A 57,671-nucleotide genomic window follows, 5' to 3' on the forward strand; every position below is an offset into this window, starting at 1 on the left:
TCTGTTGTTGGTCTTGTCTCATTTCCGGGAATTGTTTTTAAATTTAATCTACGTGCTTTTCCTGCTATTACTCTCATTTCAGATTTAATCTCCAATCCAGATCACCACGGGCCAGTCCGAGAATCAAAAGCTCCGCAGTGGCAATATTTGTAGCAACCGGAATATTATACTGGTCGCATCGTTTAACAATACTCATGATATCCGGTTCTGCCGGATCCATCATGACAGGATTATAAAACAGGATCACCATATCCAGATCCTGTCTTTCTACCATCTCCATAAACTGCTTGTCTCCGCCAATGCTTCCGGCAAGAAACTTATGGACATGAAGGCTGGTCGCTTCCTCAATTCTTCTTCCCGTTGTTCCGGTTGCATATACTTCGTGTTTGGCAAGGATATTCTTATATGCAATACAGAAGTCTTCAATCAGAACTTTCTTACTGTTATGTGCAATAATTCCTAAATTCATAATTCACCTCTCCATTCTGACCTCGGGTTACATCCCTTTTTCTCCACTGTATAGCGGTAAAACCATATAACTCTGTAATTGATTTTAGCATATCGCCCAAAAAAGTGCAATTTAATTCATACAAATTCATGAAAAATTAATATTTTCTCTTTCGGGATTCCTGTGAATTTATGGTTGCTGCCAGCTGTTTCCGGTTTGATAATCAATTTCTATTCCCGGCTGTACGTTATATACAAAAACGTGAAAGGCTACGTTCTGATCCTTTACAGATTCCGCTTCCATTTCCACACCGCGGGCCACAAGTTCTTTTCCTGCAAAAATCGGAGTAACGCGATACATACAGGGATTCCCGGTACTGTGTACATAATCTGCCACTTCATTCTCAAAAGGCAGCATTCCGGTTACATTAAGATACCGGGTTCCCGTGATCAGATTTTTTTCATTTGCATTCTCCCCGGTAAGCTGATAACCGATCAGATGACAGCGATTATAAAGATATCTGCCATCTACATTATCATATTTTACTGTATGCCAGCCCGTTGGTTTGATCATTCCGATAGCACCTCGTTCCTCTGTCGGCATCAGCTGGGGTGTGATCTTGGATTCCGCATATCCACATCGTCCAAGAGCATCCAGTTCGCTGTAAAATTCATATGCAGGGCCATTTTTCTTTTCTGCTGAAAATTCCGGAATATTTCCATCAAGCTCTACACAAGGACTTCCACTGTATTCCGGTATATTTTCCAGCGAAATATCTGCATTCTGTCCTCCGGCCTGATTTCCTGTCTGCTCCAGTATTTTATAAGCTGTGTGGGAAATCGCTTCGGATATATTTTCTGAAAAATTTTTTGTATTTTCTTCTATATATGTAAAAAATATATTACAAAAAATCTCGCTCTGTTCCCTGGCTTTATCCAGGCTGTCCGGCGGTTTCCAGCCATTACACAGTGCAATGGTAATACAAAGTATCAATCCTGTTATGATCTTTTTTGCTGGCTGTTTTTTTCTTTTTGATTTTCGTCTGTATGTGGGATAGCGCTTCTTTTTCACAAAATCCCCCTTTACTTATCTGCCAGATATTATATGCACCATAGAAAATATTATAACTTCTGTTTTTTATAAAAACAACCATACATTCGATTTTAATTTTTTATATTATTCTGTAAATTTCCTTTAACTGCCAGTGTATTATTTCCGCTATTTCATATACTAGCAATGTAACATCAAACCAAACAACAACCAAGGAGGAAATGAATTATGCCAAGTAACACTTCTTCTAACAAAGCAGTTGTACCAGAAGCAAAAGGCGCACTTGACCGTTTCAAATATGAGGTAGCAAACGAGCTGGGTGTTCCGCTTACAGATGGATACAATGGTAACCTTACTTCCAAACAGAACGGTTCTGTTGGTGGATATATGGTAAAAAAGATGATCGAAGCTCAGGAACGCCAGATGTCCAGCGGTTCTCAGGGCAGCCAGCAGTACTAATCCGATTTAAGTAAATCCATTGCCATGTAAAGCTGAAAAGTTTATGCAGTAAAAAATGCTGTCTGACAAAATCCGTGTTGTCAGACAGCATTTACTGTATTTGAAAATCCTATTCATTTCCTACAAAAACTTTCTGATCTTTTGATATACTACTTCCGCAAATTCTTTATGACCAGATGCATTGAGGTGTTCCTGATCAGCCTCACAGCAATGTACATAAGCCGCTGCCGGAAGAAATTCAATCTGACGTTCTTTTGCTATTTTTTCGTATACAGACTGGAGATTTCTGGATACGGCCACCGACTCTCTGGAAAACTCCTGATCGTAGCCTTCCTGCCATACTTTTTCCCCAAGATAAATCGGTGACATCAGAAGAACCTTCGCTTTTGGAGCATATTCCTGAATCTGATCCAGAAGTCGAAGAATCCCCTTTCCGATCACATCTGCAGATGCTCCGAAAACTGTTTTGCAGTCATTGGTTCCCAGCATAAGAGTGATCACATCTACCTGTGCATGTGTTTCCAGCAAAGTTGGCAGAAGTGCTGTCCCCTTCCGTCCATCACGAAGTGGATCTTCAAAAACAGTCGTCCGTCCACATAACCCTTCTTCAATCACTCTGTATTTTTCTTTGTTTAATTTTTCCTGAAGAAGACTTGTCCAGCGCACACCCCAGGGCAGCCGTTCTCTGCTTTCTCCGTCGTATCCCCAGGTATTGGAATCTCCAAAGCATAAAATCTGTTTCATATATATTTCCTCTTTTCATATCTGATTACTATGTTTATGTGTTGAAGATATCGTATCATACTCTTTTTTCTTCGTCAAATATGCAAAAGAAATAGCCTGCCATAGGCTAATCCTATAGCAGGCCAGAATATATAATCGTGATATTTATTTACTCGTCCAGATTACAGGCCGATAAATCCTGTAACATCTCCATTGATCACATAATGCGCACCATTATCTTCCGGTTTGATATAGATTTTCAGATCTTTCAGATCTGTTGCTTTTTTACCCATATCATCTGTCCAGATTTTTTTGATCCGGTCAGCAACTTCAGAAGTATGTATCTCTTTGCCCCAGTACTGGACATATACTTCTGTAACTGTCTCTGCCTTTTTGGCTGTTGCAGTTTTTCTTGTAGTCGTCTTTTTAGCTGTAGTTGTTTTTCTTGTGGTTGTTTTCTTTGCAGCAGGTTTCTTAACTGGTTCCTCAGTCTTTACAGCTGCTGTTTTTTCTTCAGCAGGTTTCGTGTCTGCTTTCTTCTCCGCCGGTGTTTCAGCTGCTTTTTTTGTCTCTACAGAAGCTTTTGCATCGTCTGTCTTCGGTGTCTCAGCCTGAACGGCTTTCTCTTCGGATGCGGTTACTACAGATTTTGCAGGAGTCTCGCTTACTGAAGCCGTTTTTGCAGTTGTCTTAGTTGCAGCTTTCTTTGTTCTAGCCATTTTATAGCCTCCTTACAAGAGATTTGTTAATCTTTTCTCGAACTTTAGGATATCACTTTTTGGGGAAGAGCGCAAGGTCAGATGCCCAGATTTTCCAGATCTTCACTCATATATCCCATCAGTCGTTCCTTCAAAGCCTTATGTTGCGGTAATCTGAGATCAAAATCCAGTGCAAGGATCTCTCCTGCCGCCTCACTGGCATTCTTCAAAATCCCGGCATCATTATAGATATCACCGATCTTAAATTCCATCAATCCACTCTGGCGGATACCAAAAAGATCTCCAGGGCCCCGGAGCTTCAGGTCTTCCCCTGCAATATAAAATCCATCATTAGATTCATTAAGGATCTTCAGGCGCTTGGAAGTATCTTCTTCATTATTTCCCTGAATAAAAATACAGTAAGACTGAAACTCTCCACGGCCTACACGTCCACGAAGCTGATGAAGCTGAGCAAGTCCGAAACGTTCTGCATTTTCCACCATCATTACTGTGGCATTCGGAACATTCACCCCTACTTCTACAACTGTTGTAGACACCAGTACCTGTATCTCCCCAGAAGCAAACGCTTCCATAATCCTGTTTTTTTCTTTTGGTTTCATCTTTCCATGAAGAATCTCGACACAGATATCATCAGGAAGAGCCTCCCGAAGTTTTACAGCATAATCCGTCACATTTTCAGCATCCAGACCTTCGCTTTCTTCCACCATAGGACAGATCACATAAGCCTGTCTTCCCATATGGATCTGTTTTTCAATAAAAGAATATGCTTTTGGGCGATAAGAAGTACCCACCACGCAGTTCTTAATAGGAAGTCTCTGTGCTGGAAGCTCGTCAATAATGGAGATATCCAGATCCCCGTACAAGATGATCGCCAGGGTCCTCGGGATAGGAGTAGCGCTCATAACAAGTACATGCGGTGGATTTCCTCTGGTAGTCAGTGCCTCTCTCTGACGTACGCCAAACCTGTGCTGCTCATCTGTGATAACCAGTCCAAGATTTTTATATTCTACCTTCTCCTGGATCAGCGCATGAGTCCCGATGATAACATTTGCCTCACCTTCTGCAATCTTCTGATAGATTTCCCGTTTCTGTTTTGCCGTACTGGACCCCGTCAGAAGTACCGGATGGCAGGAAGTAATATTCTGTTCTTCCATTAATCTCAGGAATCCCTCATAATGCTGATTGGCAAGTACCTCTGTTGGTACCATCAGTGCACTTTGAAATCCGTTTTCCGCAGAAAGCACCATGGACAGAAACGCAATTACTGTTTTACCACTTCCAACATCTCCCTGAACAAGACGGGACATTAATTTATGACCGCTTAAATCTCTCTCAATCTCATGCCATACATTTTTCTGGGCATTCGTCAGTTCGTAGGGAAGACCTTCGATGATTTCCTCTGTTGTCCACACTGGTTTCATGGAAAATGTATTCGGTGCTTCCTCTGTCTTTTCTTTGAGAAGCTGCACTGCCAGTACAAAAAGAAGAAACTCGTCAAACACGAGCCTTTTTCTGGCAGTAAGCAATTCCTGCATATTCCCCGGAAAATGTATGGTACGTATTGCAAAATTATCGTCCGCCAGCTGATAGCGCTCCCTGATCTCCTCTGGCAGATATTCTGTTTTTAAGGGTCTTGTATCCAGGACCTGCTGGACAAGTTTGGTAATTGCCTTATTGGTAAGGCCTTTGGTCAGGGCATATACTGGCTGCATACTGTGGACAACTTCCTCATAAGCTGCGGGAGTAAATATCTCCGGATGTTCCATCTGCAGTCGTCCTTTTTTACGGATGATCTTTCCTCGGAAAATAAATACACTGCCCTTCTTCAACGTTCCTTTTAAATAAGGCGCATTAAACCAAGCTACTGGAAGACGGCCGCTCTGGTCTGCCACTGTTGTAGTCAAAATCTGCAGATTCCGTACCTGGTTGCTATACAGGCTGCCTGTTATCGTTCCACGAATGGAAACTGTTTTTTCTTCTTCTGCCGATGCGATCTCAACTGGCTCTTCATATACATCATAAGTCCGTGGATAATAACGGAGAAGCTCCTCCGTAGTCGTAATTCCGATCTTCTGGAAAAGCTTCTCTGTTTTATCACCCACGCCTTTTAATTCACGTAAAGGTGTCTTATCATTCATTTTTAGTACTCTTTATTCTACGGAAATCAGGTAATAGTAAATTGGCTGTCCACCCTGGTTCAGCTCGACTTCACAATCTGGATATTTTTCGGAAAGTTTATTGGAAAGATCCTCTGCCTCTTCTTCAGATATATCTTCTCCATAATAAACACTGATGATCTCAGATTCCTCATCTATCATCTCTGCAACCATGTCTTCTGCAACCTGAAGCCGTTCCTTACCAACCGCAAGGATACCAGCATCACCGATTCCCATAATATCGCCCTCGTGGATTTCCTTGTCATCAATCCGTGTGTCGCGGACTGCATAAGTAACCTGTCCTGTCTTTACTCTGGAAATGGCATCTGTCATAGAAGCAAGGTTCTCTTCGCCGTCTTTTTCCGGAACAAAACTGATCATTGCGGAAATTCCCTGCGGGATCGTCTTAGTCGGAACTACGATGATCTCTTTATCTTCTGTCAGATCTCTTGCCTGATTAGCCGCAAGGATAATATTCTTATTATTCGGGAAAATATAAATTGTTTTTGCATTTACTTTATCGATAGCGTTGAGCATGTCCTCTGTGCTCGGATTCATGGTCTGACCGCCTTCGATCAGATAATCCACACCAAGCTCACGGAAAATCTGAGAAAGTCCTTCTCCCACAGATACAGAAATAAATCCATGGTCTTTTGGTGGTTCTTTCTCCTTCTCAGCCTGTTCTCTGGCAAGTTTCTCAGCATCTTTGATCAGCTTTTCCTGATGCTCCTCACGCATATTATCAATCTTCATGCGTGAAAGCTGGCCATATGTGAGTGCACGCTCGAAAGCCTGACCCGGATGATTGGTATGCACATGCACTTTAACGATCTCGTCGTCTGCTACCAGTACAATGGAGTCTCCGATAGAATCCAGAAATTCACGGAAACGGCTGACCTCTTCCTGTGGAAGCGGTTTCTCAAGAAGGATGATAAACTCTGTACAGTATCCGAATTTGATATCAGCCTCTGCCTGAGGAGAAATCTTTGTAATCTTTGGAGCCGCTGATGCCTCAAACTGGGAATAATCTACTTCTTTTCCGTGATATCCGTCAATGGCACCACGTAAAACTTCCAGAAGACCCTGTCCGCCAGAATCTACCACACCTGCTTCTTTCAAAACAGGAAGCATTTCCGGGGTTCTGGCAAGTGTCTCTTCCGCATGCTGGAATATCCCATCAAAAAATGTGTCCAGATCTGATGCGGAATCTGCAAGTTCAAGTGCTCTGTCTGCTGCTGCCCTGGCAACTGTAAGAATGGTTCCTTCCTTCGGCTTCATAACTGCTTTATATGCTGTTTCAACACCACGTTCCATAGCTGCGGCAATTGCAGGTGCATCCAGATCTGTCAGCTTGCGCACACCTCGGGTAAATCCACGCAGAAGCTGTGAAAGGATAACACCGGAGTTACCACGGGCGCCACGAAGAGAACCGGAAGAAATAGCCTTGGCCAGGGTTTCCATATCCGGATCTGCAAGAGCACCCACTTCGGAAGCAGCAGACATGATGGTAAGCGTCATGTTCGTTCCCGTATCCCCGTCAGGTACGGGAAACACATTCAGTTCATTGATCCATTCTTTCTTCGCTTCCAGGTTCTTGGCTCCGGCCAGAAACATTCTGGAAAGTATTTTAGCATCTATGGTTTTGTTATTCACCACAAGTTCCTCCTCTAAAACTAATCTATTGCACGTACGCCCTCAACCATGATATTGATCTTCTCGATCTCCATTCCTGTAAAGGCCTCGACTTTATATTTTACATTGTTGACAAGATTGTCCGCAATAGTACTGATATTCACGCCATATGCTACGATGACATGGAAATTCAGTCGGATCTTATTGTCATCAGTGATCTTAACACTGATACCATGTTTCAGACTGTCAATACGCAAAAGTTTAACCAGTCCATCCTTCATACTGATAGCTGCCATTCCAATGATACCAAAACACTCTACTGCCACACTGCCGGCATAAGTCGCAATGACATCCGTATCAATTACGATCTGACCCAATCCGGAATCTATACGTCCATTCATATGGTTACCTCCACTGTTTCATTTAAATTAAATTATATGTAAATCTATTATAACCTTTTTTTAACAAGAACACAACGCTTAATTTCGCCATGATTTTCAGCATTCCTTCCAATATAGAAGTTCCGTAAGAAAACTCTTTGCAGAATTTTTGATAAATTTCCTTTTTTTGCTTGCAAAAGAGCAATTCATCTGTTAAAATGGTGACTGTTGATAAAAGGAGGTGCTATTCATGGCTAAATGTGCAATCTGCGATAAAGGAGCTCATTTCGGAAACAATGTGAGTCATTCCCATAGAAGATCCAACAAAATGTGGAAATCTAACGTTAAATCCGTCAGAGTAAAAACAACTGCCGGCGGAGCAAAGAAAATGTATGTATGTACTTCTTGTTTAAGATCCGGAAAAGTTGAAAGAGCGTAAGTAATATCGTATGCCCCCGTAAAATGCGGGGGCTGTTTTTTATTTCTAAATATTATTATAAATAAACGGAAAGCCTGCTAACCGCACACTTTCCGTTTATCTGCAAAACATATGATATCCGCATAGCAGACATACCACTGCGATCGAGATCACAATAAAATTCTCAGTGATAAGAATTCCAAGAACCATTCCTACTCCGATAAAGAACAACATAAAACCTGTTAGCTTTCCCACTCCTGTCTGCTCATTTCTTTTTTGTTACAGTATATGCACAAAAGCAGGACAGAATACTTATCATCACAAAATCTTATACAGACTTCTTCACAGATAAGATATCCTTAATCTTCTTTCTCATCGGCGCTCTCATCTCCACCTGCACCTGGGACAAAACGATTCACAAAGTCGGGAACCATATCCAGAACTTTTGTCAATCCATCCTGATTCTTAACGTTTACAAGCTTGGTGGTTCCATTCTGGATCACAAGTACTGCACAAGGCGTCATCTTTCCGGCCAGACCGCCGCCACCGTTATTTTTTTTATCTCCTTCAAATGCTCCTGCACCTACACCAAAAGATACATCTACCAGGGGAAGAATGATCGTATCACCTACATGAATGGCATCCCCTACAACAGTTTTGGCCGATACAAAGCCATCCATTCCTTTAAATAATGAATTCACGGTATCCTTGAAATTATTCTCTTTCTCCATGATTGACCTCCTTATGTCTCCATCGGTGGATGACGTATTTGATATTTTTATTAAAATAAAGCTCTATTGCTATCTTTATAAGTACAACTCCATAAATCCGGCCTTTCAGAAAGATTTCGCCTTCCAGAATATTTTCACCATCAAAAAGCGGATTTACCATTATTTTATTTTTGTGGAAAGGAATTGTCATTCCCAGCAGCGCCAGTACCGTACCTGTGACAGCCGGATCCTCACTTCCAAAAGTAATCTTTCCGGTGATTCTGGTTGGCAACACATGATGTATCAGTTTTTTTCCATCTTCCCATAAGAAAGAAATCGCAGCTCTGGTCCGTGGATGGTCAATAAATTCCCTCCACCAGTTTATCTTATCACAGAATTTTCTGATTGTTAATGCGAATTTCTGGATTTTTTTAAGAATTCTGGATGGTACCCTCAGAGCATTTCGCACTACTGTCAAAAATTTTCCAAGTAGTGATTTTATTCTGCCCGCTATTTTAAGAATTAAATCTTTTATTCTTTTTTTGTTTTTATTCTCTGTTTCTTTGTGCTCCGAAACTGAAGTATCTATTTCTTTCGATATCCCATCTTCCCGCCTGTAATCTCTTTCATCACATGCATCCGTCTGTTCCGGCAAAATTTCTGAAATTTTATCCTCCGGTTCTTTTTCCAACAGATCCGGCGTATATCTGTGCCCTTCAATCTCCTCCACTTCAACAGGAGTTGTGTCTTCTTTTATAATAACGGAAGTTTCTTCTTTTTCTTCACTATTATATGATCTGGAATATTTTTCCTGTTCTGTCTGCTTCTTCTGAACAGAAGGATCTTTTTTGCTGGTATCAGTTTTTGTTTTTTTCTTCTTTCCGGAAAGTTTTTGTTTCAATCTGGATAGTGGAACTCCAAAAACACATATTTTTGTTTGAATTTTCCCTTCTTTCCAGAAAGCACGAGCCGAAATAATATGGAGCAGCCAGCTTACCTCGCCCGAGGCTCTTATTTCCCTGATTCCCTCCGTTCGCTTTTTTTCTGCACTTGCTCGGTATCTGACCGGGCAAAAAAGAATCAGGAGCAAAAGCAGAAGAACCAGTCCGATGAGTATCCCCAGAAGGATCAATATCCATTTTAGTATCAGCCATAATATATGCAGCATTCATTCACCTGTTTTTCAGATATTCTTTTATTTTAAAATCACCGGTTTCCGTATATACCTGTTCTATAATATCCTGTACCATCCGTATCGCTCCATCTTTACCTTTAGCCATTCCGATGATCAACGGACAGATTGCTCTGGCACCGCGCTGTACCAGCATACTGGAGGGAAGAATCTCCAGTATATTCCCTGGATTATCTGACAGCGTAACAACATAAATATCCGGTACAAATTTCCCGGCAGTGATCCGTGCTCTTGCTCTGGTAGGATTCTTTATATCATCTCCAATATAATAATCTTTCATCCATTTTAGCACTTTACGACCACCTCCGCTTCTTTAATGTCAAACAGGGCTGCGTAAACACACAGCCCTGTCTTTGTTTTTAGAAATACTTCTGCTGTTTCGCCCAGACGCCCTCACTACGCATCTCCAGATACTCCTGATAAGCCTGCTCCACAATATGCTTCTCATTGGAAAAACGAAGAAGATGATAAATCTCGTGAAACTTGTAATATCCGGAATCTACAAAATATTCCTCGCGCTGGGGTTTGCTATGATAATTATCAGCTATCATGAGATACCAGTGTACCTCTTTCATTACCACATCCTCCGGAACTGTGAAATTATACTGGCTCTTACCAATGTATTTCACAATAGAAGCTCTGACACCTGCTTCTTCTTTCACTTCACGTAAAGCAGTCTGTTCAAAGGTCTCGCCTTCTTCTACAGTTCCTTTGGGAAGCACCCATCCTTCATAACGGTTCCTGTAGGATTTATACAATGCCAGGATCTTACCCCGATGAATTACCACACCGCCACAGCTTGTTGCTTCTATCATATTGCAATCCTCCTGTAATGCGTGTGTCTTTTGCACTGATTACAGTATACCTCTTTTTCTTCATATAGGCAAGGGGCAAGAAGCAGATACTGTCTTAATTAACGAAATTTAATCAAAATAATATGCATCAAATACATCTCCTGCAATGGGAACTGCTGCTTCACTTCCGGTTCCTCCGTTTTCGACGATCACCGCAATAGCAATATCCGGGTTATCTACATTCGAATAACCGATAAACCACGAATGACTGGAACCATTTTCATCAAACTCCGCAGATCCGGTTTTTCCGGCTACCGTATATCCACGCCCGTTAAGCGCAGAAGCTGTACCGTTTTCAACTACATTTTTCATGAGTTTTCCAAGAATACCTGCTTCGTTACTGGTCATCAGGCGTTTATATTCCGTCTTTTCCGTTTCTTTTACAGTATCTCCGGAATTATTTACAATTTTGTCGATCATGGTCGGCTTCATCAGTACACCGTCATTGGCGATCGCACTTGTGATCAGCGCCATATGCATAGGAGACACCAGCGTATTTCCCTGTCCAATAGAGGTCTGCATTACCAGCGCGTTTGCTGAATTTTTTTCCAGGGTAAAACGACTTGTTTTATAGGAGTTCAGAGGAAGAGCTTTGTTAAAAAGAAGATCCTCCGCGGTACTGCGCAAAGAACCGGCCCCGAGATTCAGCCCCATATCCGCAAACGCACAGTTACAGGAATGTGCAAATGCAGAATAAAAATCTTCCTGTCCATGTACTTCACCGTTATAACACTGAATGGTATGGTCATCTACTGTAATACTTCCCTGGCACAGATAAGAATATCCTTCCAGAGAGCCCTTTTGTCTGAAATAATCCAGGGCCGTAACAACTTTAAAAGTAGATCCCGGCGGATATGCACCATTTGTAGCACGGTTAAGAAGACTGCTGTTATTCTCATCATTGACAAGCGTATCCCAGTCCTGTGCAATGGTATTCGGATTAAAATCCGGTTTGCTTACCATGGCAAGGATTCTTCCTGTAGAAGGCTCTATGACAACTACCGCTCCTCTGCGGTCACCCAAAGAATTATATGCTGTTGTCTGAAGATCAGCATTCAGACTTGATATCACGGTATCTCCCTGATTCTTTTTGCCCAGAAACTCATTTTTCATCTGCTCCAGGAAAAAAGAATGGGAAGTCAGAAGCTGAAAATTCGCCTCTGATTCCAGTCCGCTTTTGCCGTTGGTATCATATCCTACCGCATGTGCAAAAATATTTGCAAATGGATAAGTTCTCTCTTCTGTTCCATCTTCATACACATTGGTCTGTGCCAGGACTTCTCCATCAGAAGACTGGATGCTTCCACGCACTACCCTGTCTGAAAACGTATCCTGTCTGGTATTATACGGACTGTTGATAAAATCGTCACTTTTTATGGCATCAAAATAAATCAGATACCCGATCAGACTGACAAAAATCAATATAAAGAACACCGATACAAAAGTAAACGGCCGGTTCTTTTTTCTACGGAGCCTGGCGATATCCCGTTCTCTCAGGCGTTGCTCTCTTTCCTCTTCTTTCAAACGTTTCTTTTCGCTGCGATTCAATTTCTTCGTCCTCATCTTCCCTCAGAATATACAGTCCCTGAATGATTGCAAGCATCAGGATGGTACACATGACAGAACTTCCTCCATAACTTACCAGCGGAAGTGTAACACCTGTCATCGGAATAAATTTGGTCGCACCGCCAATAGTCAGAAATACCTGAAACGCATATTCTGTTCCAAGTCCCAGTGCGATCAGTTTATAAAACGGATTTCGTATCTTCAGTGCAATCGTAACGATCATGAGAAAGAAACTGGTACATACCAGGATCAGGCAGATGGCAAAAATGCCGCCCAGTTCTTCACAGATAGCGCTGAAGATAAAGTCATTTTTTACAACAGGAATTTTCTCCGGAGAGCCCTGGCAAAGCCCCATTCCAAACCAACCACCAGTTCCGATAGCAAACAATGACTGCACGATCTGATAGCCTTCATTCTGATAGACCGCCATCGGATCTCTCCAGGCGCTCACTCTCTGGCGTACATGTCCGAAAAGATGATAAGCTACCACTGCACCAACACATCCACCGCCAAGTCCCAGGAGCATATATCCAGGATTTCTGGTTGCCACATAGATCAGCACAAGATAGGTGACAAAAAAGATCACCGCACTTCCAAGATCTCTGGAAAGGACCAGAATTCCCACATGGATCACCGCTACGATCGTTGCCATCACTACTTTACGAAAATCTACCTTTGTGCAGAGCAGCGATGCCATAAAAAATACAAATGTGATCTTGATCACCTCTGAAGGCTGGATTCCCATCAGTGAAAGTTTTGCGCCATAACTTGTACTTGCCAGAACGAGAACCGCTGCCAGAAGAACAATACCGATCCCTGCATAAATCCATGTAAGATCCTTTAAAAATTTCATCTTACGGATCATTACAGGAATCACCAGTGATACCGCGCTTCCTGCCGCCACGATCAGAAGCTGTTTGGTTGCAGACGGAAGTGAAAGTCTACAGAGCATGATAAAACCAACGCTCAGGAGCATACACATATTATTCAGAAGAAGCAGTGATGCTTCTTTATAGATGATCCTGTACAAAATCTGGATCGCCGCAAAAAAGATCATCATCTCAATATAAAACAAGATAACCTTAAAATCCATGCTCTTTAAATAAATCACAAGAAACGCTGTGAAATCAATAAAAAAGATCATAGTCAGCTGCTGCTGGAGCAGCTCTTTTTTTTCTTCCTCATCCTGGCGCCACACCATATAAAAACAATGAAAGGTGTAGACGATCATCAGCGTGAGGATCACATACTTGGATAACTCTGTAATTACATTAATCATACACTTTTACTCGGCTCCTCTTTTAAAATGGCCTTTTGTATATCTGCGTCCGGAAGGTTTCCCGTTTTTCTGATAAACGGACTGGAATTCTTTAAAGATTTCCCTCGCTTCCTCCGGCTTCTCAACAGTAAATGCCAGTCTTAAAGACTGAAGATTTAATTTTTCCACCCGTTCTCTCTCTCCGGGAAGCCCGTAAGGGATACTGTTATATATGATATTATAGCAGTATTTTGCTTTTTCCAGGCTGCTGCATTCCCATGGAGTACAACAACATTTCACCGGAAATTCACTGTTATAGCGGTCTTTCAGATAGACAGTCTCGCATTTTCCGGTACATCCAAAAAGATTTTTTCTTACACACTGGGCCGACAGCATCAATGGGATATATCCATATAAAAGAAGTTCCGAAGAAGTATTATTCCTGTGCCGCAGCTCTCCTTCATTCAGTTCAAGCGGAACTGTGTTGCGAAGGACACCCTCTTTTTTCCAGAACTCTGTCGCCTCATCATTCCATGTATATAGAGAGGAATCCAGAACACATTTATCTCCGTATCCACACTTCTTCAATGCAGCATAAGATTCCAGATTTCTGACCAGGAATCCTTCCATTCCCTGTTCTATCCATTTTTTTGCTTCCTGCATCCATTTCTCCGGAATCTCTCCTCTCTGAATATGCGGGGTAGAAAGATAAAGTTCCCTTTCTGCTGCAAGTTTAGGTGAAAAATACTTCTTCATGGTATCAAACGGAAAATAAAAACCTGTAATTCCCTTTTCCTTTAAAAGTGCTTCTGCAACATCTTCCTGTTCGCATGAGACATAAAAAGGAAGTGATCCCCCAATCTGCCGCCGACAGATATCTGTTCGTTCCGCATGCTGTTTTTTTACCATTTCTCTACGATTCTGACTGAGTAATGTCTCCCGCAGCTGTTCAAGAGCCTCCCTGCGAACTTCATTAAGAACCTTTACAGGAACAAAAACTTTCCCATTAATCTCAATATTCAGACTTTCCCACTGAAATTCCGTATTTCCCAGTTTTTCCATTTGCTGGCGGATCCGCTGTTCTTCCATAGGCTGATTTTTCGCAAACTGAACTTCCCCGCCCATAGCTGTTACTGTTTTATCTTCACAGGCTACTTCCAGTATAACAGGACTTTCAGGAGAAAGTATTAAATTCCCATGAATTTTTTCTTTTATTTTTCTGATCTCCGGCTGGATGTTTCCGGATTTCTTCTCATTGGCAAAAGCCATCATTTCCGGACCGCGATACATATCATAATATCCAGTGCAGGAACCTCCTCTGCTGAAAAGATCCAGAAGATATTTCCGGTCTTCCTCCTGAACATGATATTCTTTTCCACTTAAATAGAGGTCCAGATATTTTCTGTATACAGAAGTCACTCCCGCTGTATACCCTGGCTGTTTCATGCGGCCCTCAATTTTCAGTGACATTACGCCTGCCTCCAGAATATCCGGAAGAATATCAAGAGTACAGATATCTTTCAGACTCAACGCACAGAACTCTTTATCCCCTTTATATTTTCTGTGATCAAGAGTACCTTTATACGGAAGTCTGCAAGGCTGGGCACATCGCCCACGATTTCCGCTCCTTCCACCGAAAATACTGCTCATCAGACATTGACCAGAATAGCTGTAACAAAGCGCTCCATGGATAAAAGTTTCAATTTCCAGCGGACTTGCTTTATGCATAGCGGAAAGCTCTTCCAGGGAAAGCTCTCTGGCCGGGACTACACGCGTTGCCCCTTTTTCTTCCAGAAATTTCATTCCTTCCGGTCCGGTTATTGTCATCTGGGTGCTTGCATGAATATCCAGGCCTGGGAAATTCCGACGGATAAACGAAAAAACACCAAGATCCTGTACAATTACCGCATCAAGTCCTGCCTCATAATAAGGTGCCAGATATTCAAAAAGCTGTCCTTCCAGCTCTCTGTTTTTCAACAGAGTATTCACTGTGAGATACAATTTCCGGTTATGGATATGTGCGGTTTCAATCGCCGCAATCAGTTCTTCCTGGGAAAAGTTCTGTGCATAAGCTCTCGCGCCAAAAGCCGGGCCCCCTACATATACCGCATCTGCTCCCGCTCCAATGGCGGCCTCAAAGCTCTCATAAGATCCTGCAGGTGAAAGCAGTTCTGTTATCATTTTTTTCAAAGTATTTTCTCATCTCCTGTCTGTTAATCTGATCAAGCGGTTATAAAACAAAAGAGGATTACCGAAGCAATCCCCCCATCCTTTATTTAAGCAGTTCATCAAGTTCCTTCTCCAGTTCCTTCACCTTACCATCAAGAAGATTCTTCTGATCCTGAGCTTCCTGCTCGGCTTTCTTTGCCTCTTCAATCTGCATTTTCAGAGAAATCAGCTCATGCTTCAGATCGTACATTTCCTGATCCTTCTGCTGCAGATCCTGTTCAAAGATCTCTGCCTGCTTTTTCGCCTTAAAATAGTCATCTGTAATATTCAGACTGAGCAGTGTATGCTTGGTCTCCATGGCCTGTCTGGAATATCCCGGCATCTGGCTCAGTTCACTGATCTTATTATTCATATAAGCTGCAACCTTCTGAAAGTACTCCTCAGATTCATATCCGCCCAGAGTAATGATCTTTCCATCGATAACAACCTGTGCTGTATTCTTTACCGCCATTCGTAAAGCCTCCTGAATTCATCTGTTACTGGTCATTTCCACAATAACATTCCTCTATATTGCCAGCCCTACAGCTCACAATTTCTTTCATTATAACTGATTCCTGCAAAAATGTATAGAAGTTTTTCTATTATTTTGTCGATAAATCGGGACGAGGATAGCCAAGATGTGTATATGCCAGCACGGAAGCCATTCTTCCACGCGGCGTCCTGTTCAGAAAACCAGTCTGCAAAAGATACGGTTCATATACATCTTCCAGGGTTCCGGAATCCTCTCCAATGGATGCCGCAAGCGTCTCCAGTCCAACCGGACCTCCCTGGAAATTCAGGATCAGTGTCTGTAAGATACGACGGTCTGTCTTATCAAGTCCGTACTGATCCACCTCCAGAAGATCCAGTGCAAAACAGGCAACATCGTAAGTGATCACACCATCATATTTCACCTGTGCAAAATCCCGCACCCGCTTCAGAAGACGGTTTGCCAGTCGTGGAGTGCCTCTGGAGCGTTTGGCGATCTCAGCTGCACCATTGGGTTCGATTTCCACGCCAAGAACCTGTGCTGAACGGAGAACAATGGTAGTCAGTTCTCTTTTATCATAAAACTCCAGTCTCTGCGTCACTCCGAAACGGTCACGCAGAGGTGCTGAAAGAAGCCCTGCCCTGGTAGTCGCACCTACCAGCGTAAATTTCGGAAGATCCAGACGAATAGAACGGGCAGATGCTCCCTTCCCAATCATAATATCTATGGCAAAATCCTCCATGGCCGGATAAAGAACTTCCTCTACCTGTCGGTTCAGCCTGTGGATCTCGTCCACAAACAGCACATCTCCCTCCTGAAGATTATTCAAAATTGCAGCCATTTCTCCAGGTTTCTCGATCGCTGGCCCGGAAGTAACTTTCATATGTGTTCCCATTTCGTTGGCAATGATCGCGGACAATGTTGTTTTTCCCAGGCCAGGAGGGCCGTAAAACAGTACATGGTCCAGTGCGTCATGTCTCTGTTTCGCCGCTTCAATATAGATCTTCAGAGTATCTTTGGTTTTCTGCTGACCAATATATTCATCCAGACTCTGAGGTCTTAAATTCCCTTCCAGAGAAAAATCCTCTTCTGTAACGTCCGTTGTAATGATCCTGTTTTCCATCTGTCATGCTCCGTTCTATTTCTTGTAAAGCGGATATTTATATTCCACTCTGCTACATGCTTATGAATACCATCACGTTGACTTGTACTCCTGATACAAGCAAGTCCCCACCCACTGCTTATTGCTTTTCGCAATTGAAGCAGGGGACTTACTTGATTCGGTTAGAAATTCTTCAATGCAGCCCGCAGGATTGCTTCCACATCGTCTGCCGGTACATCCTCCGGAACTTTCCGTACTGCCCGGAGCGCATCCGCAGAACTGTATCCCAGCGCAACCAGAGCCTCTACTGCTTCCTGACGACTGTCACGAAGATCCGCAGCATCTATGGCAGCCTCCTCCTGCTGATGAGCGAGTTTTATCTCAAAAGCATCCTCCAGCTTCAGTTTATCTTTCAGCTCCAAAATCATTTTCTGGGCGGTCTTCTTCCCAATTCCAGGAGCCTTGGAAATGGTCTTTACATCATCCGAAAGTACTGCAAAACGCAATTCATCCGCACTGATCCCGGAAAGGATACCAAGTGCACCCTTCGGGCCAACACCATTCACACCGATCAAAAGTTTAAACATACTGAGATCATCTTTTGAAAAAAAGCCGTACAGTTGCAGAATATCCTCTCTGACATAAAGAAACGTATGTATTTTTTTCTCTTCTCCTATGCGGACCTTCCCGAGATCCTGCCCTGTCATATAGATTTCATATCCAAGTCCGCCATTCTCCACGATCAGACAATTCTCCACGATATCTGCTACTGTACCTTTTACAAAAGAAATCAACTCCAACGGCTCCCTTCCCGGAAACAACTGAACATCTGTTTCCCATATGAACGCAATAGTAACATAATTTTCATAAAAAATCAACCCGGAATCCAAATCCCGGGTTGATGCTGTATACATAAATATTATTTACTGATTCAGAAAATCCTGATCTTCAAAATAATTGATACGCATGGAAGAACGTACATCATGAAGAGTTGCAGCTGCTTTTTCTCTTGCAACTTCTGTACCTGCTTTCAGGATATCAAATACATCTGCAGTACGCTGCTCCCACATTTTTCTTCTCTCACGGATTGGTCCAAGCTCCGCCTGCATTACATTATTCAGGAATTTCTTAACTTTTACATCGCCAAGACCACCTCTCTGATAGTGAGCCTTCAGTTCATCAAGATTCTGATACTCTGGCAGGAACTCCTCAAAATGCTCCGGCCGGCTGAAAGCATCCAGATAAATAAATACCGGATTTCCTTCCACGCGTCCTGGATCCTGAACCCGAAGATGATTCGGATCTGTAAACATGGACATGATCTTCTTCTTAACCACATCTTCTTCATCAGAAAGATAAATACAGTTTCCGAGAGACTTGCTCATTTTTGCTTTTCCATCGATACCCGGAAGACGTAAGCATGCCTTATTTGAAGAAAGGACGATCTCTGGCTCAGTCAGTGTCTCACCATAAACTGTATTAAACTTATGAACAATTTCCTTACACTGCTCAAGCATCGGAAGCTGATCTTCACCTACCGGTACATGCGTTGCACGAAAAGCTGTGATATCTGCGGCCTGGCTGATCGGATAACAGAAGAATCCAACCGGAATGCTGGCTTCAAAATTACGCTGTTTAATTTCAGATTTAACTGTAGGATTGCGCTGCACACGTGCTACAGTAACCAGATTCATATAATAAAAAGTCAGCTCTGTCAGCTCCGGAACCATGGACTGAATAAAAATATTGGATTTTTCAGGGTCAAGTCCACATGCCAGATAATCCAGTGCAACCTGCAGAATATTCTGGCGAACTTTCTCAGGATGTTCTGCATTATCTGTAAGTGCCTGTGCATCTGCGATCATAATATAAATCTCGTCATATAAGCCGGAATTCTGCAGTTTCACACGCTCTGCCAGTGATCCAACATAATGACCTACATGAAGACGTCCCGTCGGGCGGTCGCCGGTTAAAATAATCTTGCTCATGAATTTCGTTCTCCTTGAAGTATACTGAATATTTTATATCTTATTATAGCCCTTTCAAATAGTCTGGTCAAATATTTTTAACAGTTTATTTTACCGTAATTTTGCATTTTACAGCAACTTTTCCGGATCTATCAGCCTCAAGTAACGAGAATTCGATGCACAATTATTCAAAAGTCACCATTCCTGCGGATCAGGTCACGATACCAGTAAGCGGAATCCTTCCAGATTCTCTCCTGAGTCTCAAAATCCACATAAATGATTCCAAACCGTTCCGCATAACCTTTATCCCATTCAAAATTATCCATCAAGGACCACTGGAAATATCCTCTTATATCAATCTCTTCTGCTGCCCGTTTTAGATTTTTCAGATATCGTGCCAGAAAATCAATTCGGTTGGGATCGTGGACTTTACCATCCTGGGAAACCGTATCGTGGCAGGCCATTCCATTTTCTGTAATGTAAATCGGTTTCCGATATCTTTCATACAGAAATTTCGGTCCCCAGTAAAGTGCTTCCGGTGTTACCGGCCAGTTGGTTGCCGTCTTTGGAAAACCAGCCGGTCGCCTTACTTCTTCCGGCCTTCCATCTGTCCCCATGCGAATGCAGCGTCCGTTATAAATATTCTGTCCATAAAAATCAATAGGCTGAGAGATCAGCTTCATATCTTCATCCGTGATCACAGGCAGATATTTTTCATATTTTTTCATCCCTTCTTCCGGATACTTACCAAGAATAACAGGATCAGACCACCAGGATACATTCCAGGTCCAGTTGGAAAGATCATCCGGCAACGCAAAAAGTGCCTTTCTTGCAGCCTCAATATCTTTCGGCGTTTCTTTCTCCGGATAACACATACCACTGGTCGGTGCATAACCGATCTGCACATTCTGTTTTCCGTAAGCACGCAGCATCTGCACAGCTCTTCCGTGAGCTTTCAGAGCATTGTGGGCCATCTCAAAAGTATCACGTAGCGGCGCTTTCACACCAGGTGCATGACATCCCTGAAGAAATCCCAGGCCGACAAAACATTGTGGTTCATTTAATGTAAAGAAATATTTTACGCGGTCACTGAAACGTTCTGCCACCAGACGGGCATACTGGCCGAACCATTCCACGATCTCCGGATTCATCCAGCCACCTCTTTTATAAATATCATAGGGAAGTTCCCAGTGATACAAAGTTATGTACGGTTCAATTCCCTGTTCCAGAAGTTCATCGATCAATGCATTATAAAAATCAATTCCTTTTTCATTTACTTTCCCGGTTCCTTCCGGCAGCACACGGGACCAGTCAATGGAAAAGCGGTACCCCTTCAGCCCCAGTTCTTTCATGTATGCCACGTCTTCTCTGAATCTGTGGTAATGATCGCAGGCTATATCTCCAGTATGGCCTTCATATACTCTTCCCGGCTCTTTTGTAAAAACATCCCAGATATTCTGTCCTTTTCCGGAATCTCTGCCAGTTCCCTCTATCTGATAGGAACTGGTCGCTGCTCCCCACACAAAATCTTTTGCAAATCCCATATTGGCACTCCTTTATAGTATATCTTTTTCGATATTGTTTTTATAAATAAAATGGTTAATTTGGGTCCTGATTTCATTATACTGAACCATGATTTCGCGGTCAAACACTGCTTATTGCTTTTCGTAATTGAAGCAGGGGGTGGGGACTTGCTTGATTTGCTTAAAAAAAGAAGGCTGCCATATCCGGAAAACATATTCCGGACAGACAGCCTTCTCTTCCCTCTTACAGAATTATATGTCTCGGGCAAACTTCTTTACATTTACCGCATCCTGTACATTTGTCGTAATCAATGTGTGCACAGAAATCCGTAACTGTGATTGCCTCTGACGGACAGTTTTTCTCACATTTTTTACATCCGATACAGCCAAGCTCACAGGCAGTCGTAACTGCTTTACCTTTGGCGTGGGAGCCACAGGCTACACGGATCTGTTTGTCATATGGTACAAGCTCGATCAGATGACGCGGACATTTTGCAACGCATTTACCGCAGGCCTTACATGCTTCCTGATCTACGACTGCAATGCCATTTACTACATGAATAGCGTCAAATGGACATACTTTTACGCAGCTTCCAAATCCCATACATCCATATGTACAGTTCTTCGCACCACTGCCCGGAATGAAAGCCATCATCTCACAGTCTTCCACACCTGTGTACTCATATTTCACAGTTGTCTTATCACAGGTTCCCGCACATTTTACAAAAGCAACCTGACGTGCGGTTTCTTTTACTTCCTGTCCCATGATCGCACCGATCTTGGCCGCAACCGGAGCACCGCCAACCGGACACTGATCTACAGGAGCTTCCCCTTTTGCGATTGCGGCAGCAAGTCCGGAACATCCCGGATATCCACAGCCACCGCAGTTATTTCCAGGAAGAACGCCAAGAATAGCTTCTTCCTTTTCATCTACCTTCACGGTCAATTTCTTGTCTGCAAGTCCAAGGAAGATACCAATGAATAAACCAGTACCGCCGACAATGACTGCAGCCATAATAATTCCTGTTATACTCATGCTCTTCTTCCTCCTATACGATTCCGGAGAATCCAAAGAATGCAATTGCCATCAGTGCTGCTGTAAGCAGAACGATCGGCATACCCTGGAAAGATTCCGGAATGTCATTGTATTCCATTTTTTCACGGATTCCCGCAAGTAATACAATAGCGATCAGATAACCTACGCCTGTTGCAAATCCGTTTACAACACTCTCAAGAATGCTGTATTCATATTTTACGTTATTCAGCGCCACACCAAGAACTGCACAGTTTGTTGTGATCAGTGGAAGGTACACACCAAGTGCCTTGTAAAGAGACGGTACGAATTTCTTGAGAAACATTTCTACGATCTGTACCAGTGCCGCAATAACAAGGATAAATACGATTGTTTTCAGATACTCAAAATGTGTTGGTACCAGAATAAATTTATATAACAGCGAAGCAACAAAGGATGCGATCGTGATAACAAATACAACCGCTCCTCCCATGCCGGCTGCTGTTTCAGTTTTCTTGGAAACGCCCAGGAAAGAACAGATTCCAAGGAACTGGCTTAATACAACGTTACTGCAAAGTGCAGAACCAATAGCAATTAACATTAAGCTTGCCATATTCTATTCCCCCTTTATTCTTTTTCAGAAGGGCATCCGCCACAGGTTGCACAGTTGGAACCGCAGCCGGACTGGATCTTGGAAACATCTTTGCCCTTCTTTGCCATGTTAATCTTTACCTTGTTCTGGATTGCAGCAAGTCCTGCAAGAACCAGGAATGCTCCAGGTGCAAGGATAAAAATAGTGATCGGGGTATAGCCGGCAGAACCGGTAGCTGCATCAGCAACCGGAATGATCTGTGCTCCGAAAGCTTTTCCGGAACCAAGGATCTCTCTTACAAGACCAATGGCAACCAGACCGACGGTAAATCCAAGTCCCATTCCAAGTCCGTCAAAGATAGATGGAAGGACCGGATTTTTGGAAGCATAACTCTCTGCACGTCCCAGAATGATACAGTTAACAACGATCAGAGGAATATAAATTCCAAGTGAATCATAAAGAGAAGGAGTAAAACCTTCCATCAGAAACTGTACAATGGTTACAAATGATGCTACAACTACGATAAAGGCCGGCATTCTGACAGAATCCGGAATTATTTTTCGTAACATGGAAATCAGCATATTGGACATGACCAGAACTACTGTTGTGGAAAGTCCCATACCAATACCATTAATAGCTGAAGTTGTTACCGCAAGAGTAGGACACATACCCAGCATCAGGACGAAAATCGGATTTTCGGTTATAATACCGTTTTTTAATCTTTCACCACAATTATTCATATTCAACTACCCTCCTAAAATGCGTTTTTGCAATAGCCGATAGCTGTATTAACTGCACCGGTAAAAGCTCTGGATGTAATGGTTGCACCACTGATAGCATCAATAGGCTCACCCTCGCCGCCATCTTTGGATACATAAAATTTATCGGTAGTTTTTCCAACATACTGTTCCTGGAACTTAGCCTCTGTAGCCCGCATTCCAAGTCCGGCAGTCTCACTGATGGAAAGAATGGAAACACCACTTACAGTTCCATCTTTTGTTACTCCCACGGTGATCTTGATATCTCCGCCATAGCCTTCCTTATCTGTTACAGTTACTACATAACCTTCATCCGCAGCCTCACAGACTTCATCTACAGTAGCTTTTATATCAAGGTCTGATACGGTTTTATCTGCAGCATCCTGATCTACATCAACCGGTTTAAATTCTCCCAGACTCACATCACTGAACACTGCCTGCCACGCTTCTTTTTTTGCCTGTTCTTCGGTTCTTGCAATGGGCTCTTTTGTAACTTCATAAACCAGTCCAAGTCCAAGTCCGGCAACTACTGTAATGATCGTAAGGATCAATGTATTTCTGATAATCTTACTCATTATTTCCTGCCTCCTTTTCCAAAAGCAACCGGTTTTGTTACTTTTTCAATAAGCGGAACTACCAGGTTACAGATAATGATCGCATAGGAAACACCTTCTGCGGAAGGGCCAAAGAAACGTAATACTGCTGTCAGAATACCCAGGCAGCAACCATATACCAGCTGTCCCTTTGGGGTGATCGGCGTAGTTACGTAGTCAGTAGCCATAAACCATGCGCCAAGCATCAGACCGCCTCCGAAAATCTCACTGAAGAAATAATTTACATCAGTATTACCTGTAGCAATCATGTAAAAAATCAAAAAAACTGAAAAACTTCCGATATATGTAAGTGGAACTTTCAGATCAATGATCTTAAATGCAAGAAGAATCACTGCACCGATGAGAATCGCCAGGGCGGAAGTCTCACCGATCGTACCCTGGATATTACCAAGGAACAGATTTTTTACAGGAATGGAAGTTCCTTCAATAAATCCCTGATTTTTCAGAGTTGCCAGAGGTGTTGCCTGTGAAACAGTATCTACAATTGCATGTGAACTTTTTGATACTGCAAAATTAGTCATCTTTCCCGCAAAAGAAAGCATAAGGAAACATCTTCCGGCAAGAGCCGGGTTCATAAAGTTCTGTCCAAGTCCTCCGAATAACTGTTTTACAATGATAATTGCAACAAAGCTGCCAAGGATCGGCATCCAGATCGGAATCTGCGGAGGCATGTTCAGTGCAAGCAGAAGTCCTGTTACAACTGCACTGAAATCAGTAGTTGTATTCTTTTTATGCATCAGGCGGTCATACAGCCATTCAAAAAACACACTGGATGCAACAGTTGCCAGAATTACAAGAAGTGCATGTGCACCAAAATTCCAGATACCGAAAAATGTCGCAGGCAGAAGTGCGATCACTACCAGCTGCATAATACGGCTGGTAGTCATTTTATCCCTGATATGGGGATTAGATGATACGTTATACATTTGTTCCATTGTTATTCCTCCCCCTATTTCTTTTTCTTGCGTTCAGCAAGAACCATTTTTCTCATAGATTTAATACTCTGAGTCAGAGGTCGTTTGGCAGGGCAGATGTAGCTGCAGCAGCCACATTCACAGCATTCCATACCATCCATTTTTTCGAATCCTGCCATATCGCCGTGTTCTGCAAGAGTTGCAAGACGGGCGGGAACCACATGGCCTGGACAGACGCTTACGCAACGTCCGCAGTTGATACATGCAGTCTGAATCTGTTTCGCTTCGGATACTGCGTCACGCTCCAGGAAAAGCAGGGAAGAAGTTGTCTTCGTACATGGAATATGAAGATCATACAGCGCAAATCCCATCATTGGTCCGCCGGAAATTGCTTTTGCGATCTTTTCTTTCAGGCCACCTGCAGCGTCTACCAGTTCTGACAGATCTGTTCCTGTAAGAACGGAAAAGTTCTTCGGTGTGCGGATACCGTCTCCGGTCACTGTGACATTACGGCTGATAACCGGCTGTCCCAGGATTACTGCTTTATAAACAGAAGTAACGGTCTCTACGTTATCAACCACGCATCCTACGTCTGCCGGAAGCATGGTAGAATTGATCTCTCTGCCTGTTACCGCATAGATCAATGTACGCTCACCACCCTGCGGGTATTTGGTCTTGAGTTCTTTTACTTCCATACGTTCTTTGCCTTTAATGGCTTCTTTCATCTTGGCAATACAGTCCGGTTTGTTGTCCTCAATACAGATACAGCCCACCGCTTTCGGGAAAGCTTTCAGGATTACTTCCAGTCCGCCTACAACGCTTTCCGGTTCTTCCATCATTCTGCGGTAGTCACTGGTAATGTATGGCTCACACTCCGCACCGTTTACCAGGATATGGTCGATCTTGTCCGGTTCTTTAGGTGAAAGCTTTACATGGGTCGGGAAACCTGCACCGCCCTGTCCTACAACTCCGCCTTCCTGAATTCTTTTCAGGATATCTTCTTTGGAAAGATCCGAAAGTTTGGCAGGTGTGTATTCCACAGATTCGTACAGACCGTCATTCTCAATGATGATCGCATCTCCCATGGCGCCTACTGCTGTCAGACGCTTCTCGATTCCCTTTACAGTTCCTGATACAGACGAATGTATCGGAGCGGAAACAAATCCTCCTGCTTCTGCGATTTTCTGTCCTGCAAGCACATGATCACCTTTTTTTACGATGGGCTTGGCCGGAGCTCCGATGTGCTGAGAAACAAGAATTGCCAGATCTCCTTTCGGCAGATACTTCTCAACAGGACAGTTTTTTGACAAATCTTTGCCGTCATAAGGATGGATACCACCCCTGAAGGTTAAAAATGCCATAGATCTCATCTCCTCCTTTATTCTTTGCAAGTACATGCACATTGCGTTTCCGTGCTGTGCATACACTTATTTTCAAAGTTGATTCCCGTGTTTCTGATTTTTCTTTTTTCTCTTCTTTCAGATGAACCGGAAGTGTTACTGCTCATGGAATGAACAGCAACCAGGAAATCCCTCATCCCTGTCCAGCTATGTATGAAAGATTGATTCCCTATGCCATGCTGTGATATACTTCAGTAAGAAATACTCACAATTCTCTCAAGAGAATGATAGATGAAAAACCAATTTATGAAGTGATAGTAGTCATTTTTTCTCACTGTCAATTCCCACATAAATCCAGTACCATTTCCTGTTTTTTTCATCAACTCTACTAATATACTATAACTCATTTCACCTTAAATTGCACTATAGAAAAATATTTTTTTTGTGTATAATCAGATACAATCCATAAAGGAGGAAATTAACATGATTGTTAAAAAAATGCCGATTTTACAAGGGTTTCCAGACTTTGAGACTGTTAAAAAATTGACTAGAAATCACGTTTTTTCAGAACATTTTGCACCACTTTTCTATGATATCGAAACTACAGGACTATCACGAAATTCCACTTTTCTGTATTTGGTCGGTGCCGTCACCTACGAAGAAAATAACTGGCAGATGTATCAGTGGATGATCGAAAATGAGGATGAAGAATACGAACTTCTTAAAACATTTTCGAAATTTCTGGAAAAGTTTTCCTGTACAATCCAGTATAACGGAGACAGTTTTGACCAGCCTTATCTGGAAGCACGCTATCAGATCCACGGGCTTCCGTCTCCTTTTAAAAGCCTGCCTTCTATGGATCTTTATCGACAGTTAAAGCCTTTGAAAGGGCTCCTTAAACTCTCCAGAATGAATCAGCCTTCTATAGAAGCTTTCCTGGGCATCACGGATCGTATTTACTGTGATGGAGGTGCATGTATCCGTCTTTATAAACAATTCGCTTCCGGAAAGAAACCGGAAGCAGGGGAAGTCGTTATGGGACACAATCAGGAAGATCTTCTTGGCCTTGGAAAAATATTTTCCATGCTGTCTTATCTTGCTCTCTTTGAAGAAGATTACGAAGCTCTGGATTGTGAAATTCAAGACGAACAATTGACTTTTACTATTAAAATTTTTTATGATATGCCTGTAGAGTTCTCAAATCATAGTGAAGAATTCTACATAACAGGACAAAAAGATCGTGTTCGTCTTCTCGTAAAATCTCAAAACGGACGATTAAAGCAATATTACTCCAATTACAAGGATTATGATTACATTCCTTCTGAAGACACTGCAATGCCCAAAACATTAAGTGCCTGCATGGATAAAAAGCTCCGCAGACCTGCCAGAAAGGAAACCTGCTACACCTGGTTCCCTGTAACAGAAGATTTTCTGAAAAATCCTTTAAAACAAAAAACCTATCTGAAACACTGTCTTCCATATTATCTTTCCATCCTGAAATAACGTCGTCCCTCTCATATACTGAAAAAGCGAGCCCTTCTCAAAGGACTCGCTTTTTCTGACAAAATAAAAAATCTTCCTCAAAAAAGGCCGTCACATTTGCAGTGACGGCCTCTGAAATTTCAAAATATAATATCTTCTGTACAGTTTCTGAGAAAATTACTCCTCTGTCTGCTCTGCAGAATGATCCTCAAGTGCTTTCATGCTGAGGCTGATCTTTCTGTCCTCGCCGTTGAAATCAACAACTTTAGCCTCGATCTCCTGGCCGATGGAAAGTACATCAGATGGTTTTGCAACGTGCTCTCTGGAGATCTGAGATACATGAAGAAGTGCATCTACTCCAGGTGCAAGCTCAACAAATGCACCGAAATCTGTCATACGTGCAACTTTACCTTTTACTACGTTTCCTACTGCGAAGTCCTCAGCAGCTGTAAGCCATGGGTTCTCCTCCGGGAATTTAAGGGAAAGTGCGATCTTATCTCCGTTGATATCTTTGATAAGAACTGTAACTTTATCGCCTACGTTGAAGACTTTCTTCGGGTTTTCTACTCTGCCCCAGGACATCTCAGAGATGTGAAGAAGTCCGTCTGCTCCGCCGAGGTCGATGAATGCACCGAAATCTGTAACATTCTTAACAACACCCTCAACTTTGTCACCAACGTTGATCTTAGCAAGAAGCTCTTTCTGTTTCTCAGCTTTCTCAGCAAGAAGAAGCTGTTTACGGTTACCGATGATACGGCGTCTTCTTGGGTTGAACTCTGTGATAACGAACTCGATCTCCTGATCTGCATATTTGGAAAGGTCTTTCTCATATGTGTCGGATACAAGGCTTGCAGGAATAAATACTCTTGCTTCCTCAACATTAACACAAAGACCACCGTCAAGTACCTGTGTTACAGGAGCTTTCAGAACCTCCTGGTTCTCGAATGCCTCCTCAAGACGTTTGTTGCCTTTCTCTGCAGCAAGACGTTTGTAGGTCAGTGTAACCTGTCCCTCTCCGTCGTTTACTTTGAGAACTTTTGCTTCCATGGTATCGCCAGGTTTAACAACATCTGTAAGCACAACGCTTGAATCGTTTGTGTACTCGTTCTTTGTGATGATACCGTCTGCTTTATAGCCGATATTCAGGATGATCTCATCATCTTTAACATCGATGACGGTACCCTGTACGATCTCTCCATTTCTGATTGTTTTTACGGAATCTTCCAGCATCTGTTCAAAACTTAACTCTGACATGTTCTTGAACCTCCTCAATAATTTTCTTTGGGGTGGAAGCCCCTGCTGTAATACCTACACAACTACTGCATTGGAACATTTCAGAATCCAAGTCTACAGGTGTTTGTATATAGTAAGTATTTCCACATTCCTTTTTACATATTTCAAACAGCTTTTGAGTATTGGAACTATGTCGGCCGCCTACGACCAGCATAGTGTCTACCTCTCCGGCTATCGCTTTAGCTTCTTTCTGCCGTTCTTCGGTAGCATTACAAATAGTGTTTAAAATATTTAGAATATTTAAAACATTATTATCATAACTCTTTTTGCGAAGAATTTCAACTAATTCTTGAAATTTGTTGTAATTAAATGTCGTCTGTGACACTACACACACTTCTTTTTCCGGAGAAATGGTGAATCTTTCAGCATCTTCGGCATTTTTGATCACAGTGTACGGTCCCTGACACCATCCGCAGATTCCCTGAACTTCCGGGTGATCCGGGTCACCAATGATCACAATATGGGCACCTCTGGCACTTTCTCTCTCAACGATCTTGTGGATCTTCAGCACAAAAGGACAGGTGACATCCACATACCCGAGGCCATATTTTTTAATCTTGTCATAGACTTTACGGCCGACTCCGTGGGAACGTATCACAACGGTGCCATCTTTTAAAGTGGCAAGATCCTCCTCGCTGATCACAGCCACGCCTTTTTTTTCCAGATCTGAGACGACTTCCTCATTATGGATGATCGGGCCCAGTGTGTAGATCGGTGCAGCATCGGAACCGATCAGGTCATAAACACGGTCTACTGCTCTCTGTACGCCAAAACAGAATCCGGCAGTTTCTGCAACTTTTACCTTCATCCATTCACCTTTTTCCTGTATACAGAAAGGATACTCTCAACCACTTCCTCAATCCCCATCTCTGAAGAATCAACAAGAACTGCATCCTCTGCCTGTTTAAGCGGGGAAACGGCGCGGCTCATATCTCTCTCATCTCTGTCAATGATATCTTTCAGGATCTCATCCATATCGCAGGCTTCACCCTTCTCTGTAAGTTCCAGATATCTTCTGTTTGCGCGGGTTTTGGCACTTGCAGTCAAAAAGATTTTTACTTCTGCATTGGGAAGAATAGTGGTTCCGATATCTCTTCCGTCCATAACTACATTGTTCTCGGCCGCAAGGTTGCGCTGCAGTTTCAGAAGATGCGCGCGCACTTCCGGATTGGCAGAACTTACCGATGCCATATTTCCAACCTCTTCCTTACGGAGAAATGCCGTTACATTCTTTCCATTAAGAATCACCTGCTGTTCTCCATTCTCGTAACGGATAGAAATATCTGCATCATGACATGCTTTGGAGATATTTTCATCACCGCTGATTCCTTTTTCCAGAAGATAAAATGCCATGGCCCGGTACATTGCTCCTGTATCTACATAGATAAAGGACAGCTCCTTTGCCACTTTTTTTGCAATTGTGCTTTTTCCTGCACCTGCCGGTCCGTCAATTGCAATATTAATACCCATAATCAAATGCTCCCTTCCTCTTTTCTGTTATTCGATCGCCTGTGCTGCCGCATATGCTGTAGACCACGCGATCTGAAGATTATAGCCACCGGTCACTGCATCCAGGTCAAGCACTTCGCCTGTAAAATACAGATTTTTTACTTTTTTGGATTCCATCGTGGATGGCTGTATCTCTTTTACTGACACACCGCCTCTTGTGATGATCGCTTCCTTAAACTCTCCCATTCCCGTGATCGTAAATGGAAAAGCTTTGATCAGACGGCCAAAAGCCTGACGCTCTTCCCTGGAGATCTCATGTACCGGTTTCTCCCCGGGGATACCGCCAATTTCGATCATGATCGGAGTCAGAGAAGACGGAAAAAGAACACCGATCACATTTTTAAACTGTTTGTTATGATTTGCATCAAATTCACGCAGGATCCGGGCGTCAAGCTGTTCTGCATCAAGCGCCGGCTTCAGATCCAGGAAAGCCTGCAAAGGCTCTTTTTCCAGTTTTTTGCCGATCTGGGCACTTGCAGAAAGGATCAAGGGTCCTGTAACTCCGAAATGAGTAAACATCATCTCGCCAAAGTCTTTATAGAGGACTTTTTTGCCGGATCTTACTGTCAGTTCCACATTCCGAAGGGAAAGTCCCTGAAGTTTGGAGACATAATCTTCTTTTGCCACCAGTGGCACCAGTGATGGTGACTGGGAAACAACTTTATGCCCCGTCTCAGCAGCAAAACGATATCCGTCTCCAGTGGAGCCTGTGGACGGGTAGGAAAGCCCTCCTGTGGCAACTACCACTGCATCAGCTTCAAAAAAGGTACCGTCCGAAAGTAATACGCCGGTAACTTTTTCATCCTGCGTACAAACTTCCTTTACCTCTGTATGAAGATGGATCTGCGCTCCGGCTTTTTTCAGTTCCCGTTCAAGCGCACGGATAATATCTGATGAATGATCCGATACCGGAAAAACCCGGTTTCCACGCTCTGTTTTCAGCGGCACTCCTGCTTCCTCAAAAAATTCCATCACATCTCTGCTTCCATAGGTGTAGAAAGCGCTGTAAAGAAATTTACGGTTTGACATCACTGCCGGAAAAAGTTCTTCGGTATCGGAATCATTGGTGACGTTGCACCGTCCCTTTCCGGTGATGAAAAGCTTTTTTCCAAGTTTCTCGTTTTTTTCCAGTATGTGAACCTGGTGTCCTCTGCGCGCAGCATATACACCGCAGAGCATTCCGGCGGCACCGCCGCCTATGATCGCAACTTTGGACATTACCTGTTATCCTGCCTTTTTTATCTTTTTTATGCACAAAGGAGCCTGCATACAGCAAGCTCCTTTTCCTGTATTGAAATGCGTCTGCATTTCTATGTGTGCTTTATACCGGGTATGCGCCGTTCTTGGTATCTGCCACAGTCTCATCAACTTTGGTCTTCTGAGCCTGACGATATTTAAAGAAGTCCATGGCAACCTGTGGGAACAGTGCGTATGTCAGAACATCCTCATCCTGCTCCTTGTACTGTGCCATCTCACTCTCAAGCTTATCAAGCTCGTCCTCCAGAAGATCTGCCGGGCGGCATGTGATCGGCTCTACATCACCGATACACTTCTTCTGCACTTCCGGGTTAAACGGTCTGGCTGTTGCGCCATACTTACCGCTTAATACGTCTCTTGTCTCTTTTGTCACAACTTTGTAACGCTCGCCCATGATCACGTTAAATACAGCCTGTGTACCAACGATCTGAGAGGACGGTGTAACAAGTGGCGGCTCACCAAGATCTTTACGAACACGCGGAACTTCCTCGAGTACTTCGTAGAATTTATCCTCAGCATGCTGCTCTTTCAGCTGTGATGTCAGGTTGGAAAGCATTCCACCTGGTACCTGGTACAGAAGAGTCTTGATGTTTACACCAAGGTTCTTCGGATTCAGAAGGCCTGTATCAAGAGCCTCATCACGCATCGGACGGAAGTAGTCAGCAATCTCAGCAAGGAGCTGCTGATCAAATCCTGTATCATATGGTGTTCCCTTGAATGTCTCAACCATAACCTCTGTTGCCGGCTGGGATGTTCCAAGAGCAAATGGAGACATAGCTGTGTCGATGATATCAACGCCAGCCTCTACTGCTTTCATGTATGTCATGGAAGCAACACCGGATGTATAGTGAGAATGAAGATCGATTGGGATCTTTACAGTCTCTTTCAGGGCCTGAACAAGCTCCGTAGCCTTGTACGGAACAAGAAGACCTGCCATATCTTTGATACAGATAGAATCTGCACCCATATCCTCGATACGTTTTGCAAGGTCTGTCCAGTAATCAAGTGTGTAAGCATCTCCAAGTGTGTAAGCCATTGCAACCTGTGCATGTGCTTTTTCCTTGTTTGCTGCTTTTACAGCTGTCTGAAGATTACGAAGGTCATTCATACAGTCAAAGATACGAATGATATCGATACCGTTAGCTGCGGATTTCTGTACAAAATATTCTACTACATCATCTGCATATGGACGATATCCAAGGATATTCTGTCCACGGAACAGCATCTGAAGTTTTGTATTTTTGAAGCCGTCGCGAAGCTTACGAAGTCTTTCCCACGGATCCTCTTTCAGGAAACGTAAGGAAGCATCGAAAGTAGCACCGCCCCAGCACTCAACTGCATAGTAGCCGACTTTATCGAGCTTATCAATGATCGGAAGCATCTGCTCTGTGCTCATACGTGTAGCGATCAGGGACTGATGAGCGTCACGCAGGATCGTTTCCACAACTTTCACAGGTTTTTTCTCTATTTCTGCCATAATTATTCTCCTTACAAAATTTTATAAGACGATGGATCAGACGCCAAAGATAGCCATGAATGTACCGGCAGCAACAGCTGTACCGATAACACCGGCAACGTTCGGTCCCATCGCATGCATCAGCAGGAAGTTTGTAGGATCTGCCTCAGCACCAACCTTCTGGGATACACGGGCTGCCATAGGAACGGCAGAAACACCGGCGGATCCGATCAGCGGGTTGATCTTTCCATGAGTAACCTTGCAAAGAAGCTTACCAAGCATGACACCACCAAAAGTACCGCAGGCAAAGGCAACAAGACCAAGAACTACGATCTTCAGTGTATCTACGTTCAGGAACGCCTCAGCACTTGTGGAAGCACCTACAGATGTTCCGAGAAGGATTACTACGATGTACATAAGAGCGTTGGAAGCTGTTTCAGAAAGCTGTTTAACAACTCCGGACTCACGGAACAGGTTTCCGAGCATCAGCATACCAACAAGGGGAGCTGTTGTCGGAAGGATCAGGCAAACAACGATTGTGATAACGATCGGGAAAAGGATCTTCTCAAGTTTTGTAACAGGACGAAGCTGCGCCATTTTGATCTTACGCTCTTCCTCTGTTGTGAACGCCTTCATGATCGGAGGCTGGATGATCGGTACCAGGGACATATAGGAATATGCTGCCACTGCGATCGGTCCCATAAGAGAAGACTGTCCAAGCTTACCTGCAAGGAAAATGGAAGTCGGGCCGTCAGCACCACCAATGATAGAGATCGCTGCTGCTGCTTTACCATTAAATCCAAGGAAAATTGCAAGGAAGTATGCAAGGTAAATACCAAGCTGTGCAGCTGCTCCCATCAGGAAGCTGATCGGGTTTGCGATCAGCGGACCGAAGTCTGTCATCGCACCGACACCCAGGAAGATCAGTGAAGGAAGAATACTCCACTCATCCAGTAAGTAAAAATAATGAAGAAGTCCGCCAACGCCATTGGATGAATCCTCAATGCTCAGCATAATGTCCGGGTAAATATTTACCAGAAGCATACCAAAAGCGATCGGAACCAACAGCAGCGGCTCAAAACCATGTTTAATGGCAAGATATAAGAACACACATGCCACTGCGATCATCAGGTAGTTTCCCCAGGTAAGGTTGAAAAATGCTGTCTGATGGATCAGGTTTGACAGGGTATTTGTTACATAAGACATTTGTCTACCTCCTGTTTAGTTCATTGTTGCAAGAGTATCTCCATTTTCAACGGCAGCACCCTCTGCAACATCGATGCTGGCGATTGTTCCATCCTGAGGAGCAACAACCGGGATCTCCATCTTCATGGACTCAACGATCACTACGCTGTCACCAGCTTTTACGCTCTGTCCAACAGATGCAACGATTTTTACAACTTTTCCAGGAACGGCTGCGGAAACCTTAACAGAACCTGCGCCTGCTGCCGGTGCTGCTGCCTTAGGTGCTGCTGCCGGTGCTGCCTTAGGTGCCGGTGCTGCTGCCTTAGGTGCTGCTGCAACTGGAGCTGCTGCGTTTCCGTTCTCTTCTACAGTAACTTCATATGCTGTTCCGTTAACAGTAATTGTATAACTCTTCATTTTAAAATCCTCCTAAATAATGATTATCTTTTTCTGCGGTTGATCTTACGGATGGAGCGGACTACAAATCCGTCTGTGCTTGTCTTTCCTTCAGAAGCAGCAATCGCTGCTGCAATCACGGCAACAAGCTCACCATCATCTGTAACATCCTCTACGACTGGCTCAGCAACTGGTGCTGCAGCGGCTGGTGCCGGTGCTGCGGCTGCCGGTGCCGGTGCGCTCTCTTTTTTCTTTCCTTCCACAAGGCCAGGAATATATTTGAAAAGAGAGATCACAAAGATCAGGAATGCCAGGATCACAAATACGGTACCAAGACCCATCAGTGTGTTCAGGGCTGCCTTCTCCATATTCTGTGCCAGTGTATAATTCACATCAACAGTAAGAGAAGTCGGTGTTCCTGATTTATCAAATACATAAGTGAAATTCGCTTTGTTTTTCTCGAAGGATACCGGAACAACAACGGTGTACTGGTCATCGGAATACTCTACTGTGATATCTTTTTCATCGATATCACCTTTTTTCTCACCAAGTTCTTCTCTGGAACCGTCCCAGGCGCTTGCTGCGCTCTGTGTGAAAGCATCCTCTGATTCCAGATAGCCCTGGATATCATCCTCGGACATTGCGATGATCGCATCTGTCAGGCCTTTTGTTGTTGTAACAAGCTGACTCTTTACAGAATCATCAACCTCATCAGCAGCCCATGCAGTAGCTGTGCATCCGATCAGAAGTGCAGCTATGCAAAGAAGTGCCATGCAGACAGAAGAGATCTTTTTATAAAACTGTCTCATACGCTCACCTCACTTAGACTGTTCCATGCTTTTTGGATGGACGGTCTTCCCTTTTTGTGAACAGCATCTCAAAAGCACCGATTACATATTTTCTTGTATCTTCTGCTTTGATCACAGTATCCACATATCCTCTTGCTGCTGCAGATGCGATACCGTTCTGGAGTTCTTTGTACTCAGCTGCCTTCTCATTCAATGTAGAAGCGTCAGCTCCCTCATACATGATCTTGGCTGCAAGGGAAGCATCCATCATACCGATCTCTGCGCTATCCCATGCATAAACCATATCTGCTCCGACAGATTTGCTGTTCATGGCAACGTATGCAGTTCCATATGCTTTACCGATCACAACATTTACCTTCGGTACCGTTGCAGATGCAAAAGCATGTACCATCTCACCTACGGATTTAGCCATCATCTTCTCGTTGCAGAGAGTGGCTTTAAATCCGGTTACGTTGGTAAGAGTAAGTACCGGAATCTCGAAAGCGTCACAGAATTTTACGAACTCTGCTGCTTTTCTTGCGCCTCTGGAAGAAAGAGTTCCATCAGAAACCTCTGTCTTATTACCATCAGCGTCATAAGACTCACTTCTGTTTGCAACTGCACCAACAGTAGCTCCGTTCAGGCGGAGAAAACCTGTTACGATATCCTGTCCGTAAGCTGCCTTTGTCTCAAAGAATTCACCATTATCAGCGATTCTTGAAAGAGCGATTGCTGTGTCGCCTGTGCAGCCTGCGATATCATCACATACTCTGTTCAGGTCGTCTGTGCATTCTTTAAAACTGTCATTGTCTTCATTATTCTCAGGAAGCATGCTGACCAGTGTGCGGATCTGTCCAAGAATCTCATCCTCTGTTCCGATACCATCAACAAGTCCTGTCTCCTCACTCTGGAACTGGGCGGAAGCTGAATCGCATTTTTCCACTCTGTTTCCCTCCAGTGCATTCGGAGTGTTTACAAACAGTCTGCCCTTCTTCTCCTCTACAAATGTAAAATCTGTAAGAGCCGGTACAACTGCCATTCCACCGCCGCATGTTCCGAAAACAGCAGTGATCTGTGGAATAACACCGGATGCCAGTGTCTGTTTCAGATAGATCTCACCAAATGCCTCAAGTGCATCGGTAGCCTCCTGAAGACGAAGTCCCGCACAGTCTACAAGACCGATAACAGGTGCTCCAACTTTCAGAGCAAGATCATAAATTTTGGCGATCTTTTTGGCATGCATCTCACCAACTGTTCCGTTCAGTACAGATGCATCCTGGCTGTATACATATACCAGGCTGCCGTCAATCACACCATATCCGGTGATCACACCGTCTGAAGGTGCCTTTTTTTCAGTCATGTTGAAATCTGTAGTTCTGGCTGTGACAGCCTGTCCGATCTCAACAAAACTGTTGGCGTCAAGCAGGGAATTGATCCTTGCAGCCGCTACGCTTTGTGTCGCATTACTCATTATACTATGCCCTCCATTTTTTTATTAATATAACCAAAAATTCAGCCGAGTATAATTGTACCTTTTTTTAAGCGAAAATTCAATACTTTTCGTCATGAATGTTAAAAAATTAACCCCTGACAGATGTCAGGGGTCGACCGATCAGTGAAAATAATCCTGAAAAATCTTATTTACATACCATTTATAGGTGATTCTGCCGATTTTTTCATTCGATGTCACAGAACAGGAGACTATTTCTTTTCCATTCAGCATTGCATGAAGTGTACCGATCTTCTGATTTTCACGTACAGGTGCTGCTATTTTATCCGGAAGTTCTGTTTCCCATATAATTGTTTCTGTTTTTTTCAGAAGATATCTTTTCGTCTGCTCTTTCTCCGGCAGAGACGCATGTACTTTTAATCTCCTCTGCAATTGTTCCGGATATGCTGAATCTTTATCTTTCTCCGGGTATGGACTGTTTTCCTCCGGCACAGCATCTGTCACTGTGATTTCCGGAAGGTCCGGAAGATCCGGGAGAAGCACATAACTGTAATTTTCCCTGCCATACGACAGCAGTTTTTTTGTATCGGACCATTTGTAATTTTTGTTTCCGGGCCAGCCACATCCAAGCAGTGCCACAATAAACAGTTTTTCATCCTGTCGTACAGCACAGACATAACAGTATCCGGCATTGCCGGTGAAACCGGTTTTTCCGGAAATCACACCAGTCTCCATATCCAGAAATGCATTGGTATTATGAACCGAATAATGTTCCTTTCCGGAAATATCTGAGAATGTATAATCCCTGGTCTGTGTGATATGGACAAATGTCGCATTTTTTATGGCATATGCCATGATCAGTGCCAGATCTCTGGCAGTTGTATGATGAACTCCTCCTTCATCTTCTGCATCCAGCCCATTTGGCGTTACAAAATGTGTGTCTGTACATCCCAGTGATTTTGCTTTTTCATTCATCAGGAGCGCAAACTTTTCCACAGAGCCGCCAATATGTTCTGCAATGGCTACTGCCGTATCATTATGGCTTTTCAGCATCAGCGAATATAACAGATCTTCCAAATAAAACTGCTGGCCTTCCCGCATTCCCAGGTGTGTCTGTGGCTGTGATGCCGCATTCCTGGAGACCTGTACATAATCATCTCCGGAGGCCATCTCAAGGGCCAGAATACAGGTCATGACTTTTGTAGTGCTGGCATTTGGCCGTCCTTTATAAGCCTCTTTTCCATACAGCACCCGTCCGGTTTCTCCATCCATAAGAACCGCTGAGAGTGCATAAAGCTGCTCCTCTTTTGCCCACACAGGAAAAATCTGCAGAATAATAAGGACCGCTGTCATCAGCACGACAGCGGCCATACGCCTGTTTTTCATACGATCACCCCACACACATTTCTATAATTGTTTGCAGTAACCATTATATTTTTAATTTTATGCAGAAGTGTCTCCGTGATATAACTTTCTCTTTTTATCTGTCAAACTTGTTATCCATTAAAAGTCAGATTCCATCGTTCGGAAAGATGTCCCGGACGAACTGCCAGCGCAGAGAGTTCTTCAAGCATATCCGGTGCTTTTTCCAGAGCTTCTTCCATAAGGCTGTCCAGTTTCAGAAGTTCTTTTCTGCAATCAACCTCCGGTTCCGGGCTCATAAAAAACTCTGTGATAAAAGCAGCTCGTTTCTTTCCTGCCGGAGAAAGAGCATGTTCTGAAAGTCTTTTCTTTCTTCCTCCATCATCGCATACCAGAATACAGGTAAAAATCTTCATCATCTTCAGTGACAGGTAAATATTCCAGGTACGAATAGCCGGCAGTACCTGATGAATCGTCCAAGCACTGAAAAAATTTGCGCGGATACCGTGGGACGGATAAAAATGCAGAGGATTCTTTCCAGTCTCATACATCAGCATACGGTCAAATTCTTTTTCCAGAAGTGTATGGGAAATCTTGCCCTCTTTTGCTACCTGGTTTACATAGGGGTGACAGGTAGAATCCAGAATATAGTGGCATCCAAATCCCAGCATATATGCCATCAGTGCCGGATTTTTTTCTTTCCTGACCCTGGCCATACCTTTTTCAAAAAATTCCCTTGCTTTTTCTCCATGCATCTTTACTCCATACTGTGTCACCGGATTTTTTGATATAAAATAATAAAAGAGAATATCCGGGCCATGCTGTCCGATCCGATACAGATTTCCATTGCTGCGGATCAGATGCTGCAATTTTTCAGGAAGTTTTCGGCAAACCCTTTTTCCAAAAAGATCATGTGTGTAAGTTGTGGGCATTTTCTGTTCCTCCTCTTTTGCTTATAAAGTGGACATAATCCTCCCCCTGTACAGCAGATTCTGGTATCTGTTAATGTCTTCTGCTTTCTATACATCCAGTTTCAACTGAATTTCTTCCTCAGCCTCCGCCTTAAAATCTTCCAGCTGAACAGGATCCATTTCCGGAAGTTCATCAAGGCCCTGAACACCAAAGCAGCGCAAAAATTCCTCCGTTGTTCCAAGAAGGATCGGACGTCCCGGTGCATCCAGACGGCCAAGTTCTCTCACCAGATCATAATCCATCAATTTATTAATGGCATGATCACATTTCACACCACGGATTTTTTCAATTTCTGCTTTTGTGACAGGCTGTTTGTAGGCAATGATCGAAAGTGTCTCAAGCATAACATCTGTCAACGTTGGTTTTTTCGGCTGTGCAGCAATCCTTATAAGGGAATCGTAATATTCTTTTTTTGTGCAAAGCTGAAAGGAATTCTCTAATTCAATAATCTGAATTCCCCGTTCTTCCTCCTGATAATGAATCATCATATTGCGGATGATATTCTCTGTTGTTGTAACATCCTGCTGGATTGCTTTGGCAATACGGCTTAATTCTACTGCTTCGCCCATTGCAAAAAGAATCGCTTCAATTTCCCCTTCAATTCGTTTGATTTCCACTTATCGTCCTCATTCCTGCTGTGTTATTCTTCCGCAAACTCTGTCAGATTCTTCCATGTTTCCGGATCCGTGATAACTTCTATGTGAATATCATCAAAAAGATCTGCCTGTTCTGCATGAACATGTCCCATTTTCATCAGCTCCAAAATCGAAAGAAACGTAACGATCAGCTGTACTCTGGAATGCTGATCTTCCATCAGCTGCCGAAAACTGAATTTACGATGTTCTTTTGCATAGTCCCGCATCTCCAGGAGTTTGTCTGACAATGAAATTTCTTCTTTTTCGATCCGGCCAAATTTGCTTCGGATAGGATCAATTTTATTTTCCTGCCTGCGGATCAAGCTCTGATAAATCGCACTCATCTTTTCCAGTGTCAGCCCCCGCAGGAGTTCCTGTGGATCAGATGGTGGTGCATATTGCAGCACTTCCTCCGGAAGATCCTGTTTCCGGTAATAAACTCCTGCCGCGTCCCCGAGTCTGTCCCTTAATTCATAGGACATATATTTGTACATCTTATATTCCAGAAGTTTCTGCACCAGTTCTGCTCTCGGATCTTCCTCTTCACCTTCTTCGTTGATTTCTTTAGGAAGGAGCATTTTGCATTTGATATCCAGAAGAGTAGCTGCCATGACCAGAAACTCGCTCATAACGCCAAGATCTTCCTTCTCCATGGAATGCAGATATTCCATATACTGGTCTGTGATCTCCACAATAGGAATATCATAGATATCAATCTTGTTTTTGTCAATCAGATGCAGCAGCAGATCCAACGGACCCTCAAACACATTTAATTTAACAGATATTGCCATAACATTTCCTCATTTCATTTATTCGGAAGGTTTTACATCAATCACCAGCAATTCTCTTGGGTTGCGTATCCTCAGAGGAAGCGTATGCTCTCCAAGTCCTGCACTGACAAACATGTGCTGGTTTCCCTTATGAAAATCTCCGCAGCAGAAAGGCGGCAATACCAGATACTGAGGAGAAGAAAGCCCATGATGCTCACTGAATCGTACAACACCTCCATGATAATGTCCGGACAAGATCATATCTGCACCCCATTCATAATATGTTTTTCCGTATTTGGGGTTATGTGCCAGGAGAACCTGCATTCCATTTCTTCCCGGTTTTCCTATCAGTTTTTCCATGACTTCTTTTTTTAGTTTGGGAGATCTTGGCTTATGATAATATTCAATAGGCAGTTCCAGCCCCCAGAAACAGATGCTGTTTCCTTTCAGGATCGCATGTTCATGTTCATTTCTCAGAATATGCACCCCCGCCTTTTTCAGCGTTTTTTCATATATCCTGTATTGTTTTCCGTTTTCTTCTGAAAGAGACATTTTATATTCATGATTTCCCAGGGCATAATATACCGGAAAATACTGTGCAAGCTCTTTCAGCAATTTGCATGCAGTCACCAGCGTATCCGGACAGGTACGTACCGCCATATCTCCGGCTGACAGTACAGCATCCGGTTTTTCCCTGCGTATCGCTTCAATAAGTCCGGCATTATCTCTTCCGTAAGAAAATCCATGAAGATCTGCAAGTAAAACAAATCGTATCCCTTCCGGATTCCGGATTTTATTCGTATAAATCTGGTATTTTTTTATTCTGAATTTTTTCATTTTATTTTCCAAAACCACAATTCGGGAATGTACAGACCGGACAGTTCAGACAGAGTCCACCTTCTCCAAGTGCGTTAATTTCTTCCGCTTTTATTTTATCATCTGCCATTATTCTCGGAAGGATCAGGTCAAATACTGTCCTTTTTGCATACATGACACATCCCGGAAGGCCGAGTACCGGAATCTGTCTTCCATTCCGTTTCAGATATGCCACCAGAAGCATTGCTCCCGGAAGTACCGGTGCGCCATAAGTTATGATCTCCGCTCCCGTATCACGGATTCCTCCGGGGGTTCGGTCATCAGGATCCACACTCATTCCTCCGGTACAGATGATCAGATCCGCCCCCTCATCTGCAAAAGAAAGAACTTCTTCTGTGATCAGTGCTTTGTCATCACCCGGCATTACCTGCCCGATGATTTCAGTTGGAAATTCAGAAAGTTTTTCTTTCAGCACAGGAGTAAATGTATCCCGGATCAGGCCTTTTCTGATCTCACTTCCGGTTGTGACAATACCGACTTTTTTTTGATGATAGGGCAGGATATCAAAAACAGGATACTCTCCTGCAGCTTCTTTGGCAGCGTCCATTTTCTCTTTTTCGATCACAAGAGGAATAATTCTGGTCCCTGCGATCTTATTTCCTCTTTTTACCGGAAAGTCCCCATGTCTGGATGCGATCATCATCTCTCCAAGAGAATTGACTGCCACAAGTGCTTCTCGTCGGATCTTCAGAACACCATCTATTTCTGATACCACTTCTATCTTACCTTCTTTGATATCTGTTCCATGCATTTTCAAGGAATCGCCCGCACAGATTCTGTAAAGAATTTCTGCCGCCTCATTTTCATGAAGGATTCCTTCTTTTTTTTCCCAGACAAAAAGGTGTTCTTTTCCTACTGAGAGCAAAAGCGGTATATCGTCTTCTTTTACCACATGCCCCTTTTTGAAAAGAACGCCTTTTTTTTCATCTTTTATAATCTGTGTGATATCATGGCACAGAATGTGTCCTACTGCATCTTCTGTTCTGATCTCTTTCATGCAAAATCCCTTCTCTGTTCTGTTATTTCTCCAATCCGCTTTATTATACATCCTGTCAGGCATTTTTGTCAAAAACATGTTTGCATTTACAAAATGCTGCCTATAAAAGATATTCCCATGCCGCACGTTTCAGCCAGTCGTGATAATCCGCTTTTTGTACTGTCTCTCCATACAGGATATCAATACTTCCTATTTTCTTTCCATTCTGATAGTATTCCTGTTTTCCGGCTTTTTCTCCTTTTTTCACCGGAGCAGTCTGTTCTTCTGGAAGAACCACTTTCTTTTTCACATGATCCGGTTTTGTTCCATCTGTACTGAGATATCGGAATTTTCCTTTATAGACAAGACTGGCTTCCTGCTTTACTCCCTTTCGGATCTTCAGAGGTTTCAATTTTTCCGGTACATCATCTGTATATAATATACATTTTGAAAAGCCATAATTTAAAAGGGCAGCCGCATCACGAAATCTTGTTTTGGGGTCCGGCGCTGCCATCACAGAAGCGATCAGTGTAATCCCGTTTCTTTTTGCCACTGCACTGAGACAATATTTGGCAATACTGGTACTTCCTGTTTTCAGTCCCATACATCCTTCATAACTCCGAAGCAGTTTATTTGTATTCGTCAGAGTAAATTTGGAGGAACCTTTTCTGGTTACATGGGTAATATCTTCCATCCATACCGACGAATATGTAAGAACTTCCGGATACCGACTGATCAGTTCCCGGCTCATAAGTGCAATATCATAAGGAGTGGTATAATGATCTTTTGATTCTGTCAACCCACAACAATCCACAAAATGTGTGTTCTTCATGCCAAGTTTCTCTGCCCTCTGATTCATCTGTTCCACGAAGGCCTGCTCAGTCCCTGCAAGATGTTCTGCCATTGCCACGCTGGCATCATTTCCGGATGCGATCACAATACATTTGATCATGGTTTCTGCTTTTTGTGTTTCCCCTTCTTCCAGATATACCTGGGAACCGCCCATGGATTTCGCATAAGCGCTTGTCGTGATCGTATCATCCAAATGCAGCCTGCCATCCCGAATGGCATCAAAGATCAGGATCAGCGTCATAATTTTTGTAATGCTTGCAGGGCTTCTTTTCGTATCCGGATCTCTGGAATAGATCACTGTGCCTGTCTCTTTCTCCATCAGTACCGCACCTGGTGCTTCAATAAGGTTCTGATTTGAATTTTCCAGCGTTTCGTCAGGTTCTCCCCGGACACCAAGAGGGCTGAAAATAAAATTCAGTGCTATGCTCCATACCACTATACTCTTTTTGATCCTGCTGTATTTCATAAACTCACTCCTATAAAATTCTCTCTGTTCTATTTTAAAGGCTTCTGTCCTGAAATATGCCAGAAATCCCAAAACAGACCGAAGAGAACAAAAGCTCTTTGCTTCCATTCTCCCGGTCTCTTTCTTATGAAAACAGTAAGGGAATCGTATTTTTTATACAGTCATTGTGAGAATACCTGTCATATCTGGCTTTTTCATTCACAAAAGTAAGAGATGCCTCTCTGTTTTCCATTGTTAAGGCAGCAACACCTGTGGCAATTTCTTTTGGATCTTTTCCATAGGCTGCCTCTGCTTCTTTCACGATCCGGACATTTTCTGTATTTGCCAGGATTTCTTTCAGATAGTACCGTAAAACAGGTTTTTCCCAGACTGTATACTGACCCAGGGGAATATTCTGAAATGTAACTGCGGCAACGGCATAGCCATTTTCATCCACTTCGTAACTGTCTGGCACAAAAGTCACATAATCTTCATAATGATGAGAAACGCCCGCCAGATCTGTTCCTTCTACAGAAAAGAAAAATGTTGGATTTCCATGCGCCCAGATAATATCCGCTTCTTTTATTTTCTTCATTACAGTAATCGTTCCAAAAGGCAGGATCACAGGTGTATTTTCGGCCTGCAGAAAAATCTCACTCGTCAACGCACCTTCTTTTTTCTCAAAAACAACGGTTTTGTCATAATTGCCTTTGTAGTTCTCCGGATTTTTTGTTTCCACGATTCGGAACTTCCCACCGTTTTCCTCTGTGATCAGAAGTTCTTCCGTATAGTACGATTCTCTGTCGCTGTCATATCTTAAAATTCTCTTTTCGCCCAGATCATCTTCATAGGCTTTCTTTTCCTGGTTCCACTGATAAACTGTAAATTCCGCTCCGGTAAGCGGCTCTCCAGTATATACATCTGTTTTTTTCAGGCGGATAACTCCCTTATATTCTGGTACTTTTTTATTCTGTACTTCCAGAAAAAGACTTACGCTTTCATCTGATATATCTACTTCCTGTTCCCATTTTCCTTCATATCCTTTCGGATTCCTGGTTTCTGTTATTTTAAATTTTCCGGTATTATCAGCTGTCTGCAAAAGTTCTTCACTGACATAAAGCTGCTGTTCACTGTCATATTGCAGAACTGTTCCTGTTGTCTTATACGCTTTCCTGGCAGCACTGTATTCATACAGCCTAAACTCTGCATCTTCCAGAATATCTCCGGTTTCTTCATCCGTTTTCCGGATTTCAATTTTCCTTTTATTTTTCTGATAATTCAGGGCTTCAAAGGTAAAGGTTTTAGCTGTTCCTGGCTCTGTCAGCCTGATATCTTTCTGCCAGTTTCCAGTATAATTTACAGGTGCTTTTGTCTCACGGATGCGGAATTTTCCCTGATTATCCTCCGTATAAGAAAATTTTTCCGAATTATAGGTTCGCTTCTGTTTGTCATAAGTCAGTGCTTTTCCGGTTTTTCCATAACTTCCTGTCTTCTTGCTCCATTCATATAAAGTAAATGCCGCACCGGCAAGCGGATCTCCGGTATCACCATCTTTTTTTGTAATAACAACTGTTCCACTGATATCCATAATATCTGTCACACTTACAGCCGTTGTTTTTCCGGATAAAACAGTAAAACTTTTAATCGCTGTGCTTAAGAGATAGCCTGTTGGTGCCTTTATTTCTTTCACATAATATTTACCCGGAATCAATTTGGAAAATGTGTAAACTCCCGTTTTATCTGTGGTTCCGATCTCTATCCTCTGATCTTTTTTATATCTGGTACGGTAACCGGACTTCAATGCTTCTGCCGCATAGATCGCATACTGTGCACCTGCAATCTTTTTTCCGGTATTAGCCTCTGTCTTGGTAATTTTTACATTTCCGTAACCAGATGGTTTCATTGAAAACGTGAGCTGTCCTCTTGTTCCCTGATATACGTATGCTCCAAAATCCTGCACTCCATCTTTTCCTGTCTGTGATTTTCCATCTACCAGAATATAAGAAACCGGCTGTAACAGCATTTTACAGGAATACTTTTGTGATGCTGACGTCTCCAGTGGAAAGATCAGGTAAAAGCGGGCCCCATCTTTCAGAGTCAGACTTGTACCACTCATCATATTCGGACTTGTCAGATGTGCTTCCCGGTCTGCTGCACTTTCCCAATAGGCAAGCTGCCAGGTTGCTGTGGCCGGCCTGGTTATTATAATCCCATTTCCCGCTTTTCCTCCATCTGTTATTTTCAAAAGCGGGCTCATCTGAAATCCGTTTTTCATACTATTCGGTATATACGGCAGATTGTCCGGCCTCGATCGAAATACACTAAGTGGAATTGTCTGACCAGTTGCAGATATCCAGCCGTTTTCTCCATAAACAGACAAAGCAGCTTTATTTCTGGGTGGAATCGTTAATGTCCTGATCTTATTCAGGAAACGGTTGATTCCCACATGCTCCACCTCAGTTTCTGTCGCATAGCCACAATCATTAAAATATGCTTTAGAAAGAGCAATGTGTGTAAAAACATATCGATTCTGCCATTTCGACCAGTTTATGTGACCGCAGGATGGATCATAACTGGTTCCCAGATCTCCCGGACCGCCATATCCAAAATACAGCAGTTTCTGAACTGTAGAATTTTTCAGCACTTTGACTGCATCATTTTTCAGTGTAGTGCTGTCCACGCCATCTTTTGTGGCTTTCAGACAATATAAGGGAGAAACTTTTTCTGCTCCCGTATCATCTACATAGTGTACGGATCGATAAGTGCAGCCCATGCGGGTCTGGTTTCCGGATCCCCAGAAATCATTTGCAGCTGTCCAGATTTCATCACAGTAAACTCTTGTCCAGACATCCAGGTAGTACTGAGAAGCACCCAACGCAGTAACCGCAAGAGTCTCATTGTCGTCTGCCGTTACCTGTGCACTTTCCGTCTGCGTAAAACTCTCCGCAAGAGCCGGTGAAAACGCAATCATTTCTCCATTTTCAATATCCTGGATCAGTTCCTGTGCTTCTTCGCTGTTTCCGGTCAGAAGATCTGCATTTTCCTCCGAAAAGACCGCAAAATCCGCTTCCTCACCGGACTGCTGCTCTTCTTCTGAAAAAATTTCTGCTGTTTTCTTATCATTTTCAGAAAAATTTCCAGACTGTTTATTTTCCGAAATCTCTGTTTCGGAATCACCCTGTGCCAGTGTTTCTTCTGTATCAGAAACTACATTTTGTTCCTGCTGTATACTTTCTGTTTCTGATCCACCATCTTCTGGATCTTCATTTTCCACAGCTTCCTCTATCTCTGGCAGATATTCTGAAGAGATTCCCATAACCGTACTGGCAGAAGCAGCTATGGAGGAACCAAAGATCAGCAGTGCCAGCAATGTACCGGTTATTTTTCTTTTCAATTTTTTCTTCCTCCTTTCCTGAGTACCAGAATTCCGGCAAGAAGGGCCACTTCTTCCAAAATCAGGAAAAATCGGATTCCTGTATCATCTCCTGTTTTTACCGGAGCTGTTTTCCCGGAGGAAGCTCCTGTTTTCCTGGAATATCCATCAGAATTTTCTTCTTTTTCGGACTGCCCGGCAGGAGTTTGAGATGGCTGTATTTTTTCTTTTTGATCTTCTTCTACGGAAAATATCCATTTTACATCCCCGTTACGAAGTGCAAAATCATTATTAAGCTCTGATGGAACTGTAATCTGGAACTTCATTTCTCCGGATTTTCCCGGTTGGAATATTCCCAGCGAAACAGCTTTATTCAGAGAAACAGCCAAAAGATCTCCGGAATACAGTTTCTTTCCATCCATTGATATCACAAGCTTTAACTTTTTCAGAAATTCCTGATCTTTCACAGACTTACATTCCGCTGAAGTGCGGAAAAAAATCTCCGCCGTATTTTCCGTTGCATTTTTGATCTTAACAGAATCCTCAAGAACATCTCCCGGCATTGCCGCAGAAAATCCTGCAAAGAAATCTTCCGGAGCCGCGATCAGTTTATGTGCGTCTCTCTCAAATACTACCCTGAGCTTAACCTGACTCTTCCGTTTTACAACCCGGCCGTTGGTATCATGTATGCATCGCAGGATCTCCTGATTTCCCCAGGGCGACATAGCATTAAAATCCGGTGAAAAATTTGCAGCCTGAATGGCATCTGCCACGATCGTGATCCCCAGTTTTTTCTCCTGATAAGGTTCTGTCCATTCTTCCGGTATTGTCACTCCGGTAAAGATATCTGCGCTTTCTCCCTGCTCCAGCTTTCTGGTACAGTAAAAATACGCACCTTTTTTTACCCAGTATTTCGGCATTCCCGTCAGATTGGTGTCATTTAATCCTTTTCGGTTTTCCAGGTTATCTGCATACGTGATCTTCACTCTCACCCAACACGGTTCCGAACGATTTGTGATCCTTGGGATTTTGGATATCCTGTCACCAGGAAGGACCATTTTCTGATTCTGATACAAAATTTCTTTTCCATTCTTTTTTTCCAGTTCTTTCATCGAAATATTGATATCACCGGTAGAAATATGGTTCGTCACAGTTACTGAATCCGAAAATTTTCCATACGCAGATACACACATTGCAATACTGCCAGCTGTCAGAATTCCCGCCAGTATCCATTTAAGAAATTTCTTCAAGCTTTTCACTCCTCTCTGTATCTGCAGATATCGGGTTTTTAAAATAGTTCCAGGCACTTTCAAAATCAGAAAATCCTTCTGCCTGAACCGATTCTTCATACACATTGATCTCAAAGTCAGTAATACTGTCCTTATATGTATCATCGATCTTAGACGAATCAATGCGGAATCCGCTGCATAAAGGTGTGGTTTTCTCTCCTTCCGTGACAACATTTCGATAGTAATAATACCCGTCTTCATTGTTATACAGCCAGTTTACTGTATCCAGTCCAAGAAGTTCCACCCCTTTTCCAACATCATAATTGGAGTAGGAAAGAGCCATTCTCACATAACAATCCGCATGAAATCCTCTTTCACCACCGGAAAAGTTTCCTGCCCAGATTTCTTTAATATAGGAGGGATTCTCTTCCACTGGTGTCGGAGTCGGATCCGGAAAATTTTCTTCTATTTCTGTTGTCACATGTCCTACTGCCAGTGTATTTACTTTCTGATCAGAAGCGGAAAGATATGCAGCTGTTCCTGCTGTCAAAAGAAAACCGGCAGTAAGAAAAAAACATACAGAAATTTTCAGATTTTTCATCTGGTGACACCACCAGCCTGTCCTTTATTCTGATTTACATATTTCTGATATGCAGCCTTGGCCTGTTCCAGAACAGTTGTACTGTCATCCCCGGTATTCATGGACTGAATCGCATAAGCACGCACCGGCATATCCAGCTGCTGTGTATCCAGCTGTCCTTCAATGATATTGGCAAAAGTTACTGTGTCAAACAGTGTTGTTGTTTTTTCTCCCGGATTTAAAATATGGTTGTAAGCGTAGGTATACACCATATTCTGTCCGATTTCCTTTTTTTCCAGCTGTGTCCAGTCATTGTTCTTTGCATAACTGAAAAGTTCTGTTTTTGCCAGGGCATTTCTGGTCCCGTCCTGAGCCGCGGTAATTACTTCACTGACAGGCACCGACACCTCCAGATACACAAACGCTTCGTTTACGCCAACATTCTTTACATATGGATCTTTTTTGATCACCTGAGTAGGAACAATCTTTGTATTCTCTTCCGGTTTCCACCCTGGTTCATCCAGTTCAATATCTACTTTACCCACTGTAAAACTGTTGGTAGTTGTTTCAAAATCTGTAAGATATGCCGCAGTTCCTCCAGCTGCCAGTGCTGCGATCATTGCTCCAAGTGCGATTCCTTTTACCATTTTTCTGTTTTTCATCATAAATTCATTCCTCCATGCAATTTTTTTTATTCTTTTTTGGGGTATATGCCAGATCAGAGATCACTGACAGACCTGCCATAATACATACGGCAGTAAATGGGATCCGGGCTTTCAGAAAATATATGATATAGCCCAGATAAGGCAGGCAAAAGACCACCCGCCCGATGATCTGCGACTTTGCCACAGGAATCGGATCTGCGTTCTTGTTGGCGTCGCCTTTTGTGATAAAGGTACCTTCTTCTTTCTTCACAACTCTGTGTGTAACAACGGTATCTTCATTATGAAATGTGATAATATCTCCCGTTTCAGGGGAATACGCTCCTTCTTTTGTAAAAACAACGGCTCCTGTTGGAATCTTCGGTTCCATGGATCCGGAATAAACCACATATGGGCGTATCCCGAAAAGACCCGGAAGGAGAAGTACCATAGCAACTATGAGCATCAAAAACAAAGCTGCATTAAATATACATCGAAACAATATTTTCATTTCTATATTCTGTTTTATATACTATTTTGACAAAGATTTCCTGCTGTGGGAAAAGAAGTTTTTTATCCCGATCGTCCGAAAGATCTGGCGGCGACCGGCCCCAAATATACTGGTCCATAAAAACCTGCTTTCTGTCTGTTTCGCAATAAAAATTGTGGATATCATATGGAACGGAACCGTTCCGAAAAGTTCATCTTATAAAGACGCTTATAGATAAAAATAAGATCTGTTTCAGATGTTGTTATTATAAAACCGGACTGCTGATAAGTCAACGAAATTCGTCCGACAAAATTCGACCATAAATTCCGACTTTCCAGAGAATTCCAGAAAGGAACTGCCACAGTCTTTTACTCCGGCAGTTCCCGGCAATTACTGTTGCGTAAGAGAATAAATACACTCCAGCGGAATCATCATGATCTCCTGTATTTCTTTTTTCTCCTCTTCTCTGTTTTTTCCTGTAACCGGAATTTCGATTCGAAAAGCCGGCTGATGTATTGTTTCGCCATAAAACTGTTCAGGCCTTCCCATATTTCTGCGGTCCGACTGTTTCTCATAATCCATAGAATATCGTTCCAGTTTTCCTCTTGTACATTTTTTCAGATGACGCGCCAGGCGATAGCCTTTCTGACCAGCAGAAAATCCCTGTTCCTGCCTGTAATAGATGATCTTTTTTCCTGAACTGCAAAAAAACAGGAGCCCCCTGCTTGCATATTCCTGAAAGATGCGTATCAGTGCTTTTGTCTCATTTTCACTTGCCGGCTGCTGGTGTATCTTTTTTCTGTTGCAAAAACTGGTCGGAAAATTTAAAGCCGGATCCATTCCCCTGGCATTGCACACAAATTCATCACAGGGAACATCCTGCATTTTCAGCATCTGCCGAAAGATTGGATTACGCACAGTTCCATAGCCTTTTCGGCAGATCTCATATCCATCCGGATTCACTACCGGAATAATACAAAGTCTTGTCTGATCCAGAAGTTTTCTCACCTCATAAAATTCCTGAACAGTCCATCCACACTCATAATTCCGGCAAAGTTCCACTGCTGTTTCCGCAAGCCTGTCCGACATCTGCCCATCTGTTCCGGAAAAACCAGCTATACAGAAAATACATAGATCTCCGGTCCCTATTTCAAGCATGGGGATCATCCGGTCATCGTGGCTTTTTCCGATCACACGGAACTGTGTGAATTTCTGATATCTCTGAGCCGCTTCCCAGAGCAGATAATAAATATTTTCATAGGTTTTTTCCTGTACTGTTTCCATCTTTTCTTTCCCCCGATCTTTCCGTCATTTTATTATTTATGTATGCGGGAAAGCATAAAAAAAGAACCGGTATCTTAACACCGATTCCTTTTATTCACAAAATAATTCAGGATTCCGCCACCTACAATGATCACCATGGCAACCGCAACCACTCTCTTGGCGGCTTCCTGGGGCAGCTGCCCCTTTGATCCAATGGAAGCCTCATAAAAAGTCAGCGTATAATCAATTTCATGAGGTGCCCCCATGGCCAGTGTATCTGCGATCACTTCCATTTTATCATCCAACGCAGTAACTGGTATGGTAAATACAGAATTTCTGCCCTCTTCGCTTTCGTTCTGGAACTTCTCCCCGTCAACGATCATATAATCATAATTGGAACTGCTCCACTGAAGTTCTGCATACATTCTGCCATTCTTCACCAGCATCAGTGTTGGAGAAGATACACTGGCTTTTCCACTGCCGCCTTCCAGATCTACCTGTATGGAATATTCCCCATCCTCCAGATCTGTTTCTATTCCATTTTCCTTCTGCGCCGCAGCCACAGATACCGGTCCTGCCAGCATCAGTGCGAGAAACAGTACCGGCATTATCTTTATCATGTATTTCATTTCTTTTCTCTCCATTTTCCCGTTCTTTTTGTATCACTATAGCACAATGCATGTTTTCTGTAAAGAACCCTTCCGCCTGTTGAAATGTTCCCTGCTTTCAAGTATAATAGAGAGAAATTTGTGTACAAACGAAAGGAATGAACAGAGATGATCGAAACTAAAAATCTCACCAAAACCTTCGACAGTTTTACTGCTGTGGATTCTCTGGATCTTCGCATAGAAACCGGCGAATTTTTTGGACTTCTTGGTCCCAATGGTGCCGGCAAAACTACTACGATCAGTCTGCTTTCCACTTTGCTTCTGCCCACTGCCGGAGAGATCCTGATCAATGGACAGACATTGGGACGCAACCGACCGGATCTGAAACGTAAGATCAGTGTGATCACACAGGAATATTCCATGCGTCAGGATATGAATATGGATGAGATCATGGAATATCAGGGACGTCTTTATTTCATGCCCAGGAAAGAAATCAAAGAAAAAACAGAAGAACTTCTGGATTTCTGCGGACTTCTTCCTTTTCGAAAACGTACGGTACGTAAGCTTTCCGGAGGAATGAAACGAAAACTCATGGTATGCCGCGCTCTTCTCACAAGTCCCGAAATTCTTCTTCTGGATGAACCTACTGCAGGAATGGATGCGCTCTCCAGGCGGCAGATGTGGAATCTTCTCCGTCAGCTCAACGGAAAAAATCTTACCATTCTTTTAACCACTCATTATATGGAGGAAGCTCAGTCTCTCTGCAACCGGGTAGCGCTTATGGATCACGGCAAGCTGGAAGAGATCAACACGCCCTCCGGTCTGATCGAAAGTCTGGGTAAATATACCGTTGACCAGGAAACTCCCGAAGGTCCCAAAAGCCACTATTTTCACAGCAGAGCTGATGCTATTGCTTTTCTGTCCTCTCTGGACGGGCAGTGTACCCTTCGTGAAACAACTCTGGAAGATGTTTTTGTAGAACGTGCAGGCAGACACCTGATGCAGCGATGATCTGCCATATATCATATTACTAATAGAATGGACGATGAATATCATGGGAATACTTACTATTTTATGGGAAAAATGGGTAGAATTTCGAAGAGATTTTTATAAGATCACACTGGCTGCCATGATCGCACCTTTAATGTATCTTATTGTTTTCGGAATGGGAATACAGACCTCTTCCCACGGGGAACCTTATCTGAACTTCCTGATCCCCGGAGTCGTTTCACTGACTACTATGAACGGAAGTTTTAATGCAATTGCCCAAAACTTAAACGTACAGCGTCTTTACGAGAAGGCATTTGACCAGGTCATGATCTCGCCAACTCCTCTGTGGCAGTTTATTGCAGGTCAGATCATCGGTGGCAGTCTCCGCGGTCTTTATGCAGGCGGAATCATTCTTCTGCTGACTATGCCCATTGGAACGGGACTGGTCTTCAATGGATGGTCTCTGCTGGTAATGTTTTTAAATGGTGCTGTATTTTCCGCAATTGGAGTTGTCGTTTCTTTCCTTGCGAAAAATCATGCGGATGTGCCCCGTTTTTCCAACTATATCATTATGCCAATGGCTTTTCTGTGTAACACATTCTTCTCTACAGAAAAGATTCCGGGATTTCTCGGCAATTTCGTGGCTGCACTTCCTTTGTCGCAGACCAGCCATCTGATCCGTACCATTGCTTCCGGCGGTGCGGTAAACTACATCAGTATTCTGATCCTGGCAGCTTATCTTGTTGCATTCAGCATTGCCGCTTCCTGGTTTATCTATAAGAAGAAAAATCTGTAACCATGCTCTGCAACTGATGGTTTCTGCTCATTGAACAAAACTTGTCAAGCAGATATTCGCAAGCCATATTCGCTACTTGCTCATAACCGAATAACAATTATATATCTGACAAAAAATCACCGGCTTCTCTGAAGATTGAGAAACCGGTGATTTTTGTTATATCTTTGTTATCCTATTCCGTGATCAGATATCTTTTTTTCTTCTTCTCACAATTACATATCCGCCTGCAAGAAGTGATGCCACGGCAAGTGCTGACATTGTTCCGATCGGTGAATTATCGGCTGTAGATACCGCACTTCTGGAAGTACTTCCATTACCTCCATTGGAGGAAGTTGCTGATGCCTCTCCTGTTACCGTTGCATCCGGATCTGTACCTGTCTGACCGTCTGTACCATCCGCACCAGGAGTTCCCGACGGAGTTAACTCTGCAGATTTGAACTGATATACCGCAGACTCGATGGTATCAAGCGGCTGCCAGTTACCATTGGTGTAAACATATTTCTGGAAGAATACATACAGATTGTAAGTATCTGCTTTTTTAATTCCTTTGGTAGAGCCGATCTTCCATGCTGTATGCTGCTGTTTGGCAGTTGGATTGGCAGCAGTGCTCCAGTAAAGCGGAACCCACTTCACATCACCCTCATTTGGATTCGGATTTGTCGTTCCTGCACCGATAACCGTAAAATCATAGAAGGTATTCGGATAGAACTGAAGTGCATCATCCAGTCCCTGCACAATACTGTCTGTTACAGGCGGAATATTTGCTCCCGGTACATTAGTCGGAGATGGTGTCGGAGTTGCCGGTCTTGAAGACTGAGACAGTGTAATCTTAAAGGATTTTGCTGTTTTTACAACACCATTGATCGTTGGCTGTAAATCAATATCTTTTCCCTTGGAATCTTTCGCTGTGAGGTATACTTCAATTTCTTTATCCGGAAGATTATTAAGTTCGATATTAAAGGATTTATCCGCTTTGATATTTATGCTTCCGCTTCCACCGTCTTTATCGGATCCTTTTACTTTCCAGGTGTAGTTACATACACCATCTGCACCGATGATACAGGTAACCGTAGCGGAAGAATGATCACGCCAGCTTAATCCGGTCCAACGGAGAGACGCTTTCGTGGTAGTGGTTTCTTTCGGACGTTTGGATTCAAGCAGTTTGATCCTCTTGGAGACTTCCTGTTTGTCTTTATCCTCGAACCATACCAGAAGATCAATCTTGTTCTTGGAATCAAGCTTATCCAGCGGGATTGAGAAATTACCTGCTTTGGAAACATCAACTTTGTTCTTTTTATCATTTTTTGCAGTTTTACCACGTACTACCCATTTATAATAACAGGTTCCTGCTTTGGTAGTATTCAGGGTTATGGATACCTTTGTACGGCTTGACCACTTGGAGCCAACGGCTTTTATAACTGGTTTGGTAACCGGAGCCGCAGTCTGTGTAATGGTCTTTTTTGCAGGCTCTGCATTTACAGATCCATCCGTTGCTTTTACCCATACATAGAGATCAACTGCGCCGCCTGTAAGGTTCTTAAGAGAAACGCTTGCTGTTTCTCCAGCTGCGATCGCTACGCCCTCAGTGGCGTCATCTATGGATGGAGCTGCTGCACCTTTCGCAACCCATTTATAGTAGTATGTACCGTCTTTATCTGAGGTGATCGTTGCTGTTGCGGTAGTTGATCCGTTCTTCCATGTAGAGCCTGTGATCTTAACGGTCGGTCTGTTGGAGACGAGTGCTCCTGTAGTGGTATCTACTTTAAAATTCTTATCTCCCTCATACTGTGGAGCCAGAACGCCAAGCGCTGCTTTAAAAGCTTCATCTGTGACATCTTCAGATTTTGCGATAGCAACATAATTCTCTGCCGCATTTTCTACAGAAAAACCGATCTTTGGAGACGTGATCTCTCCATTGACAACAATTTTTCCGTCTGTACCTGCAAGCACTACATTGGCTGCTGTCTGGCCGTCTGTCTTTGTATTTCCGGTGATCGTTGGCTCAGTATCTGCTGCTCCGTCACCTTTCTTTACAAGGATCATACCTGTACTGTAGACAGCTCCACCATCAGAATGATTGTTACTGATCTGACCGCCTGTGATCTGAACAGTTCCACCTTCATTAAAAATAGCTGCTCCTCTTGCAGTTGTCGTATTATTGGTAAGAGTAATGCCTGTTGTCATGGCAAATTTCGCACCGGATGCTACATGGACCAGAGAACCTGTCACCTGTGTTTCACCTTCAACGGAACCATCAACAGAGAGTGTTCCGGCTCCTTCCGCAACATCTCTCTTTGCCATGTAAAGGATACCGTTTACCTCGAAAAGATTGCCGGCATAGCTGTCCGCACGCTCAATTTTGGCATTCTCATCTTCTCCGACAATTGCAATTCCTTTATTTGCCGGAATTGTAACAGTGTTTGTAAGGGAAATCGTTCCACTGATAATAATCTTTGTAAGATCTGACTCCTGTACATTCGTCGTATCACTCAGTTCCGGAGCTTCATTGATAACTTTCTGAAGTTCTTCTTCACTTTTTACCACAGTTCCCTGCTCCGCTGTCTCCGCAGCAGCCGCCGCCTGTTCCTGTTCCAGCTGCTGCTGGGCAGCCTCAGCCTGAGCCTGTGCTTCTGCTTCTGCCTGAGCCTGCGCTTCTGCTGCTGCCTGGGCCTCAGCATCTGCTGCAGCCTGTGCCCCGGCATCTGTATCAGTCTGAGCATCCGCCTGTCCATCTGTATCTTCCTGCTGGCTGTCCGCTCCGTCTACATTTGTCTGGGCATCAAACTCTGTGCCATCTGCAGCTCCTGTATTCTCCTCTGCAGCCTGGGCCTCGGCAGCTGCTGCGCCTGTATCTTCAGCAGCAAATGCTGCGGCAGGTGCCATTCCCACTGTCATGGAACCGGCAAGCAGGACTGCAAAAAGTTGCTTTTTTTTCATTTATAAGTCCTCCTGTTCGAGTTGATCTGTCTATTCAATTCAATAATCAGAAAAAGTATAGCACACCGTCCAAAAAAAGTAAAGCGGATGCAACACTCCGCTTTACCGGGCATCCGCTTACGGACGGACCTGTCCGTTTCCGTAAATGATATATTTGGTTGTCGTCAGTGCAAGAAGTCCCATTGGTCCTCGTGCATGAAGTTTCTGAGTGCTGATTCCAATCTCTGCACCAAACCCAAATTCATTTCCATCGGTAAACCGCGTGGATGCGTTCACATAAACGGCCGCCGCATCTACCTCATCCAGGAATTTCTGAGCATGGCTGTAATCATTGGTAATGATCGCCTCTGAATGTTTTGTATTATATTTATTAATATGTGCAATGGCTTCCTCTACAGAATCCACTACTTTTACAGAAAGAATATAATCCAGATATTCTGTTCCCCAGTCTTCTTCTGTCGCAGGAACAGATTCCGGCATCAGTGCACCGGCATCTTTATCCGCACGCACTTCCACATGCTTCTCTTTCAGGCGCTCTGCCAGAACCGGAAGAAAAGCGTCCTTTACCTTGCGGTTTACAAGAAGAGATTCGCAGGCATTGCACACACCTACACGCTGTGTTTTGGCATTGATCACAATATCAGCAGCCATCTGAAGATCTGCGGTTTCATCCACATAAATATGGCAGTTGCCGGTTCCTGTCTCGATCACCGGAATCGTGCTCTGGTTTACGACCGCTTTGATCAGGCCTCGTCCTCCCCGTGGTATGAGAACGTCTACATATGCGTTCATCTTCATAAATTCTGCTGCTGTCTCCCTGGAAGTATCTTCGATCAGCTGGATCGCATTCTCAGTAATCCCGCAGGATCTCACGGCTTCACGGATACATTCCACAATCGCGGTATTGGAATGAATGGCATCACTTCCACCTTTCAGGATGACAACATTTCCGGTTTTAAAGCAAAGTCCGAACGC

Annotated in this window: 55 protein-coding genes and 1 pseudogene (2 of these 56 cut by a window edge); 5 read left to right on the forward strand and 51 right to left on the reverse strand. The window is 43.3% G+C overall.

Annotation, left to right across the window (positions count from 1 at the left end):
* The 3 genes and pseudogenes from rsmD to GPK81_RS18555 form a co-directional block, all read right to left on the reverse strand.
* Positions 1–77, reverse strand: partial view of a 16S rRNA (guanine(966)-N(2))-methyltransferase RsmD gene (rsmD, locus tag GPK81_RS09695; protein ID WP_021976564.1) — the 5' end (the start) only. 472 nt of this gene lie to the left of the window's left edge; the window shows 77 of its 549 coding nt (coding positions 1–77); it begins with the start codon at positions 75–77; its stop codon lies off the left edge, out of view.
* On the reverse strand, positions 74–469 hold the full coding sequence (locus GPK81_RS09700) for a methylglyoxal synthase (RefSeq protein WP_021976563.1): 396 nt from the start codon (positions 467–469) through the stop codon (positions 74–76). The genes rsmD and GPK81_RS09700 overlap by 4 nt, the downstream gene beginning before the upstream one ends.
* A gap of 183 nt (positions 470–652) precedes the next feature.
* Positions 653–1,288 (reverse strand): annotated as a pseudogene (locus GPK81_RS18555) (DNA/RNA non-specific endonuclease); the annotation flags it as partial.
* A 438-nt stretch (positions 1,289–1,726) separates the two neighbouring features.
* On the opposite strand from GPK81_RS18555, the gene GPK81_RS09710 reads away from it, so the two are divergent.
* Complete coding sequence (locus tag GPK81_RS09710) at positions 1,727–1,957, forward strand: alpha/beta-type small acid-soluble spore protein (protein ID WP_118062917.1); 231 nt, start codon at positions 1,727–1,729, stop codon at positions 1,955–1,957.
* Between the two features lie 120 nt (positions 1,958–2,077).
* Here the strand turns inward: GPK81_RS09710 and GPK81_RS09715 are convergent, their stop codons facing one another.
* The 5 genes from GPK81_RS09715 to GPK81_RS09735 all read right to left on the reverse strand — a co-directional run bounded on the left by GPK81_RS09715 (position 2,078) and on the right by GPK81_RS09735 (position 7,588).
* A complete protein-coding gene (locus GPK81_RS09715) occupies positions 2,078–2,701 on the reverse strand; it encodes a GDSL-type esterase/lipase family protein (protein ID WP_021976560.1) in 624 nt (207 codons plus the stop codon).
* A 161-nt stretch (positions 2,702–2,862) separates the two neighbouring features.
* Positions 2,863–3,399 carry a DUF6465 family protein gene (locus tag GPK81_RS09720; protein ID WP_178087506.1) on the reverse strand — a complete coding sequence of 179 codons (537 nt, stop codon included), beginning with the start codon at positions 3,397–3,399 and terminating at the stop codon, positions 2,863–2,865.
* Positions 3,400–3,476: 77 nt separating this feature from the next.
* Positions 3,477–5,537: an ATP-dependent DNA helicase RecG gene (gene recG, locus GPK81_RS09725; protein ID WP_215706954.1), complete on the reverse strand. Its 2,061-nt coding sequence runs from the start codon at positions 5,535–5,537 to the stop codon at positions 3,477–3,479.
* Positions 5,538–5,549: 12 nt separating this feature from the next.
* The gene (locus tag GPK81_RS09730; RefSeq protein ID WP_180214406.1) at positions 5,550–7,169 is read right to left on the reverse strand and encodes a DAK2 domain-containing protein; all 1,620 of its coding nucleotides are present in this window, start codon (positions 7,167–7,169) and stop codon (positions 5,550–5,552) included.
* Between the two features lie 59 nt (positions 7,170–7,228).
* The gene (locus tag GPK81_RS09735; protein WP_015524900.1) at positions 7,229–7,588 is read right to left on the reverse strand and encodes an Asp23/Gls24 family envelope stress response protein; all 360 of its coding nucleotides are present in this window, start codon (positions 7,586–7,588) and stop codon (positions 7,229–7,231) included.
* 229 nt (positions 7,589–7,817) lie between these two features.
* Between GPK81_RS09735 and rpmB the strand changes: the two genes are divergently transcribed.
* Positions 7,818–8,006: a 50S ribosomal protein L28 gene (gene rpmB / locus GPK81_RS09740; protein WP_015524898.1), complete on the forward strand. Its 189-nt coding sequence runs from the start codon at positions 7,818–7,820 to the stop codon at positions 8,004–8,006.
* Between the two features lie 338 nt (positions 8,007–8,344).
* Here the strand turns inward: rpmB and GPK81_RS09745 are convergent, their stop codons facing one another.
* The 18 genes from GPK81_RS09745 to rsxC form a co-directional block, all read right to left on the reverse strand.
* Positions 8,345–8,716: a GerW family sporulation protein gene (locus GPK81_RS09745; protein WP_021976556.1), complete on the reverse strand. Its 372-nt coding sequence runs from the start codon at positions 8,714–8,716 to the stop codon at positions 8,345–8,347.
* Positions 8,700–9,596, reverse strand: a complete 897-nt coding sequence (locus GPK81_RS09750) for a DUF2953 domain-containing protein (RefSeq protein WP_252196637.1) — start codon at positions 9,594–9,596, stop codon at positions 8,700–8,702. The genes GPK81_RS09745 and GPK81_RS09750 overlap by 17 nt, the downstream gene beginning before the upstream one ends.
* Positions 9,597–9,867: 271 nt before the next feature.
* Positions 9,868–10,179, reverse strand: coding sequence for a hypothetical protein (locus GPK81_RS09755; protein WP_021976554.1), 312 nt, complete (start codon positions 10,177–10,179; stop codon positions 9,868–9,870).
* Positions 10,180–10,246: 67 nt separating this feature from the next.
* Positions 10,247–10,702, reverse strand: a complete 456-nt coding sequence (locus GPK81_RS09760; RefSeq protein ID WP_021976553.1) for an NUDIX hydrolase — start codon at positions 10,700–10,702, stop codon at positions 10,247–10,249.
* Between the two features lie 108 nt (positions 10,703–10,810).
* Positions 10,811–12,304 (reverse strand): peptidoglycan D,D-transpeptidase FtsI family protein, encoded by a 1,494-nt coding sequence (locus GPK81_RS09765; protein ID WP_118062927.1) that lies wholly within the window; start codon positions 12,302–12,304, stop codon positions 10,811–10,813.
* Positions 12,207–13,586 (reverse strand): FtsW/RodA/SpoVE family cell cycle protein, encoded by a 1,380-nt coding sequence (locus GPK81_RS09770; RefSeq protein WP_118071448.1) that lies wholly within the window; start codon positions 13,584–13,586, stop codon positions 12,207–12,209. The genes GPK81_RS09765 and GPK81_RS09770 overlap by 98 nt, the downstream gene beginning before the upstream one ends.
* Positions 13,587–13,592: 6 nt before the next feature.
* Entirely contained in the window at positions 13,593–15,746 is a 2,154-nt protein-coding gene (locus GPK81_RS09775; RefSeq protein ID WP_021976550.1) for a peptidase U32 family protein, read from the reverse strand.
* A gap of 91 nt (positions 15,747–15,837) precedes the next feature.
* Positions 15,838–16,245: a cell division protein ZapA gene (locus tag GPK81_RS09780; RefSeq protein ID WP_021976549.1), complete on the reverse strand. Its 408-nt coding sequence runs from the start codon at positions 16,243–16,245 to the stop codon at positions 15,838–15,840.
* Between the two features lie 130 nt (positions 16,246–16,375).
* Positions 16,376–17,386 carry a Holliday junction branch migration DNA helicase RuvB gene (ruvB, locus tag GPK81_RS09785; protein ID WP_021976548.1) on the reverse strand — a complete coding sequence of 337 codons (1,011 nt, stop codon included), beginning with the start codon at positions 17,384–17,386 and terminating at the stop codon, positions 16,376–16,378.
* A gap of 161 nt (positions 17,387–17,547) precedes the next feature.
* Entirely contained in the window at positions 17,548–18,159 is a 612-nt protein-coding gene (gene ruvA / locus GPK81_RS09790; RefSeq protein ID WP_118071488.1) for a Holliday junction branch migration protein RuvA, read from the reverse strand.
* Between the two features lie 129 nt (positions 18,160–18,288).
* Complete coding sequence (gene trpS / locus GPK81_RS09795) at positions 18,289–19,353, reverse strand: tryptophan--tRNA ligase (protein WP_021976546.1); 1,065 nt, start codon at positions 19,351–19,353, stop codon at positions 18,289–18,291.
* 167 nt (positions 19,354–19,520) lie between these two features.
* On the reverse strand, positions 19,521–20,876 hold the full coding sequence (locus GPK81_RS09800) for a GH1 family beta-glucosidase (protein ID WP_215706956.1): 1,356 nt from the start codon (positions 20,874–20,876) through the stop codon (positions 19,521–19,523).
* Between the two features lie 223 nt (positions 20,877–21,099).
* Positions 21,100–21,891, reverse strand: coding sequence for an RnfABCDGE type electron transport complex subunit B (locus GPK81_RS09805; RefSeq protein WP_021976544.1), 792 nt, complete (start codon positions 21,889–21,891; stop codon positions 21,100–21,102).
* 13 nt (positions 21,892–21,904) lie between these two features.
* On the reverse strand, positions 21,905–22,480 hold the full coding sequence (locus GPK81_RS09810; RefSeq protein ID WP_021976543.1) for an electron transport complex protein RnfA: 576 nt from the start codon (positions 22,478–22,480) through the stop codon (positions 21,905–21,907).
* 14 nt (positions 22,481–22,494) lie between these two features.
* Positions 22,495–23,199: an electron transport complex subunit RsxE gene (rsxE, locus tag GPK81_RS09815; protein WP_021976542.1), complete on the reverse strand. Its 705-nt coding sequence runs from the start codon at positions 23,197–23,199 to the stop codon at positions 22,495–22,497.
* 14 nt (positions 23,200–23,213) lie between these two features.
* Positions 23,214–23,792: an RnfABCDGE type electron transport complex subunit G gene (locus GPK81_RS09820; RefSeq protein WP_021976541.1), complete on the reverse strand. Its 579-nt coding sequence runs from the start codon at positions 23,790–23,792 to the stop codon at positions 23,214–23,216.
* Entirely contained in the window at positions 23,792–24,766 is a 975-nt protein-coding gene (locus tag GPK81_RS09825) for an RnfABCDGE type electron transport complex subunit D (RefSeq protein WP_021976540.1), read from the reverse strand. The genes GPK81_RS09820 and GPK81_RS09825 overlap by 1 nt, the downstream gene beginning before the upstream one ends.
* 14 nt (positions 24,767–24,780) lie before the next feature.
* On the reverse strand, positions 24,781–26,106 hold the full coding sequence (gene rsxC, locus GPK81_RS09830) for an electron transport complex subunit RsxC (RefSeq protein WP_021976539.1): 1,326 nt from the start codon (positions 26,104–26,106) through the stop codon (positions 24,781–24,783).
* 462 nt (positions 26,107–26,568) lie between these two features.
* Here rsxC and GPK81_RS09835 point away from each other — a divergent pair, with 462 nt between their 5' ends.
* A complete protein-coding gene (locus GPK81_RS09835) occupies positions 26,569–27,588 on the forward strand; it encodes a ribonuclease H-like domain-containing protein (protein ID WP_021976538.1) in 1,020 nt (339 codons plus the stop codon).
* A gap of 156 nt (positions 27,589–27,744) precedes the next feature.
* Here the strand turns inward: GPK81_RS09835 and rpsA are convergent, their stop codons facing one another.
* The 23 genes from rpsA to GPK81_RS09950 form a co-directional block, all read right to left on the reverse strand.
* On the reverse strand, positions 27,745–28,821 hold the full coding sequence (gene rpsA, locus GPK81_RS09840; RefSeq protein ID WP_021976537.1) for a 30S ribosomal protein S1: 1,077 nt from the start codon (positions 28,819–28,821) through the stop codon (positions 27,745–27,747).
* Positions 28,802–29,668, reverse strand: a complete 867-nt coding sequence (gene ispH / locus GPK81_RS09845) for a 4-hydroxy-3-methylbut-2-enyl diphosphate reductase (RefSeq protein ID WP_118062937.1) — start codon at positions 29,666–29,668, stop codon at positions 28,802–28,804. Before ispH ends, rpsA begins: the two co-directional genes overlap by 20 nt.
* A complete protein-coding gene (gene cmk / locus GPK81_RS09850; protein ID WP_021977788.1) occupies positions 29,665–30,330 on the reverse strand; it encodes a (d)CMP kinase in 666 nt (221 codons plus the stop codon). The genes ispH and cmk overlap by 4 nt, the downstream gene beginning before the upstream one ends.
* 27 nt (positions 30,331–30,357) lie before the next feature.
* Positions 30,358–31,587, reverse strand: coding sequence for an NAD(P)/FAD-dependent oxidoreductase (locus GPK81_RS09855; protein ID WP_021977787.1), 1,230 nt, complete (start codon positions 31,585–31,587; stop codon positions 30,358–30,360).
* Positions 31,588–31,690: 103 nt separating this feature from the next.
* Positions 31,691–33,103 carry an oxaloacetate decarboxylase subunit alpha gene (locus GPK81_RS09860; protein WP_118168969.1) on the reverse strand — a complete coding sequence of 471 codons (1,413 nt, stop codon included), beginning with the start codon at positions 33,101–33,103 and terminating at the stop codon, positions 31,691–31,693.
* A gap of 36 nt (positions 33,104–33,139) precedes the next feature.
* Positions 33,140–34,288, reverse strand: a complete 1,149-nt coding sequence (locus tag GPK81_RS09865) for a sodium ion-translocating decarboxylase subunit beta (RefSeq protein ID WP_021977785.1) — start codon at positions 34,286–34,288, stop codon at positions 33,140–33,142.
* A 15-nt stretch (positions 34,289–34,303) separates the two neighbouring features.
* Complete coding sequence (locus tag GPK81_RS09870) at positions 34,304–34,684, reverse strand: biotin/lipoyl-containing protein (protein ID WP_015524870.1); 381 nt, start codon at positions 34,682–34,684, stop codon at positions 34,304–34,306.
* Between the two features lie 23 nt (positions 34,685–34,707).
* Entirely contained in the window at positions 34,708–35,472 is a 765-nt protein-coding gene (locus tag GPK81_RS09875) for an OadG family transporter subunit (protein WP_174087693.1), read from the reverse strand.
* A 13-nt stretch (positions 35,473–35,485) separates the two neighbouring features.
* Positions 35,486–36,922 carry an acyl-CoA carboxylase subunit beta gene (locus GPK81_RS09880; RefSeq protein ID WP_215706957.1) on the reverse strand — a complete coding sequence of 479 codons (1,437 nt, stop codon included), beginning with the start codon at positions 36,920–36,922 and terminating at the stop codon, positions 35,486–35,488.
* 141 nt (positions 36,923–37,063) lie between these two features.
* Positions 37,064–38,287, reverse strand: a complete 1,224-nt coding sequence (locus tag GPK81_RS09885; protein WP_021977781.1) for a D-alanyl-D-alanine carboxypeptidase family protein — start codon at positions 38,285–38,287, stop codon at positions 37,064–37,066.
* A 110-nt stretch (positions 38,288–38,397) separates the two neighbouring features.
* Complete coding sequence (locus GPK81_RS09890) at positions 38,398–39,195, reverse strand: zinc dependent phospholipase C family protein (protein ID WP_021977780.1); 798 nt, start codon at positions 39,193–39,195, stop codon at positions 38,398–38,400.
* A gap of 87 nt (positions 39,196–39,282) precedes the next feature.
* Complete coding sequence (gene scpB, locus GPK81_RS09895) at positions 39,283–39,852, reverse strand: SMC-Scp complex subunit ScpB (protein WP_021977779.1); 570 nt, start codon at positions 39,850–39,852, stop codon at positions 39,283–39,285.
* 23 nt (positions 39,853–39,875) lie between these two features.
* On the reverse strand, positions 39,876–40,661 hold the full coding sequence (locus GPK81_RS09900) for a segregation and condensation protein A (RefSeq protein WP_118062947.1): 786 nt from the start codon (positions 40,659–40,661) through the stop codon (positions 39,876–39,878).
* A gap of 18 nt (positions 40,662–40,679) precedes the next feature.
* Positions 40,680–41,477, reverse strand: coding sequence for a metallophosphoesterase (locus GPK81_RS09905; protein ID WP_021977777.1), 798 nt, complete (start codon positions 41,475–41,477; stop codon positions 40,680–40,682).
* Between the two features lies 1 nt (position 41,478).
* On the reverse strand, positions 41,479–42,513 hold the full coding sequence (locus GPK81_RS09910; RefSeq protein WP_021977776.1) for a molybdopterin-binding protein: 1,035 nt from the start codon (positions 42,511–42,513) through the stop codon (positions 41,479–41,481).
* A gap of 100 nt (positions 42,514–42,613) precedes the next feature.
* Positions 42,614–43,810 carry a D-alanyl-D-alanine carboxypeptidase family protein gene (locus GPK81_RS09915; RefSeq protein ID WP_021977775.1) on the reverse strand — a complete coding sequence of 399 codons (1,197 nt, stop codon included), beginning with the start codon at positions 43,808–43,810 and terminating at the stop codon, positions 42,614–42,616.
* 124 nt (positions 43,811–43,934) lie between these two features.
* Positions 43,935–47,183, reverse strand: coding sequence for a SpaA isopeptide-forming pilin-related protein (locus GPK81_RS09920; RefSeq protein ID WP_215706958.1), 3,249 nt, complete (start codon positions 47,181–47,183; stop codon positions 43,935–43,937).
* Complete coding sequence (locus GPK81_RS09925) at positions 47,180–48,412, reverse strand: hypothetical protein (RefSeq protein WP_118071455.1); 1,233 nt, start codon at positions 48,410–48,412, stop codon at positions 47,180–47,182. Before GPK81_RS09925 ends, GPK81_RS09920 begins: the two co-directional genes overlap by 4 nt.
* The gene (locus tag GPK81_RS09930) at positions 48,396–48,992 is read right to left on the reverse strand and encodes a hypothetical protein (RefSeq protein WP_118062953.1); all 597 of its coding nucleotides are present in this window, start codon (positions 48,990–48,992) and stop codon (positions 48,396–48,398) included. Before GPK81_RS09930 ends, GPK81_RS09925 begins: the two co-directional genes overlap by 17 nt.
* Positions 48,989–49,636 carry a TasA family protein gene (locus tag GPK81_RS09935; RefSeq protein WP_021977771.1) on the reverse strand — a complete coding sequence of 216 codons (648 nt, stop codon included), beginning with the start codon at positions 49,634–49,636 and terminating at the stop codon, positions 48,989–48,991. Before GPK81_RS09935 ends, GPK81_RS09930 begins: the two co-directional genes overlap by 4 nt.
* A gap of 4 nt (positions 49,637–49,640) precedes the next feature.
* Entirely contained in the window at positions 49,641–50,123 is a 483-nt protein-coding gene (locus tag GPK81_RS09940) for a signal peptidase I (RefSeq protein WP_118062955.1), read from the reverse strand.
* Between the two features lie 369 nt (positions 50,124–50,492).
* Positions 50,493–51,386, reverse strand: a complete 894-nt coding sequence (locus GPK81_RS09945; RefSeq protein ID WP_215706959.1) for a M14 family zinc carboxypeptidase — start codon at positions 51,384–51,386, stop codon at positions 50,493–50,495.
* A gap of 74 nt (positions 51,387–51,460) precedes the next feature.
* Positions 51,461–51,994 carry a hypothetical protein gene (locus GPK81_RS09950; protein WP_021977767.1) on the reverse strand — a complete coding sequence of 178 codons (534 nt, stop codon included), beginning with the start codon at positions 51,992–51,994 and terminating at the stop codon, positions 51,461–51,463.
* 147 nt (positions 51,995–52,141) lie between these two features.
* On the opposite strand from GPK81_RS09950, the gene GPK81_RS09955 reads away from it, so the two are divergent.
* Both GPK81_RS09955 and GPK81_RS09960 read left to right on the forward strand, forming a co-directional pair.
* A complete protein-coding gene (locus GPK81_RS09955; RefSeq protein WP_021977766.1) occupies positions 52,142–52,984 on the forward strand; it encodes an ABC transporter ATP-binding protein in 843 nt (280 codons plus the stop codon).
* Between the two features lie 43 nt (positions 52,985–53,027).
* Entirely contained in the window at positions 53,028–53,759 is a 732-nt protein-coding gene (locus GPK81_RS09960; RefSeq protein WP_021977765.1) for an ABC transporter permease, read from the forward strand.
* Between the two features lie 183 nt (positions 53,760–53,942).
* Here GPK81_RS09960 and GPK81_RS09965 read toward each other — a convergent pair whose 3' ends face one another.
* Complete coding sequence (locus tag GPK81_RS09965; protein WP_215706960.1) at positions 53,943–56,696, reverse strand: hypothetical protein; 2,754 nt, start codon at positions 56,694–56,696, stop codon at positions 53,943–53,945.
* 117 nt (positions 56,697–56,813) lie between these two features.
* On the reverse strand, positions 56,814–57,671 hold the 3' portion of the coding sequence (locus GPK81_RS09970; RefSeq protein ID WP_215706961.1) for a glutamate-5-semialdehyde dehydrogenase. It continues 393 nt past the right edge of the window; only the last 858 of its 1,251 coding nucleotides appear in the window; its start codon lies off the right edge, out of view; its stop codon occupies positions 56,814–56,816.

Origin of the sequence: Blautia sp. MCC283 (assembly GCF_018785565.1) — a bacterium.
GTDB lineage: Bacteria > Bacillota > Clostridia > Lachnospirales > Lachnospiraceae > Blautia_A.

Coding starts and splice junctions, on each gene's coding strand:
- GPK81_RS09805 (WP_021976544.1), bottom strand. CDS start 21,891: ATGAGTATAACAGGAATTATTATGGCTGCAGTCATTGTCGGCGGTACT.
- GPK81_RS09890 (WP_021977780.1), bottom strand. CDS start 39,195: ATGCCCACAACTTACACACATGATCTTTTTGGAAAAAGGGTTTGCCGA.
- GPK81_RS09870 (WP_015524870.1), bottom strand. CDS start 34,684: ATGAAGAGTTATACAATTACTGTTAACGGAACAGCATATGAAGTTACT.
- GPK81_RS09960 (WP_021977765.1), top strand. CDS start 53,028: ATGGGAATACTTACTATTTTATGGGAAAAATGGGTAGAATTTCGAAGA.
- GPK81_RS09955 (WP_021977766.1), top strand. CDS start 52,142: ATGATCGAAACTAAAAATCTCACCAAAACCTTCGACAGTTTTACTGCT.
- GPK81_RS09915 (WP_021977775.1), bottom strand. CDS start 43,810: ATGAAATACAGCAGGATCAAAAAGAGTATAGTGGTATGGAGCATAGCA.
- GPK81_RS09765 (WP_118062927.1), bottom strand. CDS start 12,304: ATGAGGACGAAGAAATTGAATCGCAGCGAAAAGAAACGTTTGAAAGAA.
- cmk (WP_021977788.1), bottom strand. CDS start 30,330: ATGGGTATTAATATTGCAATTGACGGACCGGCAGGTGCAGGAAAAAGC.
- recG (WP_215706954.1), bottom strand. CDS start 5,537: ATGAATGATAAGACACCTTTACGTGAATTAAAAGGCGTGGGTGATAAA.
- GPK81_RS09880 (WP_215706957.1), bottom strand. CDS start 36,922: ATGAGTAATGCGACACAAAGCGTAGCGGCTGCAAGGATCAATTCCCTG.
- GPK81_RS09780 (WP_021976549.1), bottom strand. CDS start 16,245: ATGGCGGTAAAGAATACAGCACAGGTTGTTATCGATGGAAAGATCATT.
- GPK81_RS09860 (WP_118168969.1), bottom strand. CDS start 33,103: ATGGCAGAAATAGAGAAAAAACCTGTGAAAGTTGTGGAAACGATCCTG.
- GPK81_RS09945 (WP_215706959.1), bottom strand. CDS start 51,386: ATGGAAACAGTACAGGAAAAAACCTATGAAAATATTTATTATCTGCTC.
- GPK81_RS09965 (WP_215706960.1), bottom strand. CDS start 56,696: ATGAAAAAAAAGCAACTTTTTGCAGTCCTGCTTGCCGGTTCCATGACA.
- GPK81_RS09905 (WP_021977777.1), bottom strand. CDS start 41,477: ATGAAAAAATTCAGAATAAAAAAATACCAGATTTATACGAATAAAATC.
- GPK81_RS09825 (WP_021976540.1), bottom strand. CDS start 24,766: ATGGAACAAATGTATAACGTATCATCTAATCCCCATATCAGGGATAAA.
- GPK81_RS09950 (WP_021977767.1), bottom strand. CDS start 51,994: ATGAAATACATGATAAAGATAATGCCGGTACTGTTTCTCGCACTGATG.
- GPK81_RS09820 (WP_021976541.1), bottom strand. CDS start 23,792: ATGAGTAAGATTATCAGAAATACATTGATCCTTACGATCATTACAGTA.
- rpmB (WP_015524898.1), top strand. CDS start 7,818: ATGGCTAAATGTGCAATCTGCGATAAAGGAGCTCATTTCGGAAACAAT.
- trpS (WP_021976546.1), bottom strand. CDS start 19,353: ATGAGCAAGATTATTTTAACCGGCGACCGCCCGACGGGACGTCTTCAT.
- GPK81_RS09940 (WP_118062955.1), bottom strand. CDS start 50,123: ATGAAAATATTGTTTCGATGTATATTTAATGCAGCTTTGTTTTTGATG.
- GPK81_RS09710 (WP_118062917.1), top strand. CDS start 1,727: ATGCCAAGTAACACTTCTTCTAACAAAGCAGTTGTACCAGAAGCAAAA.
- GPK81_RS09935 (WP_021977771.1), bottom strand. CDS start 49,636: ATGATGAAAAACAGAAAAATGGTAAAAGGAATCGCACTTGGAGCAATG.
- GPK81_RS09865 (WP_021977785.1), bottom strand. CDS start 34,288: ATGTCTTATGTAACAAATACCCTGTCAAACCTGATCCATCAGACAGCA.
- rpsA (WP_021976537.1), bottom strand. CDS start 28,821: ATGTCAGAGTTAAGTTTTGAACAGATGCTGGAAGATTCCGTAAAAACA.
- GPK81_RS09735 (WP_015524900.1), bottom strand. CDS start 7,588: ATGAATGGACGTATAGATTCCGGATTGGGTCAGATCGTAATTGATACG.
- GPK81_RS09745 (WP_021976556.1), bottom strand. CDS start 8,716: ATGGAGAAAGAGAATAATTTCAAGGATACCGTGAATTCATTATTTAAA.
- GPK81_RS09810 (WP_021976543.1), bottom strand. CDS start 22,480: ATGGCAAGCTTAATGTTAATTGCTATTGGTTCTGCACTTTGCAGTAAC.
- rsxE (WP_021976542.1), bottom strand. CDS start 23,199: ATGAATAATTGTGGTGAAAGATTAAAAAACGGTATTATAACCGAAAAT.
- GPK81_RS09885 (WP_021977781.1), bottom strand. CDS start 38,287: ATGAAAAACAGGCGTATGGCCGCTGTCGTGCTGATGACAGCGGTCCTT.
- GPK81_RS09930 (WP_118062953.1), bottom strand. CDS start 48,992: ATGAAAAATCTGAAAATTTCTGTATGTTTTTTTCTTACTGCCGGTTTT.
- GPK81_RS09760 (WP_021976553.1), bottom strand. CDS start 10,702: ATGATAGAAGCAACAAGCTGTGGCGGTGTGGTAATTCATCGGGGTAAG.
- GPK81_RS09910 (WP_021977776.1), bottom strand. CDS start 42,513: ATGAAAGAGATCAGAACAGAAGATGCAGTAGGACACATTCTGTGCCAT.
- GPK81_RS09720 (WP_178087506.1), bottom strand. CDS start 3,399: ATGGCTAGAACAAAGAAAGCTGCAACTAAGACAACTGCAAAAACGGCT.
- ruvB (WP_021976548.1), bottom strand. CDS start 17,386: ATGGAAAACAGGATCATTACAACGGACGTTACAGAAGAGGATTTTTCT.
- ispH (WP_118062937.1), bottom strand. CDS start 29,668: ATGAAGGTAAAAGTTGCAGAAACTGCCGGATTCTGTTTTGGCGTACAG.
- GPK81_RS09770 (WP_118071448.1), bottom strand. CDS start 13,586: ATGATTAATGTAATTACAGAGTTATCCAAGTATGTGATCCTCACGCTG.
- GPK81_RS09715 (WP_021976560.1), bottom strand. CDS start 2,701: ATGAAACAGATTTTATGCTTTGGAGATTCCAATACCTGGGGATACGAC.
- GPK81_RS09855 (WP_021977787.1), bottom strand. CDS start 31,587: ATGTCCAAAGTTGCGATCATAGGCGGCGGTGCCGCCGGAATGCTCTGC.
- GPK81_RS09900 (WP_118062947.1), bottom strand. CDS start 40,661: ATGGCAATATCTGTTAAATTAAATGTGTTTGAGGGTCCGTTGGATCTG.
- GPK81_RS09775 (WP_021976550.1), bottom strand. CDS start 15,746: ATGATAACAGAACTGCTTTCACCTGCAGGATCTTATGAGAGCTTTGAG.
- GPK81_RS09700 (WP_021976563.1), bottom strand. CDS start 469: ATGAATTTAGGAATTATTGCACATAACAGTAAGAAAGTTCTGATTGAA.
- GPK81_RS09835 (WP_021976538.1), top strand. CDS start 26,569: ATGATTGTTAAAAAAATGCCGATTTTACAAGGGTTTCCAGACTTTGAG.
- GPK81_RS09800 (WP_215706956.1), bottom strand. CDS start 20,876: ATGGGATTTGCAAAAGATTTTGTGTGGGGAGCAGCGACCAGTTCCTAT.
- rsxC (WP_021976539.1), bottom strand. CDS start 26,106: ATGGCATTTTTAACCTTCAGGGGTGGTATCCATCCTTATGACGGCAAA.
- GPK81_RS09730 (WP_180214406.1), bottom strand. CDS start 7,169: ATGTTTCTGGCCGGAGCCAAGAACCTGGAAGCGAAGAAAGAATGGATC.
- GPK81_RS09875 (WP_174087693.1), bottom strand. CDS start 35,472: ATGAGACAGTTTTATAAAAAGATCTCTTCTGTCTGCATGGCACTTCTT.